47 protein-coding genes (2 of these 47 cut by a window edge) are annotated in these 57,671 nt (G+C 67.5%); 22 read left to right on the top strand and 25 right to left on the bottom strand.

Annotated features, from left to right (window positions below; all coding sequences use genetic code 11):
* Positions 1 to 319, bottom strand: partial view of an MFS transporter gene (locus tag LC060_RS01000; RefSeq protein WP_226631959.1) — the beginning only. The gene continues 1,100 nt to the left of window position 1, outside the view; 319 of the gene's 1,419 nt are visible here — the first part of the coding sequence; the start codon lies at positions 317 to 319; the stop codon falls past the left edge of the window.
* A gap of 278 nt (positions 320 to 597) precedes the next feature.
* On the opposite strand from LC060_RS01000, the gene LC060_RS00995 reads away from it, so the two are divergent.
* The 6 genes from LC060_RS00995 (at position 598) to LC060_RS00970 (ending at position 8,497) form a co-directional block, all read left to right on the top strand.
* Positions 598 to 2,049 carry an FAD-dependent oxidoreductase gene (locus LC060_RS00995; RefSeq protein WP_226631958.1) on the top strand — a complete coding sequence of 484 codons (1,452 nt, stop codon included), beginning with the start codon at positions 598 to 600 and terminating at the stop codon, positions 2,047 to 2,049.
* A gap of 28 nt (positions 2,050 to 2,077) precedes the next feature.
* Positions 2,078 to 3,148, top strand: coding sequence for a class I SAM-dependent methyltransferase (locus LC060_RS00990; protein ID WP_226631957.1), 1,071 nt, complete (start codon positions 2,078 to 2,080; stop codon positions 3,146 to 3,148).
* Between the two features lie 189 nt (positions 3,149 to 3,337).
* Positions 3,338 to 5,806, top strand: coding sequence for a TonB-dependent receptor (locus LC060_RS00985; protein ID WP_226631956.1), 2,469 nt, complete (start codon positions 3,338 to 3,340; stop codon positions 5,804 to 5,806).
* A gap of 25 nt (positions 5,807 to 5,831) precedes the next feature.
* On the top strand, positions 5,832 to 6,200 hold the full coding sequence (locus tag LC060_RS00980) for a hypothetical protein (protein WP_148627307.1): 369 nt from the start codon (positions 5,832 to 5,834) through the stop codon (positions 6,198 to 6,200).
* Between the two features lie 96 nt (positions 6,201 to 6,296).
* Positions 6,297 to 7,694: an FAD-dependent oxidoreductase gene (locus tag LC060_RS00975; RefSeq protein WP_226631955.1), complete on the top strand. Its 1,398-nt coding sequence runs from the start codon at positions 6,297 to 6,299 to the stop codon at positions 7,692 to 7,694.
* On the top strand, positions 7,691 to 8,497 hold the full coding sequence (locus LC060_RS00970) for an alpha/beta fold hydrolase (protein ID WP_226631954.1): 807 nt from the start codon (positions 7,691 to 7,693) through the stop codon (positions 8,495 to 8,497). Before LC060_RS00975 ends, LC060_RS00970 begins: the two co-directional genes overlap by 4 nt.
* 24 nt (positions 8,498 to 8,521) lie before the next feature.
* Here LC060_RS00970 and LC060_RS00965 read toward each other — a convergent pair whose 3' ends face one another.
* A complete protein-coding gene (locus LC060_RS00965; RefSeq protein WP_226631953.1) occupies positions 8,522 to 9,727 on the bottom strand; it encodes an FAD-dependent oxidoreductase in 1,206 nt (401 codons plus the stop codon).
* A 138-nt stretch (positions 9,728 to 9,865) separates the two neighbouring features.
* On the opposite strand from LC060_RS00965, the gene LC060_RS00960 reads away from it, so the two are divergent.
* Together LC060_RS00960 and LC060_RS00955 are read left to right on the top strand one after the other, a co-directional pair.
* Positions 9,866 to 10,312: a (2Fe-2S)-binding protein gene (locus LC060_RS00960; RefSeq protein WP_226631952.1), complete on the top strand. Its 447-nt coding sequence runs from the start codon at positions 9,866 to 9,868 to the stop codon at positions 10,310 to 10,312.
* Positions 10,309 to 12,486: a xanthine dehydrogenase family protein molybdopterin-binding subunit gene (locus tag LC060_RS00955; RefSeq protein WP_226631951.1), complete on the top strand. Its 2,178-nt coding sequence runs from the start codon at positions 10,309 to 10,311 to the stop codon at positions 12,484 to 12,486. The genes LC060_RS00960 and LC060_RS00955 overlap by 4 nt, the downstream gene beginning before the upstream one ends.
* A gap of 10 nt (positions 12,487 to 12,496) precedes the next feature.
* Here LC060_RS00955 and LC060_RS00950 read toward each other — a convergent pair whose 3' ends face one another.
* On the bottom strand, positions 12,497 to 13,423 hold the full coding sequence (locus LC060_RS00950) for a LysR family transcriptional regulator (RefSeq protein ID WP_226631950.1): 927 nt from the start codon (positions 13,421 to 13,423) through the stop codon (positions 12,497 to 12,499).
* A 261-nt stretch (positions 13,424 to 13,684) separates the two neighbouring features.
* Here LC060_RS00950 and LC060_RS00945 point away from each other — a divergent pair, with 261 nt between their 5' ends.
* Entirely contained in the window at positions 13,685 to 15,109 is a 1,425-nt protein-coding gene (locus LC060_RS00945) for an MFS transporter (RefSeq protein ID WP_226631949.1), read from the top strand.
* A gap of 135 nt (positions 15,110 to 15,244) precedes the next feature.
* Here the strand turns inward: LC060_RS00945 and LC060_RS00940 are convergent, their stop codons facing one another.
* Positions 15,245 to 16,744: an OprO/OprP family phosphate-selective porin gene (locus tag LC060_RS00940; RefSeq protein WP_226631948.1), complete on the bottom strand. Its 1,500-nt coding sequence runs from the start codon at positions 16,742 to 16,744 to the stop codon at positions 15,245 to 15,247.
* 349 nt (positions 16,745 to 17,093) lie between these two features.
* Here LC060_RS00940 and LC060_RS00935 point away from each other — a divergent pair, with 349 nt between their 5' ends.
* Positions 17,094 to 17,759, top strand: coding sequence for a response regulator (locus LC060_RS00935; protein ID WP_226631947.1), 666 nt, complete (start codon positions 17,094 to 17,096; stop codon positions 17,757 to 17,759).
* Positions 17,749 to 19,167 carry a sensor histidine kinase gene (locus tag LC060_RS00930; protein ID WP_226631946.1) on the top strand — a complete coding sequence of 473 codons (1,419 nt, stop codon included), beginning with the start codon at positions 17,749 to 17,751 and terminating at the stop codon, positions 19,165 to 19,167. Before LC060_RS00935 ends, LC060_RS00930 begins: the two co-directional genes overlap by 11 nt.
* A gap of 144 nt (positions 19,168 to 19,311) precedes the next feature.
* Here LC060_RS00930 and LC060_RS00925 read toward each other — a convergent pair whose 3' ends face one another.
* From LC060_RS00925 to LC060_RS00905, 5 genes are all read right to left on the bottom strand, one after another.
* The gene (locus tag LC060_RS00925; RefSeq protein ID WP_226631945.1) at positions 19,312 to 19,992 is read right to left on the bottom strand and encodes an SDR family oxidoreductase; all 681 of its coding nucleotides are present in this window, start codon (positions 19,990 to 19,992) and stop codon (positions 19,312 to 19,314) included.
* Between the two features lie 119 nt (positions 19,993 to 20,111).
* Positions 20,112 to 21,269: a cytochrome P450 gene (locus LC060_RS00920; protein ID WP_226633565.1), complete on the bottom strand. Its 1,158-nt coding sequence runs from the start codon at positions 21,267 to 21,269 to the stop codon at positions 20,112 to 20,114.
* A gap of 28 nt (positions 21,270 to 21,297) precedes the next feature.
* Complete coding sequence (locus LC060_RS00915; protein WP_226631944.1) at positions 21,298 to 22,137, bottom strand: SDR family NAD(P)-dependent oxidoreductase; 840 nt, start codon at positions 22,135 to 22,137, stop codon at positions 21,298 to 21,300.
* A gap of 2 nt (positions 22,138 to 22,139) precedes the next feature.
* Complete coding sequence (locus LC060_RS00910; protein WP_226631943.1) at positions 22,140 to 23,462, bottom strand: cytochrome P450; 1,323 nt, start codon at positions 23,460 to 23,462, stop codon at positions 22,140 to 22,142.
* A gap of 124 nt (positions 23,463 to 23,586) precedes the next feature.
* The gene (locus LC060_RS00905) at positions 23,587 to 23,916 is read right to left on the bottom strand and encodes a 2Fe-2S iron-sulfur cluster-binding protein (protein WP_226631942.1); all 330 of its coding nucleotides are present in this window, start codon (positions 23,914 to 23,916) and stop codon (positions 23,587 to 23,589) included.
* Positions 23,917 to 24,199: 283 nt separating this feature from the next.
* On the opposite strand from LC060_RS00905, the gene LC060_RS00900 reads away from it, so the two are divergent.
* The 4 genes from LC060_RS00900 to LC060_RS00885 are packed head-to-tail and all read left to right on the top strand — an operon-like array spanning position 24,200 to position 29,296.
* Positions 24,200 to 25,486, top strand: coding sequence for a metal-dependent hydrolase family protein (locus LC060_RS00900; protein ID WP_226631941.1), 1,287 nt, complete (start codon positions 24,200 to 24,202; stop codon positions 25,484 to 25,486).
* 25 nt (positions 25,487 to 25,511) lie between these two features.
* The gene (locus LC060_RS00895) at positions 25,512 to 26,936 is read left to right on the top strand and encodes an aromatic ring-hydroxylating oxygenase subunit alpha (RefSeq protein WP_226631940.1); all 1,425 of its coding nucleotides are present in this window, start codon (positions 25,512 to 25,514) and stop codon (positions 26,934 to 26,936) included.
* A gap of 24 nt (positions 26,937 to 26,960) precedes the next feature.
* A complete protein-coding gene (locus LC060_RS00890) occupies positions 26,961 to 28,091 on the top strand; it encodes a CaiB/BaiF CoA transferase family protein (protein ID WP_226631939.1) in 1,131 nt (376 codons plus the stop codon).
* On the top strand, positions 28,088 to 29,296 hold the full coding sequence (locus tag LC060_RS00885; RefSeq protein WP_226631938.1) for a CaiB/BaiF CoA transferase family protein: 1,209 nt from the start codon (positions 28,088 to 28,090) through the stop codon (positions 29,294 to 29,296). The genes LC060_RS00890 and LC060_RS00885 overlap by 4 nt, the downstream gene beginning before the upstream one ends.
* A gap of 6 nt (positions 29,297 to 29,302) precedes the next feature.
* Here LC060_RS00885 and LC060_RS00880 read toward each other — a convergent pair whose 3' ends face one another.
* Genes LC060_RS00880 through LC060_RS00870 form a run of 3 tightly spaced genes read right to left on the bottom strand, consistent with a single transcriptional unit; the run spans position 29,303 to position 32,312 of the window.
* The gene (locus LC060_RS00880; protein WP_226631937.1) at positions 29,303 to 30,088 is read right to left on the bottom strand and encodes an SDR family NAD(P)-dependent oxidoreductase; all 786 of its coding nucleotides are present in this window, start codon (positions 30,086 to 30,088) and stop codon (positions 29,303 to 29,305) included.
* Positions 30,085 to 31,848, bottom strand: a complete 1,764-nt coding sequence (locus tag LC060_RS00875; RefSeq protein ID WP_226631936.1) for an FAD-dependent oxidoreductase — start codon at positions 31,846 to 31,848, stop codon at positions 30,085 to 30,087. The genes LC060_RS00880 and LC060_RS00875 overlap by 4 nt, the downstream gene beginning before the upstream one ends.
* Positions 31,845 to 32,312, bottom strand: coding sequence for a VOC family protein (locus LC060_RS00870; protein ID WP_226631935.1), 468 nt, complete (start codon positions 32,310 to 32,312; stop codon positions 31,845 to 31,847). The genes LC060_RS00875 and LC060_RS00870 overlap by 4 nt, the downstream gene beginning before the upstream one ends.
* A gap of 153 nt (positions 32,313 to 32,465) precedes the next feature.
* Between LC060_RS00870 and LC060_RS00865 the strand changes: the two genes are divergently transcribed.
* On the top strand, positions 32,466 to 32,780 hold the full coding sequence (locus LC060_RS00865; protein ID WP_226631934.1) for a Rieske (2Fe-2S) protein: 315 nt from the start codon (positions 32,466 to 32,468) through the stop codon (positions 32,778 to 32,780).
* Positions 32,781 to 32,801: 21 nt separating this feature from the next.
* On the opposite strand, the gene LC060_RS00860 is transcribed toward LC060_RS00865, so the two are convergent.
* From LC060_RS00860 to LC060_RS00835, 6 genes are all read right to left on the bottom strand, one after another.
* Positions 32,802 to 34,517, bottom strand: coding sequence for a class I adenylate-forming enzyme family protein (locus LC060_RS00860; RefSeq protein WP_226631933.1), 1,716 nt, complete (start codon positions 34,515 to 34,517; stop codon positions 32,802 to 32,804).
* Positions 34,514 to 35,710 (bottom strand): MaoC family dehydratase N-terminal domain-containing protein, encoded by a 1,197-nt coding sequence (locus LC060_RS00855; RefSeq protein ID WP_226631932.1) that lies wholly within the window; start codon positions 35,708 to 35,710, stop codon positions 34,514 to 34,516. Before LC060_RS00855 ends, LC060_RS00860 begins: the two co-directional genes overlap by 4 nt.
* 11 nt (positions 35,711 to 35,721) lie before the next feature.
* Complete coding sequence (locus tag LC060_RS00850; protein WP_226631931.1) at positions 35,722 to 37,059, bottom strand: aromatic ring-hydroxylating oxygenase subunit alpha; 1,338 nt, start codon at positions 37,057 to 37,059, stop codon at positions 35,722 to 35,724.
* A 41-nt stretch (positions 37,060 to 37,100) separates the two neighbouring features.
* Positions 37,101 to 40,592: an indolepyruvate ferredoxin oxidoreductase family protein gene (locus LC060_RS00845; RefSeq protein WP_226631930.1), complete on the bottom strand. Its 3,492-nt coding sequence runs from the start codon at positions 40,590 to 40,592 to the stop codon at positions 37,101 to 37,103.
* A gap of 7 nt (positions 40,593 to 40,599) precedes the next feature.
* On the bottom strand, positions 40,600 to 41,631 hold the full coding sequence (locus LC060_RS00840; protein WP_226631929.1) for a helix-turn-helix transcriptional regulator: 1,032 nt from the start codon (positions 41,629 to 41,631) through the stop codon (positions 40,600 to 40,602).
* Positions 41,632 to 41,794: 163 nt separating this feature from the next.
* A complete protein-coding gene (locus LC060_RS00835) occupies positions 41,795 to 42,772 on the bottom strand; it encodes an enoyl-CoA hydratase/isomerase family protein (RefSeq protein WP_226631928.1) in 978 nt (325 codons plus the stop codon).
* Between the two features lie 144 nt (positions 42,773 to 42,916).
* On the opposite strand from LC060_RS00835, the gene LC060_RS00830 reads away from it, so the two are divergent.
* Entirely contained in the window at positions 42,917 to 43,975 is a 1,059-nt protein-coding gene (locus LC060_RS00830) for a helix-turn-helix transcriptional regulator (RefSeq protein ID WP_226631927.1), read from the top strand.
* Positions 43,976 to 44,002: 27 nt separating this feature from the next.
* Here LC060_RS00830 and LC060_RS00825 read toward each other — a convergent pair whose 3' ends face one another.
* The 3 genes from LC060_RS00825 to LC060_RS00815 form a co-directional block, all read right to left on the bottom strand.
* Positions 44,003 to 46,078: a hydantoinase/oxoprolinase family protein gene (locus LC060_RS00825; RefSeq protein ID WP_226631926.1), complete on the bottom strand. Its 2,076-nt coding sequence runs from the start codon at positions 46,076 to 46,078 to the stop codon at positions 44,003 to 44,005.
* 61 nt (positions 46,079 to 46,139) lie between these two features.
* Complete coding sequence (locus LC060_RS00820; RefSeq protein WP_226631925.1) at positions 46,140 to 47,990, bottom strand: hydantoinase B/oxoprolinase family protein; 1,851 nt, start codon at positions 47,988 to 47,990, stop codon at positions 46,140 to 46,142.
* A 126-nt stretch (positions 47,991 to 48,116) separates the two neighbouring features.
* The gene (locus LC060_RS00815; protein WP_226633563.1) at positions 48,117 to 48,986 is read right to left on the bottom strand and encodes an SMP-30/gluconolactonase/LRE family protein; all 870 of its coding nucleotides are present in this window, start codon (positions 48,984 to 48,986) and stop codon (positions 48,117 to 48,119) included.
* Between the two features lie 282 nt (positions 48,987 to 49,268).
* Here LC060_RS00815 and LC060_RS00810 point away from each other — a divergent pair, with 282 nt between their 5' ends.
* Complete coding sequence (locus LC060_RS00810) at positions 49,269 to 49,742, top strand: MarR family winged helix-turn-helix transcriptional regulator (protein WP_226631924.1); 474 nt, start codon at positions 49,269 to 49,271, stop codon at positions 49,740 to 49,742.
* 10 nt (positions 49,743 to 49,752) lie between these two features.
* Here the strand turns inward: LC060_RS00810 and LC060_RS00805 are convergent, their stop codons facing one another.
* Genes LC060_RS00805 through LC060_RS00790 form a run of 4 tightly spaced genes read right to left on the bottom strand, consistent with a single transcriptional unit; the run spans position 49,753 to position 53,872 of the window.
* On the bottom strand, positions 49,753 to 50,523 hold the full coding sequence (locus tag LC060_RS00805; protein WP_226631923.1) for an enoyl-CoA hydratase/isomerase family protein: 771 nt from the start codon (positions 50,521 to 50,523) through the stop codon (positions 49,753 to 49,755).
* A gap of 2 nt (positions 50,524 to 50,525) precedes the next feature.
* On the bottom strand, positions 50,526 to 51,797 hold the full coding sequence (locus LC060_RS00800) for an acetyl-CoA hydrolase/transferase family protein (protein ID WP_226631922.1): 1,272 nt from the start codon (positions 51,795 to 51,797) through the stop codon (positions 50,526 to 50,528).
* Complete coding sequence (locus LC060_RS00795; protein WP_226631921.1) at positions 51,794 to 52,675, bottom strand: HpcH/HpaI aldolase/citrate lyase family protein; 882 nt, start codon at positions 52,673 to 52,675, stop codon at positions 51,794 to 51,796. Before LC060_RS00795 ends, LC060_RS00800 begins: the two co-directional genes overlap by 4 nt.
* 30 nt (positions 52,676 to 52,705) lie before the next feature.
* Complete coding sequence (locus tag LC060_RS00790; protein WP_226631920.1) at positions 52,706 to 53,872, bottom strand: acyl-CoA dehydrogenase family protein; 1,167 nt, start codon at positions 53,870 to 53,872, stop codon at positions 52,706 to 52,708.
* A gap of 182 nt (positions 53,873 to 54,054) precedes the next feature.
* Here LC060_RS00790 and LC060_RS00785 point away from each other — a divergent pair, with 182 nt between their 5' ends.
* The 4 genes from LC060_RS00785 to LC060_RS00770 form a co-directional block, all read left to right on the top strand.
* Complete coding sequence (locus tag LC060_RS00785; protein ID WP_226631919.1) at positions 54,055 to 55,221, top strand: CaiB/BaiF CoA transferase family protein; 1,167 nt, start codon at positions 54,055 to 54,057, stop codon at positions 55,219 to 55,221.
* Positions 55,218 to 56,015: an enoyl-CoA hydratase/isomerase family protein gene (locus tag LC060_RS00780; protein WP_226631918.1), complete on the top strand. Its 798-nt coding sequence runs from the start codon at positions 55,218 to 55,220 to the stop codon at positions 56,013 to 56,015. The genes LC060_RS00785 and LC060_RS00780 overlap by 4 nt, the downstream gene beginning before the upstream one ends.
* Before the next feature lie 285 nt (positions 56,016 to 56,300).
* A complete protein-coding gene (locus LC060_RS00775; protein ID WP_226631917.1) occupies positions 56,301 to 57,437 on the top strand; it encodes an acyl-CoA dehydrogenase family protein in 1,137 nt (378 codons plus the stop codon).
* Between the two features lie 30 nt (positions 57,438 to 57,467).
* Positions 57,468 to 57,671, top strand: the beginning of a protein-coding gene (locus LC060_RS00770) for an SDR family NAD(P)-dependent oxidoreductase (protein WP_226631916.1). It continues 558 nt past the right edge of the window; only the first 204 of its 762 coding nucleotides appear in the window; its start codon is at positions 57,468 to 57,470; its stop codon lies off the right edge, out of view.

Below are 57,671 nucleotides of genomic sequence, written 5' to 3'. Positions count from 1 at the left end.
GCGCGAAGACCAGCAGCGCCTTGCGCCCGATCTTGTCGGCGAGCGCGCCGGCAAAGCTGACGCAGACCAGCACAACGGCCTGCTGCACGGTCATCAGCTGGCCCGCGAGCCGCCCCTGCCGCTCAGGCGCGATGCCGATCATTTCGGAAAAGACGTAGGGCTGCATCAGGTTGATGAAGGCCGAGACCATCACCGCGATCCCGGTGATGAACAGGAACACGAAGACCTCCCGCACCGGGACCCCCTGGGCCAGGACAATCGGGCCTATCCGTGCCGGGTCGGCCTGCTCGCAGGAGGGGGACGAATCGCGCCTGTTCATGGACGGTGCCTTTCGCGCTGAAGGTAGGAAGAAAGGGGCACGCCAGATGGCGCACGCAGCCTCCAATCAGGGCTCAAGCATATGAAGAGGCGGGACGCTTTCCACTAAATTGGGCATGTCCAGAGGGCCTTTTAGATATGCCTATTTCGACTATTGTTCCAACCTTGCCTTGCGACTTACGCTCCATGCCATGGGGATTTGACCCGGACTGGCCCGTTGATTTTTCGGCCCGGTCCGAACGGCGCGGCACGACGTGCAGCCTTGCAGGGGGGGCGACCATGGCAGAGCATTGGGACATCGCGATCATCGGCGGCGGCACGGCAGGACTTCCCGCGGCGATCACGGCCGCGCGCGGCGGGGCCCGGGTGATCCTGGTCGAGGCCGCCGAGGAGCTGGGCGGCACGCTGCACCTGACAGGTGGCAGTATCGCGGGCAGCGGCACGAAGGCGCAGGCCGCCAAGGGCATCGAAGACAGCGCCGAGCGCCACTACCGCGATTGCCTCACCATCGGCGGCCGGACCGCGCAGGACGATGTGCTGCGTTTGTGGACCGACAATGCAGGGGCCACCATCGACTGGCTCTATGGCGAAGGTGTCCCCTTCGGCGAGCAGATGCCCACCTTCAGCGCCGCGCATGAAGCCTATGACGCGCCCCGCACCTTCACCCCGCCGCGCGGGGGCAAGGACCTTGTCGACACGCTTGTCCCCATGGTCCTCGAACTGGTCGCGCAAGGGCGCATCGAGCTCAGGCTGGCAACGCGCATGACCGCGCTGGCCTGCGATGCCACGGGCGCCGTCGTCGGCGTGGAGGTGTGCAGGGCCGATGGATCGCAGACCACGCTTCGCGCCGATAACGTGGTGCTCGCCTGCGGGGGCTACGGCGCCAATGCCGCGCTGTGGGAGCGGCTCCATCCCGGCACCCCCTATCGCACCTACGCCTGGCCCACCTGCCGGGGCGATGGGCACCTGGCCGCCGAAGCGGCGGGCGCGATCCTTGCCCACGCGCAGAACTTCCTGCCCACCTATGGCGCCTCGGAAGACATCGATGCCCCCGGGACCTTCTGGATCCACTCGATGGTCGCGCCCTCGATGCGCGCGCCCTGGGAGATCAACGTCAACATGCAGGCCCAGCGCTTCATGCGCGAGGACCTGCCCAGCCCTGACGGGCGCGAGCGCGCGCTGCGCGCCCAGCCGGGCCAGGCCTTCTGGACGATCTACGATGCGCGCATCCGGGCCGAAGCTCCGCCGCTGTTCCGGTGGGAACCGGAAAAGGTCGCGCGCGCCTTCGCGCAGAGCCCCGATTTCGTCGAGGCCGCCAGCGTGTCCGAACTGGCCGCAAAATGCGGGCTCGACGCGGCCACGCTGGAGGCCACCATCGCCGCCTACAACGAAGGGCAGCAAAGCGGCGAGGACGCCTTCGGGCGTGAACACATGCCTTGCCCCATAGCCCAGGCCCCGTTCTACGCAGTCCGCCATGTCTCGACCTCGGTCGTGACATGGGGCGGAATTACGGTGGACGGCGAGCTTCGCGTAACGGACGCAGACGGCGCACCGATCCCCGGCCTCTATGCCGCAGGCGAAGTGCTGGGCATGGGCGTCTTTGGCGCGGTGTTCCTCGGCGGATCGACGATGTCCTCCGCGCTCACCTTCGGCAGGCTGCTGGGCGAGCGCCTTTCCGCGGCAGCCGCCACCGCATCGCCCACCCACATCGCCGCACAGAGCCCGGCATGACCGGACGCGCCTTTCAAGGAGACCTTCCATGCTGACCGACCGCGGATTTTCCAAGCGCAACCGCCGCGTGCGCAGTCTCGATGTCGAAAGCTACTCGGACTTCGTCCTGGGCTTTCGCAACTGGACCTACAACGATCTCGACAAGCCTGCGCGCGAACGCGCCGACGAGATCATGGCGGACCTGCGCATCAACGCCGAGGACGCCCCGCTCGATGCCTTCCGTGACCAGTTCCACGACGATCCGGTGATCGCCACGCGCGTGCGCGCCTGGCTCTCCAGCCAGCAGCTGATGTGGCAGAACGTGCTCGACCACTACGAGCAGCACAAGGACTTCTACCACGCCGACATGCAGGACGTGGACGACAAGGGCCCGGGCACGCTGGAGCTCAACACCGGCATGGACATGCCCGACTACGTCAAGCACGAGATCCACATCCAGCCCGGCGGCTACACCGGCAACGACTTTGCAGGGCCGCTCTACCACTACGGCACCAACACCTTCTACAAGGGCCAGAACAACGAGGACGAGTTCCAGTTCGGCATTGCCGAGACGCTGGCAAAGCCCAAAGACGGCAAGATCGAACGCATCGTCGACATCGGCTGCGGCATCGGCCGCCTCAGTGTCGCGCTTGCCGAGACCTTCCCCGAGGCCGAGGTCTGGGGCCTCGACGTCGGCGGGCCGCTGGTGCGCTATGCCCACCGCCGCGCGGTGGAACTGGGAACGCCTGTCCACTTCGCCCAGCGCCTCGCCGAGGACACCAAGTTCGCAGACAACAGCGTCGACATCGTCGCGGCCTACATCCTCTTCCACGAGGTGTCCGAGCAGGGCGCGAAGGACATCGTCAAGGAAGTCTTCCGCATCCTGCGTCCGGGCGGCGTCTTCGACGTGACCGATTTCCACACCGGGCGTGCCCGCTCGAACGATCCCTACCGCCGTTTCATGGGCTGGATCGACCACGTCTACAACGCCGAGCGCTGGTCGCACCAGTTCGGCCAGAAGGACTTCCTCGACACCCTGCGCGAAGCCGGCTTCGAGGTCGAGAAGGGCGAGAACCGGCACTGGGGCATCGCCTGCTACATCGCGCGCAAGCCCGAATAGAGCGCCACATCCCAACCCCCGGGGCGGTCCAGGCCCCGGCGGGTTTCCTGCATTCCCGGAACACCCGGGGCCGCTATCTGCGCGGCCCCGCGAGGACCTGTGCATCCGCACGCCATTCGACACGACCGAGGCACAACTACGACCAAAGGCACGACCAGAGACACGACCAAGAGGGGGGTAAGCGTAACCATGAAGTCCATCACGACCCGTATCGAGAAACGCCGCACCGACCGCCGCCGTACCTTGCGCGCCGCCGCCGCCGTTCCCGCACTCGCCACCGCGCTGGCCGCAGGCGCCGCGCTGCTGCCCGGCGCGGCGTTCGCGCAGTCGGGCCCCAGCGCCGAACCCGCTGCCGAGCCCGCCCAGGCCACGCGCGGCGAGGCCATTCTCGTCACCGCGCGCCGTACCGAGGAGCGCCTCGAATCGGTCCCCCTCGCGATCACCGCCTTCTCCGCGGAATCGCTCGAGGCGCAGGACATCCAGTCGCTCAACGACATCTCTGACAGTTCGCCCGGTTTCCAGTTCCAGAACCAGGCGGGCGGAGGCTCGGGGCGTAACGACCGCTCGATCAACAACCTGACCTTCCGCGGCCTGTTCCTCGCCAACGTCACGCCGATCTCGCAGGGCGGCCTCGTCTTCATCGACGGCGCGCCGGTCATCAACTCCTCCGTTCCGGCGATCGACGACGTCGCCCGGGTCGAAGTCCTGAAAGGCCCGCAGGCGGCCTACTTCGGCCGCTCGACCTTCTCGGGCGCGGTCAACTTCGTGACCAAGGCCCCCTCCTACGAATTCGGTGGCCGGATCAAGGCGATGTACGGCAACTACGGCTCTAACCAGGTTTCGGGCAGCGTGGAGTTCCCGCTCATCGACCAGGTCCTGGCCCTGCGCGTAGGCGGCAGCCACGTCTTCGAAGGCGGTCAGTACACGAACTCGGGCGATCCCAACGAGACCTTCGGCGACCGCAAGAACGATGTGGTCAGCGCGCAGATGCTGTTCGAGCCGGCCTCGAACCTCAAGATCACCGGCTTCTTCTCCTATGGCGAGATGCACGACGGTCCGCCTGCGCAGGCCGCGCTCAAGAACACCGAATTCAATTGTGACCTTGGCGGCACCTCGGGCAGCTACTGGTGCGGGGCCCTGCCCAACCGCATGCCCGAGGCGCTGATCGGGGGCAATTACGACCTCGACGAGACCGCCTATGGCATCCTCATCGACAACGTCGATGGCTATCCCACGATCTTCGATCCCTCGTTCAACCCACGCTCCGGGCTCAAGCGCCAGACGGTGCAGGCGGATCTGCGCATGGACTGGGAAATGGGCAACGGCATGCTGCTGAGCTCGATCACGGCCTACCACACCGACCGCACCCAGACCGCGCTCGACCTCACCTTCCGCGACACCAGCGGCTATCCCAACCCCAACTTCGGGATCATCCCGGGCGCGCCCTCGTTCAACCACTGGCTGCTCAACTACCAGACCGACATCAGCGACTTCAGCCAGGAAATCCGCCTGACCTCGGCGCAGACGAACCGCCTGCGCTGGACACTCGGGGCAAGCTATTTCACCGCCGACTACGACAACGGCGCGATCTACGGGCTCAACGTCTTTGGCAGCGGCAACTCGAGCACGCTGCGCAACCAGAAGCCCAAGACCCCGGCGATCTTCGGCGCGCTCTATTTCGACATCACGCAAGACCTCACCATCGGCGCGGAAGGGCGCTACCAGTGGGACAAGATCGAAAGCTCGATCCTCGCCAGCAGCTCGGGCGTCTACTACCCCGAACCGCTGGTCTCCAAGGCCACCTTCAAGAGCTTTTCGCCGCGCGTGACGCTGGACTACGCCTTCGCGCCCGACAGCACCGCCTACATCCTGTTCTCGCGCGGGTATCGTCCGGGCGGCTTCAACGACGGCTACGGCGCGCTCACGCCCACCGAGCAGGCCCAGATCGCCACCTCGGCGGGCGCGACCTACGATGAAGAGCGGCTCGACAACTACGAGGCGGGCATCAAGACCGCGTTCTGGAACGGGCGCGCCTCGCTGCGCGCGGCAATCTACATCGACAAGTACCGCGGCGGGCAGGTGGCGAACAGCTACACCTACTATCCGGACGGCTCGCCCACCATCAACCTCATCAACGTCACCGAGAACATCGGCGCGGTGGACCTGTGGGGCATCGAGCTGGAAGGCGATGTCTCGCCCATGGAAGGCCTCAGCCTCAGCGGCTCGTTCGGCCTTGCCGAATCCGAGATCAAGAGCTTCGTGTGCGCCGAGTGCCTCAACATCGCGGGGACTAACGATGCCACCGGCAACCGCCTCTCGGGCGTGCCGCGCCTGACCTGGACCGCGTCGGCCAGCTACGAGCACCCGGTTGCCCAGGACTGGTGGGGCTATGCCCGGCTCGACTACCGCCACCGCGGACGCCAGTACGTCGACTATTACAACGCGGCCTGGAGCCGCAACGACGACAAGGTCGACCTGCGTATCGGCGCGCGCCAGGACAACGGCCTCTCCTTCGAGGCCTTCGCCACCAACCTGTTCAACGAACAGACCCTCACCGGCTTTCGCGGCACCGACCTCGTCACGCTGGCCACCAACGACATCCGCATCGCGCTTCCCGAAAAGCGCCGGCTGGGCATCCGCTTCAGCTACGAATTCTGATCCCCTTCAAGAAGAGAGAACTGCCATGAGTGTAACCGAGGCATCCCGCGATACAGACGCCGAAACCGGCTTCGTTTCTGCCGAGGACGACTTCATCTTCGCGGATTCGGACAACATCTCGCTGTTTCCCGAGCAGGTCGTGGACAACCTGATGCACGTCGTCGTCGCGCTGGGCGCCGAAATGTGGACCATGCGCCGCCGCCTGATGGTGACCGAGAAGGTGCTCGAAAAGGTCGGCGTCTCGAGCGCCGACATCGAGCAGTACCAGCCGAGCGAGGAGGACCTTGCCGCCTGGGCCGAAGAACGTGACATCTTCATCAAGCGCACTTTCGGCGCACTGGAACGGCGCGGCGGCGCCAATGTGAAGCAAATGGACTTCTCCAGGAACATGTAAGCCCGCAGGCCCGGTCCTCCCGACAGGGACCGCCGGGCCTGTCCCTCATCCGCGCAGCACCAGCCCGCACGGCAAATACCCGGGAGAGCCCCCAAGATGCACAACGAATTCGACGTCCTCGTGGTGGGAGCCGGGACCGCTGGCGTGCCCGCGGTGCTTGGTGCGGCCGCGCGGGGCCTGCGCGTCGCGCTGGTCGAAGCCGCCGAGGAGATCGGCGGCACCCTTCACCTCTCCAGCGCCTCGATCAGCGCAGCGGGCACCTCGCTCCAGAAGGCCGCAGGCGTGGAGGACAGCGCCGATGCGCACTTCGCCGATTGCCTGCGCATCAACCATGGCACCGGCGACCCCGAACTTCTGCGCCTGTGGGTCGACGAAGCGGGCGACATGATCGAGTGGCTGCTCGCGATCGGCTGGACCTGCGATCCGGGCGAAGCCGTGCTCGCCCCCGAGCACGACCTCTACGACCGCCCGCGCACCTACCGCAGCACCAAGCAGGGTTTCTCGCTGATCGAGGCCTATCAGGCGCAGATCGACAAGGCCGTGGCGAACGGCAACCTCACTCTCATGACCGGCACACGCTTTTGCGAGCTCCTGCTCGATCACGGGCAGGTCTGCGGTATCGTGGCCAAGAGCGGCGAGGAGGTGCGCGAGATCGCCGCAAAGGCCGTCATCCTCACCACCGGCGGCTTCAGCGGCAGCGCGCGGCACTGGCAGGAACTCCACGGCCTCGTACCGCTTCGCTATCATGTCGAGACCGTGCGCGGCGATGCCATCGACCCGGTGCGCACGGCCGGAGGCCGCCTGTGGTTTACCGACTATTGCCTGCCCGCCTTTGGCGGCACGCGGCGTCTCGACAGTCCGGCCTCGGCCTGGATCCACAGCGACATCCTGCCCTCGCGCCGTCCGCCCTGGGAGATCTACGTCAACGCGCACGGCGAGCGCTTCATGCCCGAGGACGAGCCCAGCATCGATGCGCGCGAACGCGCGGTCATGGCCCAGCCGAACTGGGCCTTCTGGATGATCTGGGACGAGCGCATCCGCGAGGAAGCCCCGCCCGTCTTCCGCTGGAGCGATGAACAGCTCGACGAACTCCTACGCGGCGACAACGAGGACTTCGTCGTGGCCGAAAACATCGGCGAACTCGCGCGCCTCTGCGGCCTCCCGGAAAAGACCCTGACGCAGACGGTCACGCTCTACAACGCGGGCCAGGCCGTCGGCAGCGACATGTGGCGCCGTCAGCACCTGCCCGCCCCCATCGCGCGCGGCCCCTTCTACGCGGTGCGCCACTACGGCTGTTCGATCAGCTGCTACCCCGGCGTTCAGGTCAACAAGGACCTGCAGGTCGTCTCGACCACCGGCGATCCCATCGAGGGGCTCTACGCTGCGGGCGAGGTGATCGGCATCGGGTTCCTGGGCCATGGTTTCCTCAGCGGCTCCATCGTCTCCTCGGCGATCACCTTCGGGCGCAAGCTCGGCCGTGAGGTCCTGGCGTGACGCGCTGGGCGCCGCGCGGCTATGCAGTCGGGCCCTACGGCCAGATCCACTACCGCCACGAAGGTCAGGGCCTGCCCATCGTGCTCCTCCACCAGGCGCCGATGACCTCGGCCCAGTACGACCGGGTGCTGGAGCCACTGGCGCGACGCGGCTTTCACGCCGTGGCCATCGACATGCCCGGCTTTGGCATGTCCGATCCTGTCGAGGGCACACCGCGCGTCGAGGACTGGGCGGCCTGCGTGCCCCCTGTCCTTGATGCGCTGGGGCACGGTTCCGCGACGATCTTGGGGCACCATACCGGCGCCCTTGTCGCCACCGAAGTCGCGCTTCAGTTCCCGGAGCGGGTGAACGCGCTTGTCCTCAACGGACCCATGCCGCTGACCGAAGAGGAGCGTGCCGAGTTCCTCGCCAACGGCTATCCGCGCGAACGCACGATCACCGCCCAGACCGACGGCGGCCAGTTCGCTGCCGTACACGCCGCGCGCACGCGCCTTGCCGCTGGCACGGTCGCGCCCGAACGGGTCAGCGAATACGTGGTCATGGCCTTCGAGGGCCAGGGCGCCTACTGGCATGGCCACCACGCCGCCTTCCAGTACCGTCAGGAAGAGACGCTCGCGGCCATCGCCTGCCCCACGCTGATCCTCACCAACACCGGCGACATCATCCACGACCATGCGCGCAAGGCCCACGAACTGCGCCCTGATTTCGCCTGGGTGGCGCTCGACGGCGGCGGTGTCGACATTGTCGACCAGCAGCCCGAAGCCTGGGCACAGGCCGTCGCCGACTTCGTGCAGAGCCTCTAGGTTGCGGCTCCCGCCGCGCGAGCCTCAGGCGAAGGCGGCAATCTCGGTGGTGGCCGGATCGTAGGTCATCAGCGTTTCATGCCGGGGATCGGGCTTTCCCCGCCGCGAGGTGTCGCCCGACTGGTTGATCTCGCCTTGCTTGCGCGAGGCGAGCAGCACCCAGTTCGCGCGTTCGCGCCGCGTTGCCTCGTAGCGCTGGAGCGCGGCGACCGGATCCGCCGTTTCGCCCAGGCTGCGCGCGAAAACCACCGCATCCTCGATCCCCATCGCCGCGCCCAGCCCCAGGAAGGGCAGCATCGGGTGCGCGGCATCGCCCATCAGGGTTACCCGGCCCACCGTCCATTGCGGCAAGGGATCGCGGTCGAACAGGGCCCATTTGCGCGTGCCTTCGCGCGGGGCGCTGGCGATGAGCCCGCGCACGTCCGCATTCCAGCCCTCGAACTTCTCCAGCAGTTCCTCGACATCGGCCGGGGTCGACCAGCCCTCGCCGATCCAGCTGTCGGTCTTCACGAAGGCCACCCCGTTGACCACCGCCCCATGACGGATGCGGTAGACCAGCACCTGCCGGTTGGGGCCCAGATAATTGACGGAAGGGCCCAGGTGCATGTGGTGGCTGACGTCCTCGAACGGAATGAGGAAGCGGTAGGCCACCTGCCCGGTAAAGCGCGGGTTTTCCTCGCCGAAAAGTTCGGCGCGCACGCGCGAATTGATGCCGTCCGCGCCTGCCAGGATCGGGGCGCGCACGCACGAACCATCGGCAAAGTGGGCGGTAACTCCGCTCGCGTCCTGCTCCAGACGGGTCATCTGCGCGCCGAGCGTGATCGCCTCGGGATCGGCGGCGGCCACCGCGTCCGCCAGGATCGCGTGCATGTCGGCGCGGTGGAGCTGGTAGAAATAGGGAATGTCGCCGCGCTCGCGCGCAATCGCCATCTGGTCAGGACCGCCCAACCGCTCACCAGTGCGCCAGTCCGCACCGCCTGCGCGCACCGGAATGTCGGCAGCCGCCTCGATGGCCTCACGCAGGCCGAGCGAGAACAGACCCCGGCTGGCGGGCTGGCTGAGCGTGATCCCCGCCCCGACATCGCCGAACGCATCGGCCTGCTCGAACAGGCGCACCTTGCGGCCCTGGCGGATGAGGCCGAGCGCCGCTGTCAGCCCCGCAATGCCGCCCCCGATGATGAGGATGTCGGCATCCTGCGCGCCTGCACTCCCGGACCCGTTCGCTGCCATCTTGTCCCCCTGAAAGACCTCGTTACGCCGCCAAGGTGTAAGCCTGCTCCCGGCAAGGCAAATCATTCCAGTTATGCCTTTCCTGGCGCCATTCCCGGTTTGACCGGCTAGCCCTGCCCCCCGCATGCTGCCCCCAGCATGGCCATCACACTCACCATCAACGGAAACCCCACAAGGCTCGACGCCGAAGGCGATATGCCTCTGCTCTGGGCGCTGCGCGATCTGGCCGGGCTTACCGGCACCAAGTTCGGCTGCGGCGCGGGCCACTGCGGCGCCTGCACGGTCCATATGGACGGCGAGCCCGCGCGCGCGTGCAGCGTGACGCTGGAGGAAGCCGCAGGCCGCTCCATCGTCACCATCGAAGGCGTCACCGGCGCAACCGCCCAGAAGGTGCAGGAGGCCTGGCTGCGTCACCAGGTCGCCCAGTGCGGATACTGCCAGCCCGGCCAGATCATGACCGCCATTGCGCTGCTGGAGGCAGGCTACGGCGATGCCGAAACGGTCGAAGCGGTGATGAGCGGCAACTTGTGCCGCTGCGCGACGTACCTGCGCATCCGCGCCGCCGTGCTGGACGCCGCCGTATGACCGGCCTTGCCACCTCCCGACGCGCCTTCGTGGTCATGGCGGGCAGTGGCCTGCTTCTGGGACTGGTCCCGAAGACCAGCCGCGCGCGTGAGGTCCACCGCCAGGGCCATCCCTTCGGCGAGAGCCTGTTCCGCGCCGATCAGGTGCCTGGCGACGAACTGGTGCGCCGCTTCCTCGAAATCGCGCCTGATGGCGCGGTCACGGTCTTTTCCAAGCATCTCGACATGGGCCAGGGCACCTGGAGCGGGCTTGCCTCGCTGGTGGCCGAAGAACTCGACGCCGACTGGACGAAAGTCCGGGTTACAGGCGCACCGGTCAGCGATACGGCTTACGCCAACCACATGTTCCAGCGTCAGGCGACCGGGGGCTCGACCTCGCTCGCCAACAGCTGGGACGAGTTGCGGCGCGCAGGCGCCGTCGCCCGCGCCATGGTGCTCGCCGCTGCCGCGCGCAGTTGGGGCGTACCTGTAGAGACCATTTCCCTGCGCGATGGCGTGCTGACCCACGGCGCGCGCCGCGCCACGCTGGGCGACTTCGCAAGGGCCGCAGGCGACGAAGAGGTGCCCGAAGAGGTGGCCCTCAAGCCGCGTTCGGCCTGGCGCCTGCTCGGCCGGGACACGCCCCGCACCGACATGCCCGGCAAGGTCACGGGCCAGACGAAATACGGGATCGACGGGGCCTGGGACGACATGCGCCACGCGGTCGTTGCGCGCACCCCCCGCTTTGGCGCCCGCCTGCTCCATGCCGATACGCGGGCCGCCCGCGCGATGCCCGGTGTCGAGGCGGTGGTCGAAATCCCGTCCGGCATCGCGGTCATCGCGCGCACGACCTGGCATGCCCTGCGCGCGCGCGACGCGCTCACCCTCACCTGGTCCGACGAAGAGGGCGAGACGCGCAGCGATGCTCAGATCGCGCGCGACCACCGCGCCGCCATGGACCGGCAGGCGCCCAGCTGGGACGACGTGCGCGGCGATCCCGCCGCCATGCTGGCGCGCGCAGCCACACGCGTGGAGGCCGAGTTCACCTTCCCCTACCTCGCCCATGCCGCGATGGAACCGCTCGCGCTGCTGGGCCGCTTCGATGGAACCCGCTGCAAACTGCGCGGCGGCTTCCAGACCCAGACCGACAACCGCGCGCAGGTCGCTGCGATCCTGGGGATCGAGGCCAAAGCTGTCGAACTGGAGACCGTCCCCGCAGGCGGCAGCTTCGGGCGCCGCGCCGGGTTCACGGGCGACTGGGTGGTCGAATTCGCCCAGCTCCTGAAGGCTGCGCGTGCATCGTACCCGATCAAGCTCACCTGGACGCGCGAGGACGACATGCGCGGGGGACATTACCGTCCGCTGATGGTCTACGCGATGCAAGGGGGCCTTGATGCGCAAGGACGCCTGCTCGCGCTCGACATGCGCCTTGCGGGCCAGTCGGTCACCGGGAACACCCCCTACCCCAAGCCGCCCTATCGCGACATCACCGTGCTGGAAGGCAACTTTCACGACCTCTACGACCATCCCCATTCACGCCTGCGCTTCTTCCATGCAGGCGCAGCAGTTCCTGTCGTGACTTACCGCTCGATCTCGAACAACCACACCGGCGTGGCCAAGGAGATCTTCGTCGACCGGCTGGCACGCGCCGCCGGGGCCGACCCCGTGGCCTTCCGCCTCGCCCTGCTGGGCGCCGAGCCGCGCCAGGCGCAGGTGCTGCGCGTGGCGGCCAAGGCGGCGGGCTGGGACACCCCGCCGCCGCGCGGCATCACCCGCGGTGTCGCGGTCCACCGCTCGGAAGGCAGCTGCGTCGCGCAAGTTGCCGAGCTCAGCGGCAGCCCGGAAGATTTTCGCATCGAGCGGATCGTCAGCGCGGTCGACTGCGGCCTTGCCGTCAATCCCGACACCGTGCGCGCGCAAGTCGAAGGCGGCACCGGCTTTGGCCTTTCGAGCGCGCTCTACGGCGAGATCAACCTCGATCACGGCGCGGCCAGGCAGGGCAATTTCGATGGCTACCGCCTCTTGCGCATGAACGAGATGCCCCGCCGCATTGAAGTCCACATGGTCGAAAGCGCCGAGAGGCCTTCCGGCATCGGCGAGCCCGGCTCGGTCCCCGGCGCGCCTGCCGTCATCAATGCCCTGGAGCGGATGGGCATGGCGCCGGTCACCCGCTTCCCGGTCTTTGCCTCTGCCTGAAAGCGCCGCGTCACACGCTGCGGCTCTCGACAATCTGCCAGGTGTTACGCCCGGTGAGACCCAGCAGCTTTTCCTTCACCAGGCTCGCCAGCTTGTGGCTCGGCACCGCATCGGAACGCTGCGGGCCGGTCGCCACGTAGAGCGTGCGGCGGACAAGGTCGCTGTCGATGCGCACGACATCGAAGCGCTCCATACCCTCGTCACGCAGAAGTGCGGCCGGCGGCAGGATGGCATGGCCCAGCCCCTCCTCGACCAGTTCGAGGATCGATCCCAGCGCGTCGATCTCGACCGCGATCTGGAGCTCGGCCTCGCGCGCCCGAGCGGCCTTCTCCAGGTCGCGGCGCAGCTGCTGGTGGGGCCCTGTCATGATGAGGGGAAGCTGGGTCAGGTCCTCGAAAGAGACAGGGCCCGCCGGTCCGCTGCCGCGCTTGCTGACCAGCACCAGCTGCTCTTCCACCACCGGGTCGCACAGCATGTTCTGGCTGCGGATCGGCGAATAGAGGATAGCGACATCCAGCCGCCCCTGCTGCACCCGCTCGGCAATGTCGCTGGACAGCCCCTCGACGAGGTGCAGCTTCACGTTGGGCAATTCGGAGCTGAAGTGCTGGGCGAGCGGGACACTGAGCGCCCGGCCCACGCTGGTGGGCATGCCAATCGCGGCGGTCCCGGCCAGAAGATTGCGCAGCTGGCTAAGCTCGCTGTAGGTCGCATCGATCGCCTCGCGCACGTTGCGCGCATTCTTGAGCAGGCAGCGCCCCGCCTCGGTCAAGGTCGCGCCGCGCCCGTTGCGGTAGAACAGCGGCAATCCCAGTTCCTCTTCGAGGTTGCGCACCTGGCGGCTGAGGAGGGGTTGTGACAGGCGCAGACTGACAGCGGCCTGTGAAAAGCTGCCCGTTTCCGCGACGGAAATGAAGTAGTCGAACTTGCGCGTGTCCATGCTTCCCCCTTCATGCCATGCCGGCATATCTGCTAGTAACTGTCGTCGATTTCGTGCCTTGCGAAGTTGAAATTCCCATTCAATACATTGTTTTTAAACATTATTTTTCGGATCTGCAGCGCACCTGAGATGGCCTGCACCGGCCCTCGCCCCAGTGGCATTCCCCGGCCTCCTGTGGCTTCCTTTTCCCCGAGAGCGCGCACGGCGGCAGCGCCCCTGCAAGGGCCTTCCGCGCGCGCCCACACAGTGAGGGGGAACGCGATGAAACAGGCAGGAGGCCAGCTGGCCGGAACGCAGCGCTCGGTCGTATTGGGCTTTGCCATCGGCGGGGCCGCGATGATGGCGGCCAACCAGGTCATCGCAGTGCTGGTGCTGCGCTTCCTGACCGACAACCTCGCGATTTCGGCGGGGATCGCGGCCACGCTCTTCGCGCTGGTGAAGATCTATGACGGCTTCGTCGATCCGCTTGCCGGTTACGCCAGCGACCGCGCGCGCACCCGCTGGGGACGGCGCGTGCCGTTCCTGTTTGCCGCAGGGCTGCTGATGCCGCTTTCCATCGTCGGCATCTTCGCCGCCCCGGCCTGGGAGAGCCAGCCACTGCTGCTGGTCTGGATCGGCGTCATGCTGGCGCTCCACGGCACCGCCTTCTCGCTCTACACCGTGCCCAGCACGGCGATGATCGTGGAAGTGAGCGATGATTACCACGCCCGCTCCAGCATCCTTGCCTGGAAGACCTACGGCAGTTTCGCAGGCCAGATTCTGGGCTCCTCGGTGCCGTCCTGGCTGCTCGAGAGCTGGGGGGCGGGCCGCGCGGGGCATGCCGCGATGGGCTGGGTACTGGCCGGTCTCATCGGCGCACTCGCGCTGGGTTCGATCCCGCTCCTCCTGCGCGCACGGGCCACCAACGCCGAGGCCAACCATCCGGGCCGCTTTGCCGACCAGCTGCGCATTGCCTGGAGCAACCAGCCCTTTCGCATCATGGTCTTCGTGCACATCGTCTTCATGGTGGGCGTGGCGACGGCCAGTGTCTCGAACGCCTATTTCACCCGCTACGTCCTTGCACGAAGCGATGCCTGGCTGGGGCTGTTCTATGTCTTCCTGACCGCGGGCAACATCCTCGCCCTGCCCGCCTGGCTGCGCATTTCGCGCCGTTTCGACAAGAAGAACGCCTATATCGCCGCGCTCGCCATCTACGGCTTTGCAGTGCTGAGCTGGGTTCTTGCCGGTCCCCACGAAACGATGATCGTGCTTGGCCTGCGCACCACCGTGATCGGCGCAGCGATGAGCGGGGTGGTGCTGCTCGCCGCTTCGATGCTGACCGATGCCGTGCGCTACGACTTCATCTGTTCGGGCCAGCGGCGCGAGGGCGCCTTCTCGGGCTTCATGAGCTTCGTCGACAAGATCTCGAACGCGGGCGGCCTGATGATCATGGGCGCGACCCTCTCGGCCATGGGGTACGCCGCCTCGAGTACGGGCGCCGCGCAGGCCCAGAGCACCAGCGCGGTCTTCGCCATCCGCATCTGCTTTGCGATCATTCCCGCCCTTGCCCCGCTCCTCAGCATCTTCCTGCTGCGCGGCTACACGCTGACCGAGCCCGACCTTGTCGAAACCGTGGCCGAGACGCCGCTTGCCATCCAGGACGTCGGCCTCGACAGCGAGGGAACGGCCGCCGCGGCAGCCGGTTGAAGAGGAAAGTCGGACATGAGCAGGTGGGCGTCGAAACACGGGTGGGGCTCCCTGACCTGAATGCGATTAGGTCAAGAGCGCCCCTCGCCTGTCAATTTTTCGAAAGACGCGTGTTCAACAGGCGATAGCCATGTTTCAGAATGTAACACCAAAGCGCGCGGCCAGCGTCTCGCCCTTGTCGGTACCGGCATAGGCGGGCAGCGCGTCGGTCACGCTCCAGTAGACGGCGTTGAGCTGGATGCGCGTAAAGCTGTTGAGGTACCAGTTGGCGCCAAGCGTCTCGGACCAGCCGTCCGCCGGGTCAGGCAGGTTGCGGAAGGAGACCTGCTCGTAGCGGGTGGTGAGCTCGATCGCGCCCGGTCCGCCATCAAAGACCGGCGCATGGACATGCGGACGCCCGAAACTGCCCACGCGCGGGTTATAGGGCGGCAGTTCGCCCGTCACGAACCACCCGGCCGAGAGACTGTAAGCCCGCGTGCGGAAATCAGGACGGCCCCCGTCAAGCCGCGCGCGCCGCTCCCCCCCTTCGGCCATGAACCAGACCGGCCCCTGATATCCGCCCAGTTCGAAGCCATAGCCGGTGGTGCCCGTTGCCCCTGTCAGCGCGCCGCTCTGGACGCGCAGCGCGCCGTTGAACCGCGTGTCGACGAAAGTGCTCGGGGAGATCGTGCGCGAAGCACCGTTGAGCGCTTCGTCGAAGCCCCAGGCCGCGACGTGCAGCAGCCCCCGATCCGAGTGCAGCGGATTGAGATGCAGGCGCGCCATCGCGGTGCGGCTGTCGCTCTGCGTATGGTCGGCATCGACGGTGTCGCCCGTCACCGTCACCGCAAGGTGGCCCGCCGGGAAATACAGCCGCCCCATCGCGCCCATGCCGAAATACCCCCGCTCGGGCGCGATCGCATCGGCAACCACGCTGCGCTCCATGAAGGGCGTGGAATCCGAGCCGGTGGAGCCATCGAAGGAGCGGTCGTTGAAGAGGTTGCCCGCCTGCACGTCGAAGCTGGTCTTCGCGCTGATGTTGTCGCGCCAGCCCAGCGAGGCGGCCATGATCTGCACCTTGCTCTGCCCCAGCTCCGCCTCGAGCTGGTAGAACAGGTGGGTGCCCACCCCGCCCTCGAAGCCCAGCCGCAGCGAGCGCATGCCCGTGGTGGTGATGTTGCGCGCATCGTGGTCCGAACCGAATGTCGTGCCGACATCGCTGAGGATACGTCCGCGCGGCTTGAAGCTGAACTGCCCGTCGGCCGAGTGGAACACGGGAAGCCCCGCCCCCCATTCGGTGGTGACACCCGCGTCCTTTGCCGCCTGCGCGCGCACGATGTCGCGCTCGACCGGGGTTGGCGTGATGAGCTGGGGGGCAAAGGGCAGCGTGACGACGCGCGCGTTCGCGCCCAGGCCGCTGTCCTTCTCCTCAGCCGACACGACAATGACCGAATCCGGGGCCTCCTCGGGGGTACTGTCAGCCCCACGACCTTCCAGCTGTTCGACCCGCGCGCGCAGATCGGCGATCTCCGCCGCCTGACGGCGCACCAGGTCGGCGAGCGTCTCCTGGGTGGGGGCCGCAGGTGCGGTCTGGGCGAGAGACGGGCTCGCCGCCACAATCGCAACGAGCGCACAACCGCATTTCAGCATTCGCATGGAGAGAGGGTTCCTTGGACTGAAACGGCGCCGCGCGGGTGACCCGGCGGGCGCCTGGAAGAAGGAGGCAAGACGCATCCGCACGCTTGCAGGAAAGGCACGCAAGGCCGCGCAATCAGGGAGATACTCCGCTTCGTGCACGGCCAACCGCGCGCTAAGAGCACGTCTGTCGAGGACTTGCGCGCAAGGGCGCGCGCCCTCCCTCGAAGGACGCAAGGACCGGAAGAAACGCAGGTATGGACGCAAGGCTGACACTCCTCCCGCCCGCACACGCCGCACCAGCCGGGCTCCGGAGCCGCTTGCGCTAAGTCCCCAGCCTGTCGCGAACCTTTCACGGAAAGACCCCCGCGTGCGTATCATGCTGGTCGAAGACGATGATCTGCTTGCCCGCAGCCTGTGCGACCTGCTGCGCGGTGCCGGCCATGCGGTCGATCATGTCTCCTGCGGCGAGGACGCGCTCCTCTTCGTCACCCACGAGCCTTACGCCGCACTGATCCTCGATGTGGGCCTACCCGACATCAACGGCTTCGAGGTGCTGCGCACGCTCCGCCGCCGCGGCGCGCGCGTTCCGGTGCTGATGCTGACTGCGCGCGATGGGCTCGACGACCGCGTGCGCGGACTGGATCTGGGCGCTGACGACTACCTGCGCAAGCCCTTCGCGCCCGAGGAACTGGAGGCCCGCGTGCGCGCCCTTGGTCGTCGGCGCGGGGGCGATCCGACCCCCGAAGTCACCATCGGCACGCTAACCGTCAACCGTTCCACCGGCGAGGCGAGCCTCGCTGGGCGCCCGCTCGACCTGCGCCGCCGCGAGGCCGCCGTACTCGATGCCCTGGCCACTCGGGCTGGGCAGATCGTGGTGCGCGAGATCCTGCAAGGCGAGGTCTTCGGTTTCGATGAGCCGGTCGGGCAGAACGCGCTGGAGGTCTACGTTACGCGCCTGCGCGCCAAGCTGGGGCCCGAGGGCCCGCGCATCCGCACCGTGCGCGGGATCGGCTACATGCTCGATGCCCGCTGAACCGCAGCGCGAAACCGGCGCCGCCCCCGAAGCCGACGCGCGCACGCCTGCCCTGCGTAGCCGCCTGCTGCTGGCGATGATTGCCCCTATGGCGGGCGTCGCCATCGTCCTTGCCCTGATCGGTGCGGTCATCGTCACGCGCGTGGTGCGCACAGGCAACGACCGCGTGCTGGGCGGGGCGCTCGCCGCGATCGCCGAAAGCGTGCAGGTCGAACATGGCAAGCTGCTCGTGTTTCCGCTCCATCCGGCCGCCCTTGCCATGCTGGAAACGCCTCAGGGCGATACCGTCACCTACCGCCTCGCCCTGGGCGCGCGCACGCTGTCCGGACGCCGCGACCTGCCCGCTCCCGAGGACATCACCGACCTGCCGCGCAGCGAACCGGCCTTCCGCTACGTCACGTATCAAGGGCTGCGCCTGCGCCTTGCCGAGATGCGCCGCCCGCTGCCCGGCCTTTCCGATCCGGTCCTTGTCCAGGTGGGCGAGACGCTGGGGCACCGCCAGGCCCTTCGCCACCGTCTCATTGCCGCGCTGGTCCTGGGCGAAGCCGTGCTGGTGGGCCTCGCTGTCTTCCTCCTGCGCCCCGCCCTCAGCTGGAGCCTGCGCCCGCTTGCGCGCCTTCGCGATGCCGTCGCCCGGCGCAAGGCACACGGCGCGCCCGACCTCTCCCCGCTCGATGCCGGGCCCCTGCCGCGCGAGCTGCGCCCCCTGGCCGAAGCCTTCGACAGCCTCCTTGCGCGTCTCGACCAGGCCACAGCCGGTATCCGGCGCTTCACCGCCGATGCCTCGCACCAGATGCGCACGCCCCTCTCGGCACTGAAAGTCCAGGTCGCACTCGCCCGGCGCGGCGATGCCAGGGCCCTTGCCGCCATCGCCGATGCGACCGAGCGGCTCGAACACCTGATGACCCAGCTGCTGGTTCTGGCCCGGGCCGAGGAAGCGGGCGTCCCCACGGCACGCGAGCAGGTGAACCTGCGCGAAGTGGCCATCGCCGTGGTCAATCGCCACATCGGCCAGGCCATCGATGCCGGCATCGACCTCGTGCTGGAAGCCCCGCAGGCGGGCGCCGTGTGTGTGCCCGGCCACCGTACGCTGGTCTTCGAGATCCTCGCCAACCTGATCGACAACGCGATCCGTTACGGCGCAAGCGCGCGCAACGCGACGATCACCGTCGCGATCACCGCGCCGGGCACGATCTCGGTGCGCGACACCGGCCCGGGCCTCTCGGAAACCGACCTTGCCCGGCTGGGTGCGCGCTTCGTGCGGCTGGAGAGCAGCGTGGGCACGCGCGGCAGTGGCCTCGGCTTTGCGATTGTGCGCTCGGCCGCGCGGCGCATGGAGGCCCGGGTCGAAGTCGCCAACGCGCACCCCGGCCTTCGCGTCACTCTCACCTTTCCCGAAGGGAGCTAGAAGGTTTCAGGAAGATATATCCGAGGGCCAGCGCCCTCAGGCTCCCCAAACTGTCCGCCTCACCTTTCGCGCGCCACCTTGGCTTGGAATGGTGAGGTCGCCCATTTGGGGGTCAAGGGGCGATGGCCCCTTGGATGGTCTTCCTCAATTCTCTTTTCCCTGCCCCATCGAGAGCGCGATTCCCTCTCCCGTCACGCAAGATGCCGCAGGCGAAAGCAGCCAGGCGATGACCTGCGCTGCGGCGGCAGGGGCGATCCATTTGCCGGGATCGGCATCGGGCATATCTGCGCGGTTGGTGGGGGTATCGAGGACCGTGGGCAGGACCGCGTTCACGCGGATGCCCTGAGGTTTCAACTGCGCGGCAAGCGCCTGCGTCAGCGCCATGACCCCGGCCTTGGATGCCGCATAAGCACCCATTCCCTCACCCGCATCGCGCGCCGCCGCCGCGCCGATGTTGACGATGGCACCGCCCGGCGCGAGTGTCTCCAGCACCGCCTCGCAGGTTGTCGTGGCCGTGTGCAGGTTGGTGCGGTACATCCGCTCGAACGTGGCCGGAGAACCCGGCCCCAGCGGCTCCCACACGAATCCGCCCGCAACATTGACGAGGCCGTCGAGCCCGCCCAGTTCCGTCACCATTCGCGCCACGGCGGGCCCGACCGCGGCCGCCTCGGTCAGATCGATGCCCCCCTCGGCAAGACCTTCGTAGCCATCCGGGCACGGTGCCATGTCGATCACGCCGACGCGGTGGCCTTCTCGGCAAAGCTGCGCGCAGACGGCGCGCCCCAGCACCCCGAAGCCGCCAGTGACGATATATCTGCCTGCCATCTGCTTTTCTCCCTGCCTGCCCGGCGCCGGACGACGCCCCACGTCTGCCTACGTGGTAGCCATGGCGGGGGACCGGGAACAAGCAGGAGGCGTATCGCAGCGCCGATATCGCCCGTGAATCAGAGTGTGGTGCAGCGCACCTGTGCGTCGCGCAGTTCGTAGCTCATCAGGGGCGCGTTCCAGAGCATTTCGGGCGGCTTCACCATAGCAACACCCGGCACGCGCAGCAGGCGGTCAATGAAGATGCGCGTCTCGTGGAGCGCGACCTGCCAGCCCGGACAGTGGTGGGCGCCATCGCCAAAGCTCATGAAGGTGCCCTGCTGCCCCTTGGCGCGGTCGGGATCGAGCGCATGGGGGCAGGCCCCGACCGCCGTTTCGTCCGCATTGACCGCACGCATGTCGACCACGAAGCGCGCGCCTTCGCGCAAGGCGCCCAGGCAAGTCTCGGGAAGGTCCTGCGCCGAGCGGCGATAGAGCAGCGCGGCAATCGGTTCGAGGCGCAGGATTTCGAGCAGGATGGCGAACTGCCGCTCCTCGTCGGCGGCGAGGAAGTCCGCGCGCAATTCGTCGCGCTCGAACATGTACCAGGCCACCATCACGATGAACTCGCGCGTGGTGACCATCCCGGCCGTGGCGTAAGTCATGCACTCGATCATGATCGCCTTGTCGGAATAGCCCTTGGCGAGGCACTGCGAGATGATGTCCTCGCCCGGTTCCTCGCGCCGGACCCGCACGGCCGGACGCACGTCCTTCACGTAGAAGCGGTACCCGTACCACGAGCGCAGAAGCAGGTTCTTCCAGCGTGCCAGACCCTTGGCGTTGTTGAACGAGGCGCGCAGAAGCACTGCGATACGCGGTGCCATCTCGTGCGGATCGCTTTGCGAGAGCCCGACGATCTTGGAAGCCACAGCCACCGCAAGCTCGAAGCTGATCTCGTCAAGCCGGGCCTCACCCCGCGCCCGAAAATCGGCAAGGAGGCGGTCGGTGGTGGCTTCCATCACCGCCTGGTACCGCTCGGAAATCGCGCGCGGGGTAAAGAAGCGCGCAATTGCCGCGCGCCGGGTCTTGTGCGGCTTGCCGTCGAGATAGAAGACGGGGACCTGTTCGGGATCGCCCACATCCACTTCATCCGCGCCCGCTCCGTCCTGCAGGACCTGCGTGTGGCGCAGCATCTCACGCGCGGCGGCAAAGGTCGTCACTTTCTGCGCACCGTCCTCGACACGCAGGTTCGCCTCGGCCAGCGCCGCCGACTTGCGCTCGTCCACTTGGGCCTCCATCACCGCCTTCTCCCTTCGCGTAACCCGCTCATGTGCCCAGAACCCGGCTGCGGGCCTCCAGGATGTCTGCGAGATGATTGACCGGATCGCCGGTAGTGACCCCGCCTTCGACCGGAAGCGCGATGCCGGTAATCTGCGCGGCGCGGTCACTGGCAAGGAACAGCGCGGCCTGCGCGACATCCTCGGGACTGCCGCGCCGTTTGAGCGGCTGGTTCGAGAGGTAGATCGCGTCGATTTCCTGGCTCAGCTGTGCCAGGTTATCGGTCCCGGAGCCTTCCTCGAACGAACTGAGCGGCGTGCGAATATGGCCCGGGACCAGGCAGTTCACCCGGATGCCGTGGCGCGCCAGGTCGATCGCGGCCGACTTGCTGAAATGGATGAGCCCCGCCTTCGAGGCGCGGTAGGTCATCATCGCCTGGCCCGCGAGCACGCCAGCGATCGAGGCGTTGTTGAGGATCGCGCCGCCCCCTCCCTGCCGTTTCATCGCGCGCGCGGCCGCCTGCGTGCCCACCATCGGCCCGAACAGGTTGACGCCCACGACCTTGGCGAAGTCCTCCAGCGTATCGTCAAGGAAGTCGGGAAAGGCACCGCAGGCGATCCCCGCGTTGTTGAACATGACATCGAGCCGCCCGAAACGCTCCACCGCGAAGTCGACCAGCGCCTTCACCTCACCCTTCTGCGCCACGTCCACCCGGCGGAAGACCGCCACGGGACCAAGCTCCGCGCACAGGCTCTCCCCCGCATCTGTGTCGACATCGGCGACAATCACCCGCGCGCCCTCGGCCACGAACAGGTCGACGGTGGCCTTGCCGATCCCGCCCGCACCGCCCGTGACGATGGCGACCTTGCCGTCCAGTTCCCCAGCCATGGTCAGTCGTTCAAGGTGAAGGTGACGGGCAGGCTCTCCATCGAGCGTGTCGCCACGGTGGGCAGATAGGCGATGTCCTCCTCGGCTATGGCAAGGCGCACGTCGGCGAACTTGCGCACGAGCAGCCGCGCGGCGACCTTGATTTCCATGCGCGCGAGCGCCAGCCCGACGCACTTGTGCACCCCGCCCCCGAAGCTCACGTGCTTCATGATGTTCTTGCGCTCCATGTCGAAGCGGCGCGGTTCGGGAAAGATCTCGGGCTCGTCGTTGGCCGAGGCGTAGAGCAGCAGGAGATGCGCCCCTTCGGGCAGCATGCGCCCGCCCAGTTCGACCTCCTTCGTCGTCATCCGGCTGAGCCCGCGCACGGGCGGCTCGATGCGCAGGAGTTCCTCGACAAAGCGGTTCATCAGCCGGTCGTCATCGGCCGAGGCACGCAGCATCTCGGCAACAGCGGGCTCGGTCGCCAAGATCAGGACGAGGTTGGAAAGCGCGGTCGCGGTGGTCTCGTTGCCCGCGATCAGGAGCGCACGGATGAGCGAGACCGCCTCCTCGAAAGTCAGCACCGAACCTTCCCCCTCACCGTCGCGGGCGTGGACGATGTCCGAGATCATGTCCTCACGCGGATCGGCCTCGCGTTCGCGCATCTTGGCGATAAGGTACCGTTGCAACTCACAGATCTGCGCGGCGTGCCCCAGCATTTCCTCACGGTCCTGCATGCGCCCGATCTGGGCGGTAACCGCCGTCGACCAGCGCGCGATCCTGTCCTTGATCGACCAGTCGAGCCCCAGCTGCTCGCAGATGATGCGGATGGTGAGCGGCTGCGCAAAATCGGTGACGGCGTCCATCGCGCCCTTGTCCGCGAGTTCGGCGAGAAGCCCGTCGACGACCGCCTCGATGCGCGGCTCAAGGTCCTTCACGCGGTGCGCGGTGAAGGCGCTTTCCATCAGCTTGCGCACGCGCGTATGGTAAGGCGGATCGGACATGATCGCGTCGGGGAAGTAGCCGCCGCCCTTCTCGCGCAGGATCTGCTGAAACTCCTCGGCAAAGCCCTTGGCCTGCTGGGTATGGTACCCCTTGTTGACCGAAAACGTCAGCGGATCGCGCTGTACCGTCTGAATATCCTCCCAGCGCGAGACGAGGTACATGTCGAGCGCCGCGTCATAATGCACCGGATCGAGCTTGCGCATGGCCGCGTAGAAGCGGCGCGGCTGCTTGTGCACGACCGGGTCGAGCAGGGTCGCCTCTTCGACGAGGCGCGCGTCCTCCCCTTCCGGGCCCGGTCTGGCCTGCGTGTCGTCGTTCGCCGCGTCTCGCACGATAGTCATGTCCTCTCCCCAATCCTCGTGTCCACTCTCGGATTGCTGGCCCTTGCACAGTGCGCCCAGGCGTACCCTTGCACCATGCCTGCAGCGCGCCCCGCACTTGTCTCTGCGGGCAATGCCCCCGCGCTCAAAGCTCGGGCGCGACCTCGGCGATCAGGCCGTCGAGCCCTGGATGCAGTGTGATCTGGCAGGACAGGCGGCTCGTCGGGCGGCGGATGTCCTCGACCATGTCGAGCATGTCCTCCTCGACCGGATCGGGTGTCCCCACCGCCGCGCTCCACGCCGCATCGATGTAGAGATGGCAGGTGGCACATGAGCACGCACCGCCGCATTCGGCGATGATGCCCTTCACGTCGTGGCGGCGGGCCAGTTCCATCAGGGTCTCCCCCTCGGCCCCGTCCTCGATTTCCACGACCGATCCCTCGATGTCGGTCAGCGTGACGCAAATCTCGCCCATGCGTTTCGCCCTCCCAGATGGCTTTCCTCGAGATAAGCCCATGGCGGGTCTGTGTGAAAGGCGCGAAAGCACGTCCGCTGCGAACATCGCCGGACCGAATTGTACGCTTCGCATTTGCCGCCAAGCCCGCCTTTTCCGCGAAATTTCGCAAAGGGCAGCACCTGCGGCCAAGTGGGCCTGCCGCTGCAGTCATTCGGACCTGCTCCCCGCAGGTCTAGGCTCTGCCCCCAGGACGCGCGCGGCGACGCGCGGCACGAAAAGGCGGGAAAGGAACCGAAACGGCATGACGGCAACGCTGATCTGCAACGCGCGCATCTTCGATGGCACCGGCGCGAACCCCTTTCCCGGCGCGCTGCGCGTGGAGGACAATCGCATCGCCGAGGTCGGCGCACTCGACCCGCGCGAGGGCGATACGGTCATCGATGCGGGTGGGCGCTTCCTGATGCCCGGCATGGTCGAGGGCCACGCCCACCTTTCCTTCGAGAACGTCTGCGCGACCGAAGACCTCATCAAACCGCCCCCCGAAGCCCAGTGCTTTGCCACCGCACGCGGCGCAGCAGCCCTGCTGGAGGCAGGCTTCACCAGCGCCTACGGCGCGTCCGAAGCGCGCCTGCGCCTTGCCGTCGCGGTGCGTGATGAAGTCAACGCCGGGCGCCTGGCCGGCCCGCGCATCCGCGCCGGGGGTCTGGAAATCAGCGTCACCGGCGCGATGGGGGACGAAGCGCGCGAACACGATCCGCGCACCGGCCCTTCCAGCATCGTCGATGGCGTCGAGGAAATGCGCAAGATGGTGCGCCTGCACTGCCGCGAGGGCGTCGACAACATCAAGATCGACGTCTCGGGCGACCCGTTCTACCCCGGCACGCCCGGCCACACGACGCCCATGACCTTCGAGGAAGTGCGCGTCGCGGCCGAGACGGCGCACGCCTACGGGCGCCGGATCAACGCCCACACCCGCTCGATCGAGGGCTCCAAGCGCTGCGTGCGCGCAGGCGTCGATGCGCTGTTCCACTGCGAGTACGCCGACGAGGAGCTGCTCGACATGATGGAAGAGGCGAAGGAGCGCATCTTCGTCGTCCCCACGGTCGGCCTGTTCCACCAGATCATGGCGGGCGAGGCGGCCGGGCATGGCCTCTCGGCCGAGGTGGGGGACTACATGAACATCCCCGAACTGCTCGAAAACAGCTGCCGCACCCACACCGAATTGCGCAAGCGCGGCGTGCGCCACCTGATCGGGGGCGACTACGGCTTTGGCTGGAGCCCGCAGGGCACGCAAGGGCGCGATATCGAATTCTTCATCGACTACTATGGCTACTCCCCGCAAGACGCCTTGGTCTGCGCCACGGCGAACGGGGGCCTGGCGATGATGGGGGATGGCACTTTGGGTACCCTGCAACCGGGCAAGCTTGCCGATCTCATCCTTGTCGACGGCGATCCGCTTGCCGATCCGCGCGTCCTGCAGGGGCCCGGCCACATTGCCCTCGTCATGAAGGACGGGGCGCTGTGCAAGTCTTCGCTTCCCCCCGTCCCGGCCGGGCAGCGCACCGCGCCCGAAGCGGTGACGCCCTGACTTTCCTTTTGAGGAGACCTCCACGATGAACCTCGAAACCGGCCCCTTGCGCCCCGGCGAAGCCCGCCACCCTGCCGAGAGCACGCAGGACATCATCGCGCGTGACCGCAACACAGCGCCCCAATGGGCCCGCGATGTCAGCTACACGTACCTGGGCAGCGAAGACGTCTCGAAGGACCGCTACACCAGGGCCGAATTCGCCGACGGCGAGTTCGCGCGCCTCTGGCCGCGCACCTGGCAGATGGCCTGCCGCGAGGACCACATTCCCGAAGTGGGCGACTACTATGTCTACGACCTCGGATCCTACAGCTTCATCGTGGTGCGCAGCGCCGAGAACGAGATCAAGGCGCACTACAACGCGTGCCTCCACCGCGGTACCAAGCTCAAGCCCTCGGCGACCGAAGGCTTTGCGATGAACCTCAAGTGCCCGTTCCACGGCTGGACCTGGAACCTCGACGGCACGCTCGCCGAAATCCCGGAGAAGTGGGATTTTGCCCATACGAAGACACGCCGGATGTGCCTGCCCCAGGCCCGCGTCGCCCGGCTCGGCGGGTTCGTGTGGGTCAACATGGACCCGGCCGCCCCTTCGCTCGAGGACTATCTCGGCCCCGAGGCCCTCGCCCATCTCACGGCCTGGAAACTGGAGGATCGCTACATCTACCTCCACGTCCAGAAGAGCTATCCTGCCAACTGGAAGCTCACCATGGAAGCCTTCATGGAGGCCTACCACGTGGGCGACACGCACCCCCAGGTCGCGCCCGCCAACGGCGACGTCAATTCGCAGTACGACGTCTATGGCGCACACGTCGACCGCTTCATATCGACCCTGGGCGTGGTCAGCCCCAAGCTGCGCGAGCGCTACAGCGAGGCCGACATCATCGCCAACTTCACGCTGGGCGACAGTTCGGCGCTAGGCGGCGCGCGGCCCGAACTGAAGGAGGGCGAGCGTGCCCGCCAGGTCATGGCCGACATGTTCCGCGAGATGTTCGAAAGCGCGAGCGATACCGATCTCTCGCACGTCTCGGACACCGAACTGCTCGACACCTACAGCTACACCTTCTTCCCCAACCTGTTCCTCTTCCCGGGCATCTCGCTGCCGATGATCTACCGCTTCCGGCCCGACGCGCGCGACCACCGCCGCACCATCTACGAGGTCATGTTCATGCGCCCCAAGCCGCGCAGTGGCGACTTCGAGACCGCCGAGGTGCAGGTCCTCGCTGATCACCAGTCCTTTGCCGAGGCACAGGGCATGGACCCGGGTTTCGGCCGTATTCTCGATCAGGACACCGACAACCTCCACGCCCAGCAGGAAGGTCTGGAAGCCAGCGCCAAGGCCGGGCTGACCCTTGCCGACTACCAGGAGATCCGGGTGCGCCACTTCGAGCAGACGGTCGATCGCTACATGGCGATGACCCCCTTCTCGGCGAAACTCGAGGACCTCCAGCCCTGACATGAAAACAGACGGACACAGGCCATGACCGCGCTTTCCGGCACCACCATCATCGAAACCGCCGAGCGCGTGTGCGGCGAATGGACGGCCCGGCTCCTTGCCGACTTCGGCGCCGAGGTCATCAAGGTCGAACGGCCGGGAGGTTCGCCCACGCGCTGCTTCGGCCCGCCCCTCGCCAACGGGGCCAGCGCCGTCTTCGCCTATGCCAACACCGGCAAGAAGTCGGTCGTGCTCGACCTGGAAACGCCCGAAGGCCGCGCCGCGCTTGAACGCCTGCTCGCGCGCGCCGATGCCCTGATCGATGACCATACCCCGGCCTGGTGCGCAAGACGGGCCCTTGGGCCCGAGGACCTCACGGCCCGCTTCCCCCGGCTCGTCCACTGCCACATCACCCCCTTCGGGCAGGATGCGCCTGCGGACATGGCCCGTGCCTTTCCGATCAACATCGCGGCTGCAGGCGGCTGGGCCTGGCACACGCCGAGCGAAAGCGACGACCGTGATCCCCCGCTGATGGGCGCAAGCCCCTTCATGCCCGATTTCGACACCGGCTACGACGCCGCGCTGGCCACTGCCGCCAGCCTTTTCCACCAGCGCCGCACCGGAGAAGGACAGGCCATCGACCTCAGCGAAGTCGCCGTGCAGTTGAGCCGCGCCGACGTGGTGCTGGGCCGTGTGCTCGCAGGTGACGACGAGCCCAGCCACTCGCGCCGCCGCTACGACATGGGCGGGCCGGGCCGCGTCTTTGCCTGCGCGGACGGGCACGTCCATCTCATCATGACCACCGCGCGCCACTGGCGCGGACTGCTGGGCCTGATGGGCGATCCCGCCTGGGGCCAGGAATTTCCCGAGGACTGGCTGGAGTTCCACTGCACGCCCGATCGGGTGGCGACCTTTCGCGAGCATTTCCGAAGCTGGGTCGCGGACAAGCCACGCGATGTAATCACGCATGAGGCGCACCGGCGCGGCGTCATGCTCGCCCCTGTCAATCTGGCGCCCGATCTCTTCGCCAATCCGCAGTACCGCCACCGTGGCTTCTTCCAGGCGCTGGAGGGGATCGATACCCCCGCCGCGCCCTACCGCATGACCGCCTCACCGGCCCGTCTCACCCGTCCTGCGCCCGAACCCGGTGCCGATGACCGGGAGATCGCCGCATGAACGGACATACACGCGGCGGTCCGCTTGCCGGTATCCGGGTGCTGGCCATCGCCAAGGTCTGGGCCGGGCCCTACACCGCGAAGCTCCTTGGCCAGCTCGGCGCCGAGGTACTCAAGGTGGAAAGCACCTCCTCGCTCGACGAGATGCGCGCCTACGGCGGGCTCGACATCGAACACGCGCCCTATTTCCTCAGCCAGAACACCGAGGCGCTGAGCGTGCGCGTCAACATGAAGAGCGCCGAGGGGCTCGCCCGGCTGAAGGACATGATCGCGATCAGCGACATCGTGCTCGACAATCTGCGCCCGGGCGCAATGGCCAAGCTCGGCCTGTCTTTTCCCGAGATGCAGGCCATCCGGCCCGACATCATCCACGTCTCGATAAAGATGTACGGAAGCGACGGCCCGCTTGGGCAGCAGACCGGCTATGCCCCGAGCTTCGGCGCAATCGGCGGTGTCACCGGGCTCGTCGGCCACGAAGGCGGCTTGCCCGAAGGCATGAACATCCGCTTTGGCGACACCAGCGCGGGCGCGGCCGCGGCCTTTGCCGCCGTTGCCGCGCTGCACCACCGCGAACGCACCGGCGAGGGCCAGCAAGTCGACCTCTCCGCCGTCGAGACGATGTCCAGCCTCGTCGGCGACCGCCTCTTGGAATACGCCCTGACCGGAGACGTCCCGCGCCACAGGGGCAATGCCCACGATGCCCTGGCCCCACACGGCTTCTTTCCCTGCGCCCAGAACGGCTGGATCTCGATTGTCTGCGAGGCGGAGCGCGACTGGCAGGCCCTGTGCGATGGGCTCGACAGCCCGGCCCTGGCAAAGGACCCACGCTTTGCAAGCCTCTCCCAGCGTCTGGCCCATCGCGGCGAACTGGAGGTCGACCTCGCCGCATTGACCGCTGCGCACGAGGCCTGCGACCTGGGTGCGCGGCTGCGCGCGGCAGGGGTCGCGGCCTATCCGGCCGCCTCCTCGCTCGACCTCATGGCCAGCGACACCTTCTGGAGCAACGGCACCTACCGCACCGTCCTCAATGGCAACGGCGATGCACGCCCCGTGGTCGGGCCAAGCTGGCGCATGGCACCCGGCGAGGCCGACATTGCAAATGGCGCCCCGACGCTTGGCCAGCACGACGACTATGTCTATCGCGAGCTTCTCGGCCTTGAGGAGGCCGAGTACGACCGCCTCAAGGCCAATGGCGCGATCAGCTGAGCCGCCTCACAGCCGCGTCGCCCCCAGCGCCTCGGGCGCGAGGTAACGGGTAGAGGATATCCCGCCATCGACCGCGATGGTCTGGCCGTTCACGAAACCGGACCGGTCCGAACACAGGAAGACCACCATCTCGGCAATGTCCTGCGCCGTGCAGTCGCGGGTCAGCGGGGTGAACTCGTGGTTGATCCGCCGGAAGGCATCGGCCTCCCAGAAGCTTTCGGTCATGCCCGTCTTCACGACGGTCGGGGCTACGTAGTTGCTGCGGATGCCGCGCGGGCCGTATTCCGCCGCCATCGTCTGCATGAGCCCGATCTGCCCGGCCTTGACCGCGCTATAGGCCCCGCCCCCGCAGGTGCCATAGAGCCCCCATGTCGAGCCGATGAAGATCACCGCACCGCCCATGCCGTCAGCCCCCAAGTGCGCCAGCGCCTCGCGGCACAGCCGGAACGGCGCGCGCAGCGAAATGCCCAGCACTTCGTCGAGCATCGCGTCGGTGGTCGCATCGACCGGGCCGATGTTGAAGGAGCCTGCGTTGTTGACGACAAAGTCGATCCGCCCGAAGCGCTCCAGGGCCCGGGCCACCACCGCGGCAGGTCCCGAATCGGCGGCAAGATCGGCCACCGCGTAATCGAACTCCATCTCCCCCTCGAGCCGCGCCTTGAGATCGGCGAGTGCAGCCTCGGTGCGCCCCGTTCCCAGGACCGCAACGCCCTCTTCGCCGAAACGCCGCACGATTGCCTCGCCAATCCCACCGGCCGCGCCCGTCACGATGGCCACCTTGCGCGCGTTCATGCCACGATCTCTCCTTGATGTGCCGTTCGGTCTTCGCCCCCGCGTGCGGACGCACTGTTTTCCGCCCGCTCGGCAATGTCGTTGGCCGCGACGAACCCGAAGGTGAGCGCAGGTCCGATGGTGGCCCCGGCGCCCGGGTAGCAGTCCCCGAAGGGCGATCCCGCGCAGTTGCCCGCCGCGTAGAGATTGCCGATCGGCACGCCTGCCCCATCGAGCACACGCGCGCGTTCGTCGCAGCGCAGCCCCCCCTTGGTGCCCAGATCCCCGTTGTTGATCGGCACCGCGTAGAACGGCGCCTTCGCAATGGCCCCAAGGCACGGATTGGGCGCCACGGTGGGGTCGCCGAACATCCGGTCATAGGCATTGCCCCCGCGCCCGAACTCGGGATCGGTCCCGCTCGCGGCGTGGGCGTTCATCCTGGCAACGCTCTTCTCCAGCGCGTCGACAGGCACATGGATCTGACGGGCAAGGTCCGCCAGGCTCTCGGCGCGGAAGAGGTAGTGCCCCCACCAGTCACCCGGCACCTTGGCATCGGGCATCAGCACATTGGGCATCAGGCCCCCTGCACTGAACTTCTCCCGGAAGGTCGCATCGAAAACAAGCCAGCACGGGCAATTCGCGCCCGTCGCCAGCTGGTCGGCGACCATGGCCTGCCCGAAGCGGTCATAACCCGTCGCCTCGTTGACGAAGCGCACGCCCTTGCGATTGACGCACAGGCTGTGCGGGCGACCAACGTCAAAGGCGGCCTGGTGGATCTCGTGAAAGTTGGCAGCCCGGGGCATCGGCAGCTGCATGGTCGGGATCCACCAGCCCTGTTCGGTGTGCTCGGTGCTCGCCCCGATCTTCTCACCCGCGATCAGCGCCTCACCGCGGTTGGCGTCCTCCGGGGTGGAGCTGTGGCGAGTGCGGCCGGGGACGGGGTAGAAACGCTCGCGCAGTTGCTGGTTCCACTCGAACCCGCCCGCGGCCAGCACCACGCCATGGCGCGCGGCGATGGTGTAACGGCGGCCATAGCTGTCGACCTCCAGCGCGCAGACGCGCCCTTGCGCATCGGTGTGCAATTCGACGAGCGCGGTCTCGGTGCGCAGTTCCACCCCGCGTGCCAGCACCTTCTCATAGATCTCACCCATCAGCGCGGCACCTTGCGTGAAGCGCCGGTCGCGCCGTCCCACCTTGCGCGTCTCCCGGTCGAGCCAGTAGCGGCGCAGGATATTGGTGACCGTGCGCCGCCAGCCCTTGGCCTGCATCATCAGCGTGAACGTCTCGGTGAGGTCCATGGCGTAGCGCCCGAACAGCTTGAAGCGGTTGTACTGCTCGCGCATCGCCGGGTAGACGCTGTCGCCCAGCCGCCGCCCGTCAAAGGTGGGCACGACCAGCGAGCGGTCGCTGCGCGCGCCGGGCCGGTCGGGGAAATAGTCCGGCCAGACGCCCGAGGCGACAGGCACGCCCGTGGCGTTCAGGAACGAGAGCATCAGGGGCGCCATGTCCACGTAGGCCTCGAGGCGCGCTTCATTCACCGGCACCGTGATGATCGCGCGCAGGTATTCGAGCGCCGCCTCACGGGTGTCGCCCACGTCGCCATCAAGGCCGTGGTTGGGGACCCACATGACCCCGCCCGAGACCGCCGAAGTCCCGCCGAACTTGCGCTCCTTCTCGACGATGAGGACCGAGAGGCCGCGCTCCGCCGCGCGCAGGGCCGCCATCGCGCCCGCCGCGCCGGAGCCAACGACGACGACATCAAAGCTCTCCTGCGCACTCACGAGCGGGGCACTCCCTCAAGGTGCGAGCCGGGCGGGAAGATGAAGTATTCGAGGAAATGTCCGGTCTCCGCGCGCGCATCGAAGTAGGCGTATTCGCCGCCCATCGTCTCGGCGGCGACGGGGCGGGTGTAGCGTGCCCTTGCGGCCTCCAGCTGCCGGTCAAAGTCGGCGCGCTGCGCGAAGTGGCGGCCCAGATGGTGGAAGCGCTTGGCATAGCCCGTTTCAGGAAGGCCCGCGCGGTAGACCGCGCAATCGCCTGCGACCGGCTCGATCACCTCGAACTGCAGGTCCCCTTTGAAGGCAAGTGCGAAGTGGCAGACCGCCTTCGTGCCGGGTCCTGTATCGAACTCGGCCTCGGGCATCTCCATCCAGGCGGCGATATCGTGCTGCGCGCCCAGTTCCTCCAGCGCGCGCCGCCAGTCAGTCGTGACATAGGCGAATTGATAGTAGTCCTGCTGCGCCATCGCTCTCTCCCGATGTTCGTGCCTGGCGGTTCAGCCGCCCTTTCTGAATTCCTGTGCGCGGCCGGTTTCGCGGCCGTGTTGCCATTGATCGCGCGGGCGAATTGCGCGCGGGCGAATTGCGCGCCGGGCCCCTCGCGCGGCATGCCCAAAGGCATGACCGACACCAGCTACACGGCCGCCGCCCCGCTCGATTCGCTGCCCGAAGGCGGCGTTGCCAAGGTCGACATCGACGGGATCTCGATCCTCCTGTGCCGCAGCAAGGGGCAGGTCTTCGCGGTGCGCAACAAGTGCAGCCATGCCGACGAGGAACTGGCCTGCGGGCGCATGCGCAGCGGCTGGATCGCCTGCCCCGCGCACGGCGCGCGCTTCCGCCTCGAAACCGGCGAGGCGATGAACCCGCCCGCGACCGAGCCGATCCAGACCTTCCCGGTGCGGGTTGTCGAAGGCATGATCGAGGTGAAGGTCTGACGCCACCAGACGCGCCCCTGCCTAGGCCGCGCCCTGCGCCAGGAGGCGCTCGGCCAGAGTGCGGATCGCGGCGGGCTTCACCTTCTCGTTGCCGGTGATCGCAAAGTCCTCCTCCCGGCAAACCAGGACCTGGCGGGGCACCTTGAAACTGGCGAGCCGGGCCTTGAGGTGCGCAATCAGCGCGTCCTCGTCGATCACGGTCCCCGCGATGGGCACGAGGCAGGTCACGACCCGCTCGCCCAGCAGCGCATCGGCCACCCCCACGGTCTGCGCGCGCTTCACGCCGGGCCAGTTGGCGACCAGCTCGTCGATCTCCTCGGGGGCGACATTGGCCCCGCCGGTCTTGATCATCGCGGTCAGCCGCCCCTCCCAGAAGAACCGCCCCTGTGCATCGACGCGCCCGCCATCACCGGTGCAGTAGAAACCCTGGGCATCGAAACAGTCCTCGTTCCGCTTGCCCAGGTACCCGCTCATCAGCGTTGGTCCCTTGATGCACATCTCGCCATGCGCACCTACCGGCACGACGGCGCGCGTCTCGGGATCGACGATCTTGAGTTCGTTGCCGGGCAGGGGCACGCCGTAACTGCCCGCATAGTCCTCTTCGCGCGCATGATGGCCGATCGAAGTGCACAGCGACATGGTCTCGGTCGTCCCGAAGGTCTGCGGCACGTCCCAGTCGGCGGTGCAGGTGGGATGGGCGTAGACCAGTTCCCCGCGTGGCACGTAACGCAGCGAGGACAGGTCGGCCCCGTCCCATTTCGGCGAGGCCTGAAGGCGCGCCCACTGGTGCGGGCGGCCATTGGCAAATGTAACGTCCTCGGCCTCGATCACGCGCAGCGCCTCGTCCGCGTCGAAATAGCGCTGGAGGACCACGCAGCCCCCCGTCGAAAGGCCAGTGCCCACCACCATCGAGATATTGCCCGACCAGAAAAAGCCGTTGCCCGTCCAGGCGCGCACGGGCTCTGTCATTCCGAACAGGCGCGGCCAGCGCCACCACTGGATTGCGAAGGCCTGCTGGCTATGCGCGATGCCCTTGGGCAGGCTGGTCGTGCCCGAGGAGAAGAAGATGCCGCCCGGATCCTCGGGCGTAACCTGGGCAAGACGTGCATCGACGGCTCCTGCGGAGACACCCTCCCCGCCCGCGCGCCACTCCGCCCAGTCGCGAATGGCCCCGCGCGGCGCCCCGCCAAGAGCCACAAGCGTGCGCAAGGCCGGGAAACGGGCCGAGCCGAAGGTTTCGGGCGCGGTGGCCGCCAGCGCGGGCTCCAGGTCCTCCAGCATGGCCACGAAGTCCGTCTTGAGAACGCGCGCCTCGAACAGCAGCGTGCGGATCTCGGACGCCGAGATCAGGTGCGCCAATTCTTCCGGCGTGGAAAAGGTGGAGAGCGCCACCGCGACACCGCCCGCGAGCGCGATGCCGAAGAAGGCCGAGAGGAATTCAGGCCGGTTAGTCATCAGGATACCGATCCGCGCGCCCGGCTCCATGCCTTGCGCCAGGAGCGCGCGGGCCGTTGTCCCGGCCTCGTCCCAAAGTGCGTCATAGGTCCAGGAAAGCCGCTCGCCTCCCTCGTTGAAGGCGACCGCTTCGGCCGGACCATAGCGCGCCGTCACCTCGCGCAGATAGCCCCCGATGGTGCGCGCGCCGATGCCGGGCTCCTCGTCCAGCGGGATCGCGACAACGTGCGAGAGGCCGCTGTCCCCGGGCGCCTCGCGCACCAGGTCAGAAAGCACGCTCATCGCACGTGGGGCAGCGCGACATCGGCGCTGCCGGTCAGGATCGTGTCGCCGTCCTGCGTAGTCAGGCGGGTCTTGATGCGCACCGTCGGCATGCCGAATTCGCTGGTCTCGAACTTGTCGACAACCTCGCCCTCGAAGAAGGTGACGTCGCCTTCGAAGGCGGGTTTGCGAAACTGCGTCTTCGAATGCCAGACATAGCCCCCGTGGCCGGCCCAGTAGGCCACGTAGTCAAGATGCCACGCGTTCATCGAGGCCCCGTAACCATAGGTCCCGCCCATGCCGATCTTCTCGGCCTTGGCCGGGTTCAGGTGGCCACTGGAGGGACCGTAATAGAGCCCGTCCTTCTGGCGCGGATCGATCTTCTGCGCCTCGAAATCATAGGTCATGTCCTTGTCGAACCCGGCGTTCTCCTTGGCCGGATCCTGATACCCCTCGGGCGGGTTCCAACGCCAGGTGCCCCAGATGTTCTGGCGGTGCGCGCGGTACTCGAAACCGAAGGTGAGCGGCGTATGCGGACCGATCACCCGGCGCGGGAGCGTGTCGCCCACCGTGACCGCGTGCCAGTTGGGCGTCGCGCCCTCACGGTTGGAAAGGATCCAGTCGAGCCGGATGCGGTCGATCTCCTCCATCTCGGCGGCGGTCCAGCTTTTTACCCCGCGGCTTTCCTTGCCATAGACCCCGCGCCGGTTGGCCTCTTCGCGCAGGTAGCGGATCGAGGTCGCGCGTTCCTTGGCAAAGAGCGTGCCGTCCTCGCGGTAATGATAGGTGTCCCCGTCCGAGAACATGGTGGGCCCGGCAAAGCTGGTGTCACTCACCTTGTAGCCGGCAAAGAAGCGTTCCTGACGCAGGAAGTCGCCGGGCCGGATGCGCCCGCCGTAGAACCACCATTCCTCCCCCCCGAAGATGAGGTGGGTGCCCGGCACGTTGCCGATGCACGAGGGATGGCAGCCGTGGCCATAGTCCATCGCGACGGTAAAGCTCTGCGGGGCGATGATCCCCCCAAATCGCGAGGCGCGCGCGGCTTCCTCGTCGTAATGGAGCGGGTTCGCGTAATCGAGCGCCTGGACCCAGCGGCGGATCTCGGTCGCGCTGGCAGGGTCCCACATCTCGGCAAAGACGACCTGCTTGCCGACGTAGCGGTCGACATCGCGGGTATCGAGGATGAGGTCGGTCTCGGGGCTGGTCTGCGCCATGGTCAGTGCCTTCAATCGATGGGTTCAGGAGCGCCGCGCCCGACATAGTCAGCGAGCACGCGGTGGAAGTTGACGATGGCCTTTTCCTCGACCGGACTGGGGTAGATCCCTGCAAAGGCGCGCGAACGTAGGCCCTGCTGGACCGCCTCCATGTTCGAGAAATCCTGGCACAGGACCTTGCGCCAGTTCGCCTCGGTCATTTCCGGGCGGTAGAGGTTCTCGGGCCGCGGCTCCTCGCCTTCGGGGAACTTCTCGAGCGTATAGACCTCGAAGATGCAGCGGTTGGGGTCCTCGCCGCAGGGCCGTGCGCGGTAACACAGTGCGAAGACCGGGCCATGCACGATCACGGTGTTGGGAAAGATGTGCAGGACATTGCCGACCTTGGCGAAATGGGCCGGGTCGATCTGGGGCCAGAGCACGCCGCGCTTGGCGTCCTCCTCGATCGTGCGCTTCATGAGGTGCATCTGCACCTCGCCGGGCGGGGTACCTTCGGGCAGTTCGCTGGGCAGGAGATTGGCGACATCGACCATGGTCTGCGTGGTCGTCGCGTTCACTTCCTCCCACAGCTGGTTGAGCGAGTGCTTGAGCCCCTCGCGCATGTCCGCCGCGCCGGCCGCCCCGCTGCTTGCGCCGCCCGAGCCTTCGCGCGCAGCCGAGCCGAACACCCCGTGCAGGCCCCAGGCATCGCTCCAGGTCGGCTTGACCGAAAACTTGGTCAGTTGCGGGTGGGTGCCTGCAACATGATAGCCCTCGTTGAAGGCCTCGATGGCGACTTTCCAGTTGCAGGGAAAGTGCAGGTACTGGCGCCAGCGATAGCGCATCTTGCCAAATTCGAACGGAGCCAGGTTGCTCGCCACCTCGCCCAGGTAATCGGCGAGCGGCGGTGCATCCTCGTCCATCGTCACAAAGACCCACCCGCCCCAGGTCGCCGCGCGCACTTTCAGGAGCGGCACGTCCTCCTTGCCGAGCGCCCCGTCCCAGGCCTCGCCCCGCGTCATGCCAAGGCACGCGCCCGACAGGTCCCAGCTCCAGGCGTGGAAGGGACAGGTAAAGCCCTTCTTGTTGCCGCAGCCTTCGGTCAGGCGTCGCCCACGGTGGCGGCACAGGTTGTGAAAGGCGCGGATTTCCCCGTCCTGCCCGCGCACGACGATGACCGAGTCCTCGGCGATGTCATAAGTGACGTAGTCCCCGGGCGCCGCGATCTCCTCCTCGCGGCAGGCTATCTGCCAAACCCGCGGCCAGAGCCGCTCGGCCTCGGCCCGCGCGTAGTCGGGGGAGACATAGGCCTCGTTCCCGATGCGGACCGCGCGGTCGATCAACCGCTTCTCGACGCTTGCCTGCACGCTCATCGCATTTCCTCTCCGGTTTTCATCTCCGGGACCTGCCGAACCTAGGCGATGACCTCGCCAATGGCCTCGCCCGGAGCGCAAGCATCGCTCGCCCGATCCCTGAACTCAGGCAGCGTGCGAGCGACGAGCCCGCGCCACGCGGCGATGCTTTCCTCCTTCACCGGACCGTAGCCACGCACGCGGCTCACGCTCTCGGCGATCTCGATGGCAAGCGCGGCATTCTGCACGCTCAGCCCTTGCGCCAGTTCGAGCAGGAGTGCCCCGTACTCCTGCACCAGAGCGCGCTCCGCCCGCCGCTCGGCGCTGTAGCCAAAGGGATCGAAAGGCCCACCGCGCAGGCGTTTCCCGCGCGCCAACAGACGCAGCGGTGGGAATATCCAGGACCCGAGGCGGATCTTGCGCGGTCGTCCGGTCTTGCGGTCACGGCCCAGCGGCAGGAAGGGCGGCGCCAGGTTGAGCGCAATGCGCACGTCCCCGTCGAACGCCGCGTCCACAGAGCGCGCAAATTCGGGCCGGGTGTAGAGCCGGGCGACCTCGTACTCGTCCTTGTAGGCCATGAGCCGGGCGAGCTGGCGCGCGGCCGTGCACAGGAACCTGTCCCCCGCGTCCCCGGCCTCCGGCGAAATCCCGGCGCGCAGGTCCGCCATCTTCTCCCGATAGGCGCGCGCGTAGGCCGCATCCTGATAGGCCTCGAGATGCCCCGCACGGCGGTCGAGGACCGCCTCCAGCGTCTCCGGCTCGTCCCGGCCCGTGTCCGACAGGCCTGCCAGACGCTCCAGACGGCCCGGATCGTGCGCGGCCAACCGGCCCAGCGCAAGCGCCTTGCAATTGGCCGCAACCGCCGTGCCGTTCAGGGCCAGCGCCTCCTCGATCGCGGCCAAGGAAACGGGCAGGAGGCCCTTCTGCGCCGTATAGCCGACCATGAAGAAATTGGTGAAGATCGCATCGCCCAGGAGCGCGCTCGCCAGTTCGCCCGCGTGCACCGCAAAGGCGCGCGCGGGATCGCCCCTCTGCTCCAGCGCGGAGAGGAAGCGCGCCGCCGACAGGTCGAGGCCGGAGTTGGTCTGGAACTCGGCCGTGGGCGCGACATCCTCGTTGGCGACCAGCGTGGTCCCGGGCCCCTGTGCGCGCCGCACGTCGGGCGCACTCGCCACGACGAGATCACAGGCGAGGATAACGTCGGCCTGCTCGGTACCGACCCGCGCGCAGGGGATCTGCGCAGGCTCGGGCGCGATGCGCAGGTGGCTGACGACCGCGCCGCCCTTTTGCGCCATGCCGGTCATGTCGAGGAGGCTCGCCGCCTTGCCCTCGATCTGTGCGGCCATCGCCAAAACCGCACCAACGGTGAGAACACCTGTCCCGCCAATCCCGGTGACGAGCATGTCGAAGCCCTGCGCGCACGACACGCGCGCCGGTTCGGGCAGGGCCGCAAGCTCGTCCTCAAGCCCGGCGAGGTCCGCCATGCGCCTGGCCGGGCGCCCACCCTCCACGGTCACGAAGGAGGGGCAAAAGCCCTTAATGCAACTGAAGTCCTTGTTGCAGGTCGACTGGTTGATGCGGCGCTTGCGGCCCCATTCGGTTTCGACCGGCTCGATGCTGAGGCAGTTGGACTGAACCGAGCAATCACCGCAGCCCTCGCACACCGCCGCGTTGATGAAGAGGCGTCTATCGGGATCGGCGAGCTGGCCGCGCTTGCGGCGGCGGCGCTTCTCGTTGGCGCAGGTCTGCTCGTAGAGGATCGCCGAGGTGCCCTTCACCTCGCGCAGGTCTCGCTGCACGCGTTCCAGCTCGTCGCGGTGGAGGACGCGCACCTTGGCAGGCAGACCATCGCGCGCGAAGGCCTCGGGCGCCTCGCTCACGACCACGACCGGATCGACGCCTTCTGTCACCAGTTCGCGCACGATCTGCTGCGGGGTGAGGCCCCCCTCCATCGGCTGCCCCCCGGTCATCGCGACGGCATCGTTGTAGAGGATCTTGTAGGTGACCGCGCTCTTCGCCGCGACCGAGGCGCGGATCGCCAGCAGCCCGGAATGGGTGAACGTGCCATCGCCCAGGTTCTGGAAATAGTGCGGGGTGTCGACGAAATGCTGCGCGGCAATCCAGGGCGTGCCCTCGCTCCCCATGCCCACCGTCTGCATCGTGCGGCGGCCGGGCATGTAGTGGGCAAGGCCATGGCATCCGGTCGCCCCCATCGCCGAACTGCCCTCGGGAACTTGGGTGCTGCGGTTGTGGGGACAGCCCGAGCAGAAGTAGGCCGGACGCGCCGCGACCATCGACAGGCCTTGCGCGCGCCCGTCGGCTGCCGCCAGGGCCTCGGCCTGCGCATCCAGCGGTGCATCGCTGCGGCCCAGATCCCGCAATCGCCTGACCAGCCCGGCGCGCACCTGGCTCGGGTCCAGCACGCCCTCGGCGCGCAGCAGGGGCCTGCCCTGCGGATCGGTCTTGCCCGAAAGCGCAGGAGCCTGCGATGCGCCGTAGAGGATCCGCGCGATCTGGTCCTCGATCCAGCCGCGCTTCTCCTCGATCACCAGGACTTCGCGCGCAGGTGCGCAGACATGCTTCACGATCTCGGGATCGACCGGCCAGGTCAGCGCGAGTTTCAGGACGGTGATACCCAGTTCCCGGCACCGCGCCGCATCGAGGCCAAGATCGAGCAGCGCCTGCGCGGTATCAAGCCAGGCCTTGCCCGCCGTCACGATGACAAGCCCTCCGCGCGTGTCGGCGTGCCCATGCGTCACCCGGTCAAGCCGGTTCGCGCGCACAAAGGCTTGCGCCGCGGGCAGGCGATGGCGCACCGTCAGCGCTTCCTGTTCCAGCGCGGACATGCCTTCGCGCAAATTGCGGACCGGGCCGAGCGCGTTCGGGATATGGATGGGGAAGGTCCAGCCCGGCAGATCTACACTGGCCGTCAGATCGAGCGTGTCAGTTACCGCCTTCATCCCGCAGTAGAGCCCGGAATGGCGCGAAAGTGCCCAACCGTACTGCCCATAGGCGAGGATCTCGCCGTTGGTGGCGGGATAGAGCGTGGGCACGAAGGCCGCGGCCAGGTTCTGGTCGGACTGGTGCGCGCTGGCCGAGCTTTTGGCCGCATGGTCATCGCCCGCCAGCAGAAGCACGCCGCCCCGGTGCGCTGCGCCTTCCAGGTTGCCCAGCTTGATCGCCTCGTGCGCGCGGTCGACACCAATGCCCTTGGCGTACCACAGCGCGAAGACCCCCTCGACACGCGGCGTGCCGAACCAGCCCAGCTGCTGCGCGCCGCGCAGCGAAGTCGCGGCCAATTCCTCGTTGAGGCCCGGCTCGAAACGGATGTCATGTTCGGCCAGCAATTCGCCCGCGCCCCAGAGTTGCGCGTCGAGCGTCGTCACCGGCGAGCCCCTGTAGCCGGTCACATAGCCCGCACTCGCCACCCCCTCGTCCCGGTCGCGCCGCGCCTGGTCGAGCAGGAGGCGCACATAGGCCTGCAAGGCGCCGATCTGGATGCGCCCGCTCTCCTCGACATACTTGTCGGTGAGCGTGGTGACGCTCTTGGTCACGCGGGCCTCACTGCAGCGTCGCCCCGACAGCGAGGGAGTGCGGCGGGCGGGAAGTCCCTGCGCGCGCCGAGCGCCCCGCGCCCTCACGCTCCCGGTAATCGCGCGGATTGAGGCCGAAGACCTGTTTGAACTTGCGACTGAAATGGGCAGTGCTCTTGAAGCCGACCCCGTAGGCGACCTCGCTGATCGCAACCGCGCGCGGATCGCTGCGGCCCAGCCATTCCTTTGCCATCTCCAGCCGCTTCGACCAAACCAGCTCGGAGAACGTCTGCCCGGTGCCCTGGAGCAGGAGCGAAAGATAGCGCGGGCTGAGCGCACACCCCTCACCCACCATAGCCATGCACAGGTTTGGGTCGGAGAGGTGGATCTCGATAAAACGCAGGACATCGTCCAGCCGCTGCTCACTGAGCGTGCGGCGCGCTGGGCGCGCCCTAGCCTCCTCGTCGAGGGCAAGTCCGATCAGGCGGCAGGCGGTTTCGATCAGGAGCTGCATGGCGTCTTCGCCAAGGGCATCGCCCTCCTCGAAGACCTGCGCGAGGATCGAGCCCGCACTTGCGACCGCGCGGCATTCGGCATCCAGGGCCGCGCAATCCTCCACTTCGCCGCGCAGAAATCCGCGCAGGACATGGGTCGGCACCGTCATGTGCAGGACGTCGAGCCCTTCGCCCGCCTGCGGTTCGAGCTCGATGAAGAACGGCGACATCGACCGGGTCAGCAGAAACCCACCCGGTGCGATGGTCAGACGCCCCTGCCGGTTGGAATACTTGAGGCGCCCCTTGCGCACAAACCACAGGACACTGAGATCGCTGGCATTCGTGCGGATATGGCGCTGCGTGCGGCGAAAGAACTGGCGCGTCGCTGCGCGTGTCTCGATGATCGTGCAACTGCCGCTCGCGCGCTTGCGGGCGCACACCTCGACCGGCATCGTCTCATCGATCCAGAAGTCGCCGTCATAATATTCGCTGCGGCCTGGCCCGCGAAACATGTTCTGGCAGTCGCGGTAATTGTCCGCATCGAGCGCAAAGAGCGTCTCGGGCATACCCGTTCTCCCGTCGGGACCGGATCTTGGCGCCCTGGTCCACTGCCCCGACCCTAGGCCAGGGCCGCAGCGCAGCGCCTGACCGCAGGCGCAAGGGCTTCGACAATCTGCGCAAGATCGCGCACGCAAGGCCGGCGGAGCAAGGCGCCCGGAACTGCGCCGATCATTCCTTGGCCGCGCGCCCCTTGCGGCTGAGCCGCCATTCAGGAGGATAGTTGAGGTCGTTGTTCTTGACCGTCCTGGCGATGCCCCCCGCAAAGGCATCCCCGCCCAGGTCCACGCCCGTCTCGCGGTCCGGCTTCATGGCGGGCAACATCCCCTCCAGCCAGCCGGTAAGCAGGCTTCCCAGGTACTCGCCCCGGTACTGTTTGTAGGCCTCGAAGAAGGTCTTTTGCGCCACCACCACGTCGAGCGGGCGCGAGCGCGAACAGGCATCGGCGTACTTGGCGACCTCGGCCTCGAGGTCTGCGCGCGGCACGACCGAGTTGACGAAATTACAGTCCGCCATCTCGTCGGCCGTGAAGGGACGCCCTGTAAAGACCATCTCGACGAACTTGCGGTAGCCCATCGTCTCCAGCCAGCTCCACATGCGCGGCCCCCAGCCCGCATAACGGAACGAGGGGTGCCCGAAGAGTGCATCGTCCGAGGCGATCACCATATCGGCATCCCCGCACTGGTAGAAATGCCAGCCGTAGCAGTATCCCTTGGCCTCGACGATGCTGATCTTCTTGAATTCCTGGAGCGGGCGCTGCCCTGCGGCCGCGCGCGTGTAATAGTCGGTCAGCGAGTGGAGGTGGCGGTAGGACCCCGGCGGCGGCCAGGCGACGTCCTCGTCCGGGTCGATCTCCAGGTCGGGCAGGAAGCTCTCCCCGTCCTTGGGGTTGAGGTACATGTCGCCGTGCTCATCCAGGTCGCCTCCGGTGCCCAGGTCCTCCCCCTCGCCGCGAATGACGAGGACCTTCACCTCATCATCGACATTGGCGCGGTGGACGTAGTCGGCATAGAGCATGCGCATGCCGATCGTGGTCGCGTTGCCGCGCGCCGGGCGCACCAGCGTCAGCGTCGCGATGCGGCGCTCGGTGTCCTTTTCGTAGCGCACGTAGGCGCGTGCGGCCTCGCGGTGTTCCTGGGGTGTCTTCATTTCGGCCATTAGGCTCTCTCCCGTTCGCGTGGCACCACGCTGCCAGCGCCGTATCCGGCTGCCCAGCAGCACACCAACTCATCGCCCGTGCAGTGTCATCGGTGTTGGACCCCGCGCGCCTGGCGGCGTAGAATTGCACGCTCGATGAGCGAGGATGCGATCTTCTACGGCCTCGAAGGCCCGCTCGATGCGGTACCCGGCAAAGGCCAGATGCGTGCGGCGAACCTGCGCGGCTTTTCCGATTTCGCGCGGGGGCGCGGGCGCGATGCCCGCGCCATCCTCGAGCGTACCGGGATCGACATGCGCGCGCTGGGCGATCCCGACAGCCACGTCGGCGCGCAGGCGCTGGTCGACACCTTCGAATACTGCAGCTCCCTGTTCGAGGATCCGCTGTTCGGGCTGCACTTCGCGCAAGGTCAGGACGCCGAGGTGTTCGGCTGCATCACCGCGCTCGCCCGTGCCGCAGCGGACCTGCGCACCGCCATCGACGCGCTTGTCAGCTACCTGCCCATCATCCACTCGCCTGAAGCCGCTCCCGAACTGGTAGAGGGCGAGCGCAGCGCGGAACTGCGCTGGGGCGTCGTCCATGACCTTGGCATCAACGACCAGGCCAACCTGCAGGCCGTGGTGCTGCAGATGAAGCTGCTGCGCCAGCTGGGGGGGGCGGACTTCACGCCGCGCTATGTCCAGCTCGCCATCGATCCGCGCCCCTGCGACGTCGCGGAGATCGAGCGCGTGGTCGGCTGCCGCCTGCACGTGCGCGCGCCGGTCAACGCCATCGGCTTCCAGCGCGCCCATCTCGACCTGCCGCTCGCCAGCAGCAACCGGCTCCTCTACCGCCTGCTCGGCGGCTACCTTGACCGCGTCCGCTCTGCGAACCGGATCACCTTCACCCAGCGCGTGCGCGACTACATCCGCGGCGACCTGCCCAAGGGGCACTGCACGATCGAGCGCGCCGCTGAGCGCTTCGCGGTCTCGGTCCGCACGCTCCAGGGCCGCCTTGCCGAGGAGCAGACCTCGTTCAGCGCGATGGTCGAGGACGTGCGGCGCACGCTTGCCGAGAGCTACCTGCGCCGCCCCGATGCCAGCCTCGACGAGATTGCCGAGTGGCTGGGCTATGGCGAGCAGACCAGCTTTGGCCGGGCCTTCAAGCGCTGGACTGGAACCACGCCGCAAAAGTACCGGCAGGATCTCAAGGGCTGACTGCAACATGGCACCACACGCCTCCAATCAGCACCGCACCAGCATATAGTCGCCCGCCGCATCGACTTCGGCCCGCCAGCCGGTGGGAACGACAATGGTGGTGAACGTCTCGGCGATGACCGCGGGCCCTGCCACGAAGTTACCCGGCTCGAGCGTGGAACCCGCCACGATCGGCGTCTCGGCATAGCCCTCGCCCAGCTGGACCGGGCGCGTGCTCGCGATTTTCGCCACGCGCGGGGACGGTGCTACACCTTCCCGGACCGGCGGGCTTGGCGTGGTCGCCCGGCTGACCAGTCGTACGCCTGTCACCTCGGGCAGTTCATGCTCGCGGATATGGCCGTATTCCTCGGTATGGCGGGCGTTAAAGAGCGCCAGCGCACTCTGCCCCAGGTCCCTGTCCAGCCACGCGAAATCGCTGAGCGCCCCCTGTGCGACATCGAAAGTCAGCGCGAAGTTCTGGCCCGGATACCGCATGTTAAGCTGCCAGGAAGCGGTGACCTCGTTCTCGGCGAAACCGGCGGCCTGAAGGCTGTCCCGCGCACGTGCCGCCAGCTCCTCCCAGAGCGCGCGCAGCCGTTCCAGCGGAAGGTCCTCGACCGGCGCGATGAGCGAGCGTTCCTCATCGACTGTGGGATCGGCAACCAGCGTGCCGAGCGCGGAGAAGGTCGGGCTCGCGCGCGGGATAAGAACGCGGGCAATGCCCAGTTCCCCCGCCTGGATCGCAGCGAAGGCCGGGCCGTTGCCGCCATAGGCCAGCATGGTGAGCCCGGCCGGATCGACGCCCTTGCTCGCCGTCGTGCGGCGGATCCCATTGACCATGTTCGCATTGACGAGACGGAAGGCGTCGTAGGCGGTCTCCTGCGCGCTCTTGCCGAGGTCACGGCCGAGCGCCGCGAAAGCCTCCTCGACGCCGGCCCGCTGCAGCGCAAAGTCGCCGCCCGCAAAACCCTCCTCGTCCGAGAGGATGCCGAGCAGAAGAAGTGCGTCGGTGACGGTCGGGCGCGTGCCACCCCGACCATAGCAGATCGGCCCCGGCACCGAGCCCGCGCTCTCCGGGCCCACGCGCAGGACACCGCCCGCAACCGAGACGATCGAGCCGCCCCCTGCCCCCAGCGTCTCCACCTTCACCATCGGCACGCCGACCAGGTAACGGTGATGCATGTTCCAGCCCGCCTCGGCAGGCGCGGCGCCGTCCTGGACAAGGCTCATGTCGTAGGAGGTCCCGCCCATGTCCACGCACAGAAGGTCCCGGTAACCTTTGGCCGCGCCGACGTGGGCCGAACCGATGACCCCGCCCGCCGGACCCGAGGCGAGCACGCGCACCGGCGCGCCCTCAATATAGTCGACACTCATCACCCCCCCGGACGCCTGCATCACCATCAGGCGGTTGGCGTAGCCCGCCTCCTCCAGACGCGCGACCAGCCGTTCGAGATAGTCCGCGACGCGCGGTGCAACGAAGGCGTTGACCACGGTCGTGCTGGTCCGGTCGTATTCGGGCGCACGCGGCAGGACGCGGTGGCTCATCGAAATGCGCGCGCCGGGCATTTCCTCGGCCACGATCTCGGCCGTGCGGCGCTCATGCTCGGGATTGAGGAAGCTGAACAGCATGGCGATGGCGACCGAATCGACGCCCTGCTTGCGCAGCCGCGCGCATTCCTCGCGCACGCCGTCTTCGTCGAGCGCGAGGTGCACCGAGCCGTCCGCCATGATCCGTTCGCGCACCGCACGGCGGCGGCGGCGCGGCACGATCTGGGGCGGGGGGCGTAGCGTCGGGTCCCAGATATCCTCCTTGAAGCCGCGCCGATATTCCATCTCGTCGCGAAAACCCTCGGTGCACAGGAGCCCCGTGGTCGCCCCGTCCATCTCGATCAGCGCGTTGTCGGCCACGGTGGTGCCGTGAACGATCATGTCGCAGGCGCCGAGAAAGGCGCGAAGGTCCATCTCTTCCATCTGCGCGAGGCGTTCAAGCCCCTGCATCACGCCCAAAGAGCGGTCCTCGGGCGTCGTCAGGTTCTTGTAGAGGCGCACCTCCTCCTGCGCGCTGCCCAGAAGCGCGAAGTCGGTAAAGGTCCCGCCGATATCGATGCCGACCCTGTAGGCCATCCGATCCCCCGTCTTTCGTGTTCTGTCTGGCGTGTTCTGTCTGGTCTCTGCCCGTCGCCGGCTATTCGGCCACGACAAGGTCCGTGTCGGCCTCGGCCATCTCGGCGCGCAGGCGCCGCGTGGCCTCGGCATCGACGGCAAGGTCGTAGTCTGCGAGGGCCCCCGTGAGGATGACGCCATAGCGCGTGCGCGCGGCCTCCAGGCTGACGAGTTCGTCGAGCACGTCCTCCTTCACCGCTTCGGGATCGCGCGCGGTGGGCGGGCCGAAGCCGCCGCCCCCACCGTGCTGGTAAGCCATGACCGCGCCCGCCGGGAGCATCGCCTGCTCGGCCAGCGCGATGCGCCGCTCGTTGGGCGAGCCGACCTCGAAGCGATTGACGTAAGGCGAGCCGGGATCGCCGCCACCCATGCCGCTGATCGGATGCTCATGGCTCACCATCCAGGCCGTCGCCATCATCGGTTGCAGGACCTGCTTGACGTTGCAGCTGCCCGGCATCCCCCGCCACTGACCGGCCCCACCCGTGTCGGTAGTCAGTTCACGCGTAATGTTGAGCACGGGAAAACGGCTTTCGGCATCCTCGGCCTGGCCGAGCAGAAGGTTGCCCAGACTGGAGGGGCAGGCCCCCCAGCCGTCGAGCCCGGCGACCGCGGAAACATCCATCGAGCGGCAATCGACGCCCTGGTCCATGTACATCTGCCCCGCCGCATCAAAGCCGATCACGGCATTGGGCATGCCGATCTTGTAGACCTGCGGCTGCGCGCGGGTGGGCACGATGCCCGAAAGCGCCACGCAGACCGCCTCGGTGATCTCGCAGGCAGGGTGGAAACTGCCGAGCGCCGCAGGCTTGTTGGGCGGCGGATTGGCAATGCAGCCTTCGGGAATGACGATCTCGACCGCCTGGAAGAGCCCCTCGTTCTTGACGATGGCCGGATCGATCATGGCCGCGAGCTGGACCATCACGTAGCCGCGCGAATTGGCAAAGGTGTTCCACACGCCCGTGAGGTTCGCGCGATCATCGGTGCCGGTGAGATCTACCGTCAGCTCCTCGCCCGCAACGGTGACCTCCACGTGGACCTTCACGTCCTTCGTCCCGGCGGTATCGTGGTCGATGTAGACGGTGGCGGGATAAGTGCCGTCGGGCCATTGCGCGATTTCGCGGCGAAACTGGCGCTCGGTCTCATCGATGGCGTGGTTGATCGCCGCGCGCACATGGTCGGCGCCATGGCACGCGATCAGGGTCTCGATGCGCCGCGCGCCCTTCTCGACCGCGCTGATCATGGCGGCCAGGTCACCTGCAAAGGTTGCAAAGCGGTTGTTGCGCACGATCATGTCGATGACATCGACGCGCTTCTCCCCGCGGTGGACGAGCTTGACGCAGGGGATCGCCAGCCCCTCGGTGAAGATGTCGGTGGCCTCCAGCGTGAAGCCCCCCGGGTCCTTGCCTCCGGTATCCCCCTGGTGCGCCTGGAGGGCGATGCAGGTGACGAGTTCGCCCGTATCGTCATAGACCGGGGCATAGACATTGTAGTCGGGCAAGTGCCCGCCCCCGGCATCGGGATCGTTGCCGAGGAACACGTCGCCCGCTCCCCAGTCGTACTTCGCCTGCTGCAAAAGCCCGTAGCGCACGGTCAGCTGCGAGACGAAGGTGAGGTGCGGCGTCCCGATCGAGCCCATCGCGAGGCGCCCGTGGGCATCGACAATGGCCGCGTTGCGCTCGTTCGACTGGTTGATGATCGGCGAGGAGGCTGCCCGGCCCAGGTGCGTCGCCACCTCGAAGCAGATCGTCTCGAAAGCCCCGCGGATGATGTCTGCGCTGACCGGGTCGATGGTGACGCTCGTGGGCAGCGCCGCGGGCTTCTCGGCCAGCTGGCGGCGCAAGGCGAAGGCCGGGGCAATAGCGGGCGCGGTCATGGCTGGGAGCTCCTCTCCGGCGCCGGTTCGCGCCCTGTCTTTCCCTCGCAAGCTAAGGCGCGCACGCGCTGCGCTTCTCGACAGGAGGCGCAAGGCGCTGTGCCGATGGCGCAGGTTCGCCCCGGATCAGTGGTGGTCGTCTTCGCTGATCAGGCCGATGTCGGCGTGGCCGGTACGCACCGCGCAGGACGCTGGCCCCGGTAGGGCAAGATCAAGCGCGTAGAGCGCGGCGCCCTGTGCGGTGCGGGCGCAGATGTAGAGGATATCCGCCCCGCGTCCGCCAAACCCGAGGCCCGTGATCTCCTCTCCGGGCACGTCGACCTGCGCGCGCAGCGTTCCATCCGCGGCGTAATGGTGCAGGTGCCCGCTGCCTGCAAAGCTCAGCCACACGCCGCCTTCGCTGTCGCGCGCAAGCGCGGCGGGACGCATATTGTCCGCCGCCAGATCGAGGAACGGCGCCTCTTCCCAGAGGCTCCCGGCCCGGCTGACACGGTAACGGCGCACGCGGTGGGCCCCGCCATCGGCCAGCAGCAGCTCGTGCGCCTCGGGATCGAGCGCCATTCCACCCGCCTTCGGCATATCGAAGACCATGCGCACCAGCCGTTCGTCATGGTAGCGCACGAGCCCGGCCTGCCCGGCCGATTTACCTGCAGCCTCCCCCGCAGCCTCCATCGTGAACCACACGCGCCCGCGCGCATCGACGTGGACGTGGCCTGTCTGCTGCGCGCCGGGTTCGAGAAGGAACTCGCGCGACGCCCTCCCCTCACGGTCCAGCAGCAGCAGTTCCCGCGCGGTCCCGACAAGGAGGCTTCCCTCCTGCGTGGGCACTGCGAAACCGGGATGCCCCGGTACCGTGATCTCGCCGCTCTCACCGGTGTCCGGCGCGAAGTAGCGCAGCGTCCCGTGCGCCCTGTCAGCCAGCACGAGCATGCCCGCCCCGCCCAGCCAGACGGGCGCCTGAAGATGGGCCCCGGGGACTTCCCAGCAGCAGCGCATGGTGTTCACGAGGCCCTCCCTTGGTTGCGGCATCGGCCCATCCCTCTCCCCGCCCCCGGCCGGGGTCAAGCGCAGGTCCCGGGCATCGCCTTCGCGGTGAAATCGGGTCAGAAGAGATCACGTAAACAGGGAAAACAGATTCAAGGGGCCATCGCCCCTTGGACCCCGGAAACGGCGATCTCAGCTTTCTCGGCCACGGCGGCGCACGAACGGGTGACTCGGCATTGCGGATCGGGCGGGTTTGCGGGACAACCGCCGGCACCGATGCGCAAGGAGAGGGAATTGAACGGTACACCGCTCAAGGATTTCGAGGACCCGCGCCGTACGGCGTCGGTGCGGATTACCGTGCTCGCCCGCCTGCTACGCGCCCGCTTCGACGAGATGGTGGCGGACCTGGGCGTCACCCGTTCGCAATGGGGGGCGCTCGTCGTGGTCGCGCAGGAGGAAGGCATTGCCCAAAGGGGGATCGCGCAAAAGCTGGAGATTTCCGATGCCTCTGCAGGTCGGATCGTCGACCGGCTGGTGGCCGAAAATCTGGTTGAACGCCGCCGTCAGGAACAGGACGGCCGGGTCCAGGCGATCCACATGACCGAGGCGGGCCGGGGCATCACCCGCGAGCTGGACCGGATCGCTGCGCACGCCGAAGAGGCCGCCTGGCGCGGCTTCAACGCGGACGAAATGGCCACGATGAACGCGCTGCTTGGCCGCCTCCACGCCAATCTCGCGCCGCCCGTGGAAGCCGCAACGGACGGCTGACTCCCCGCCTTCAGTCGAACGAAGTCCAGACGGGCGCGCGCTTCTCAGCAAAGGCACGCGGGCCTTCCTGCGCATCCTCGCAGCGGTAAGTCCATTCCGAGGCGTGGCGCGCGGCTTCCAGCGCGGCGCTGCGGCCCATCTGCGTGGCCAGCATCACCGTCTCGCGTCCCGCGCGGACCGATTGCGGCGCGCCCTGCAGCACTTCGCGCGCGAGTTCGAGCGCGACCTCCAGCGTCTCTCCAGGCTCGGCGAGGCGGTTGACGAGGCCGATCTCGTAGGCCCGCTGCGCGTCGATCGGCTTTCCGGTCAGAATGATCTCCATCATGATGCGCTGGGGGATCATGTGGATGAGCGGCGCGGCCCAGGGCGAGCTGCGCCCGACCTTGACCTCGGTGATCGCAAAGCGCGCGGCCCGGCTCGCCACACACAGATCACAGCCCTGTGCGATCATCCAGCCGCCCGCAAAGGCCACGCCGTTGACCGCAGCGATGGTCGGCTTGCTGAGCTGCACCGTGTCGTAGGGCACCGGAAACATGTCGCGCGGGGGCACCTGGAGCCCGGTCTCGACCATCTCCTTGAGGTCGCCGCCCGCGCAAAAAGCCTTCTCGCCCGCGCCGGTGAGGATCGCGATGCGGTGTTCCGGCGCCGCCTCGAAGGCGTCCCAGGCCGCGTAGAGCCCGGCCCGCACCTCGGCCGAAAGCGCGTTGCGCTGCTCGGGACGATTGATGGTGATGAGGGCAATCCCCGGCTCGGGGCTGGTCAGGGTGACCGCATCGGACATCGTCAGAAACCTCTCTGGCACGTGGCGAGGGCCTCGCGTTCGAGGCCCTCGCGAAAATCGGGGTGGGCGATGGCGCACAGGCGCCGCGCCCGTTCGGCGAGCGGCTGGCCTTTCAGCTCCGCAGCACCGAACTCGGTAACGATCACGTCGACCTCGCTGCGCGCGGTGGTGACCGGGCCGGAGAGGTTCGCCGTGATCCGGCTGATCGTGCCGCCGCGCGCCGTGGCCGGCAAGACCATCAGCGCGTGGCCGCCCGGCGAACGTGCGCCCGCACGCACGAAATCGACCTGGCCGCCGGTTCCGCCCAGATAGCTTTGCCCGCTCTGCTCGGCGTTGACCTGTCCGGTGAGGTCCACTTCCAATGCGGAATTGATCGAGACGAGCCCCTCGATCTGCGCCAGCACCGCATCGGCGTGGGTATAAGTGCCCGGACACATGCGCAGCGCCGGGTTGCGGTGCGCCCAGCGGTAGAGCCGCTCGGTCCCGATCAGCGCGCCATTGACCGAGACGCCCCGGTCAATCGCCTTGCGCGCATTGGTGACGACGCCCGCCTCGATCAGGTCGACGAGACCATCGCCCAGCATGCCCGAATGGACGCCCAGGTCGCGGCGATCGGTCAGCTGGCGCAGGATCGCATCGGGGATCGCGCCCACGCCGGTCTGGATCACGGCGCCGTCGCGGATGTACTGTGCGGCGTGACCGGCGATGGCGCGGTCGGTCTCGGTGATCGCGGCGGGCGCGACCTCAACCGGCGCGCGCGCGACCGACACGGCGACGTCGATCTCGGCCGCGGGGATCGCCTCGCCCGCGGTGAAGGGAACCTGCGCGTTGACTTCGGCGAGGACCACCCGGGCCCTGTCGGCCGCGGCGCGCACATGATCGGCGATGAGCCCGCAGCTGTGGAGTCCGTGGTCATCCGGCGTGCTCAGCTGCAGCATGGCGACATCGCAGCCGATCACCCCCGAGGCGATCAGCGCGCCCACCTGCCCGACGTGAACGGGGATGACCGAGAGGCGGTTCGCCTTGCTCATCGCGCGCAACGCCCCGATGGCACCCATGCTGGAAAGCGCGATGCCCTGGCTGCGTTCAGGCCGGAAGAGGCCGGAAAAGCTGGTCGCGATGAAGACCTTCAGATCGCCGATGGCGCTGGCCTGCTCCAGCAGCGCCTCGACCAGCGTGGTCGGCTCACCGCAAGCCTGGCCGATGACGATGCTGTCCCCGCGCCGCAGGTAGCGCGCAAGGTCGAGATCGTCGGGCGAGACGGTGACGCTCATGCGCGGCCTGCCAAGCGCAGCACGGTTTCCGCGCGGGCGAGATAGGGCCGGTCGAGCATACCGCCCTTGTAGCCGATGGCCCCAACCCCGGGGTTCGCCGCAAAGATCGCCACGATCTCCTGTGCCTCGGCGATTTCCTGCTCGCTCGGTGTGAAGGCCGCGTTGATGATGTCGACCTGCGCCGGGTGGATCGCGAGCATCCCGCGATAGCCCTCGGCACGGACCTTCTCAGCGCGCACGCGCAGCCCGTCGAGATCGCGGAAATCTCCGTGGATGGTCTCAATGGGGAGGACGCCCGCGCTCGCCGCGCCGATCAGGCACAGGCTGCGCGCCAGCTTGTAGGTGAAGGCATAATCGCCATCTGTATCACGGTTGGTGCTGGCGCCGAGCGCATCGGCGAGGTCCTCTGCCCCCCAGGTCATGCCCACCAGGCGCGGCGCGCCTGCATAGTCGCCGGTCGTGAACATCGCCTCGGCCGCCTCGGTGACGAGCGCGATGACCTTCGTCGTGCCCTGTTCGATCCCGTTCGCGGCCTCGAGCGCGGTCAGGTAATGGTCGAGCAGTTCGACATCACAGCGCCCGCGCGCCTTGGGCAGCATGATCCCACCGGGACGCCCCGGCATGACCGCGGCCAGATCCTCGACCGCGAAGGGCCCGTCGACCGGGTTGACGCGCACCCAGAGGCGGGCGTGGTCATCCTCGCGCCCTTGCAGGAACTCGCGCACCAGAGTGCGGGCGGCGGGCTTCTGCTCCACCGTCACGGCATCTTCCAGATCGAACAGCGCGATGTCGGCGGCGCTGTCCGCACACTTCTCCATCTTGCGCGCCGTATCGCCCGGCGCGAACAGCCAGGAGCGCATGGGCAAGGTCTCAGGCATGGTCTCTCTCCGCCTCTTTTGCGATACAGCTTAGTAGGAACGCGGTTGTTCCAGAACCTTTTCGGCGAGAAAGTTGAGGATCATGTGCGGGCTGACCGGCGCGGTGCGCGGGATCAGCACTTCGCGCAGGTAACGCTCGACATGGTATTCCTGCGCATAACCCATGCCGCCCAGCGTCAGCATCGCGGTGTGGCAGGCCTCGAAGGCAAATTCACCGGCAAGGTACTTGGCCGTGTTGGCTTCCACCCCGCACTCCGCGCCAGCATCGAACAGGCTCGCTGCTTTCATCGTCATCAGGTTCGCCGCCTCAAGCTGGGCCCAGCACTTGGCCAGCGGATGCTGGATCGCCTGATTCTGGCCAATCGGGCGGTCGAACACGACGCGTTCGCGCGCATAGTCGCTGGCGCGGCGGATCGCGGCGCGGCCCAGTCCGATAGCCTCGGCCGCGAGCAGCGCGCGTTCGGGATTGAGGCCGTGCAGAATGATGCGAAAGCCTTCACCCTCTGCACCGATGAGGTCCTCGTCGGGAATGAACAGGTCCTCGATGAAGAGCATGTTCGAATCGACGGCATGGCGCCCCATCTTGTGGATCAGGCGCACGTCGATCTTGGAGCGGTCGAGGTCGGTGTAGAACAGCGAGAGGCCGCCGGTCTTGCTGGTCACTTCCTCCAGCGGAGTGGTGCGCGCAAGCAGCAGGATCTTGTTCGCAACCTGCGCGGTGGAGATCCAGATTTTCTCGCCCGAGACGCGGTAGCCCCCGTCCACCTTCTGCGCGCGGGTCGTAATACGCGTGGTGTTGAGCCCGGCGTTGGGCTCGGTGACACCGAAGCAGGCCTTGTCCTCACCCGAGATGATGCGCGGGATGTGGCGCGCGCACTGCTCCTTCGTGCCGAACAGGATCATCGGCTGAAGCCCGAAGATGTTGATGTGGATCGAGGAGGCGCCGGTCATGCCCGCCCCCGATTCCGCGATGGCCTGCATCATGATCGAGGCCTCGGTGATGCCAAGCCCCGCGCCGCCATATTCCTCGGGCATGGCGATGCCGAGCCACCCCTCGTCGGCCATAGTGCGGTAGAAGTGCTCGGGGAAAGTGCCCTCGCGGTCGCGCTCCAGCCAGTAGTCGTCATCATAGGCGGCGCAGCGTTTCAGGATCGTGTCCCGGATTTCCTGCTGGTCCGCCGAGAACGTGAAATCCATTGCCCGTGCCTCGTCCCGTTCCATCGCGCGCCTTCGCGCCGAAATGCGCAATCGGGCTAGCAAACAAGCCGAACGTCGCAAATTGGCGCCCACGCATATTCGCTCGGGCGATCCAAATCGGCGCGAGAGGACAGCGCCGTGCGCGACGGTTAGCCTCCCTCGCAGAACGGGAGGAAGCACACGTGTCCGAACACGGCAGGCAAGGCCCCCTGGCCGGCATCAAGGTCATCGACCTCACCGCCATGGTCATGGGCCCCTACGCAACGCAGATCATGGCCGACATGGGCGCCGAGGTGATCAAGATCGAGCCCCCTTCGGGCGATGGTACGCGCTTCATCTCGGTCGGCCCGGAACCGGACATGGGGGGCGTCTTTGCCCACGTGAACCGGGGCAAGCAGGGCCGGGTGATGGACCTTGCGCAGGATGATGCCCGAGCCGAGCTGCTCGAGATGATCGCCGGGGCGGACGTCTTCATCCACTCGATGCGGGGGCGGGCCATTGCCCGCCTCGGGCTCGACTACGCCGCGGTTTCCAGGGTCAATCCGGGCATCGTCTATACCAACTGCTATGGCTACGGGCGCAAGGGGCGCTACCGCGACCAGGCCGCCTACGACGACACCATCCAGGCCGAGTGCGGGCTGACCGCGGTGCAGGAATTGCTGAACGGCGAACCGGGCTTCGTCGGCTCGATCATGGCCGACAAGATCGCCGGGATGACTGCGCTCTACGCCACCGTCATGGCCCTCTTCCACCGCGAACGCACCGGCGAGGGGCAGGAGGTCGAGGTTCCCATGTTCGAGACGATGAGCGCCTTCATGCTGGTCGAGCACGCCAACGGCGCGCTGTTCGATCCCCCGCTTGGCCCCGCGCATTATCCCCGTGCAGTCGCGCGCAACCGCCGCCCCTACCGCACCCGCGACGGCCACGTGGCCGCGCTCATTTACAACGACAAGCACTGGCGCCTGTTCACGCAGGCCGTGCAGCCCGAATGGGTGACAGACGACATGGCGACGCTGGCCCAACGCGCGGCCCAGATCGACACGATCTACGGGCTGCTCGCCGAAACCTTCCTCACCCGCACCACGCAGGAGTGGCTCGACCTGCTGCTGGAGCTGGGCATTCCCGCCGCCCCGCTGCGCACGACCGATGACCTCCTCCACGACCCCCACCTTGTCGAGAGCGGCTTCTTCCAGACCGTCCCCTCGCGCTGGGGGGACATTCGCTATCCGGGCATTCCGGTCGACTTCTCACGCACGCCCGGACGCATCGCCGGGCCACCTCCAGCGCTGGGCGAAGCGGACGAGGAGCCCTGCGACGCGATGACCCGTGAGGCACAAGTCCGGTCATGAGCCCGCTTCCCTCCTTCGAAACGCTGATCCTGGAGCGGCGCGAACGCCTGCTCGTGCTCACGCTCAACCGACCCGAGGCGCTCAATGCAGTGGACCTGACGCTTCACGACGAACTGCCTGAGGCGCTTGCCTTCATCGCGTCTGATCCGGGCAGCGACGTCGTGCTTCTGACAGGGGCGGGCCGCGCCTTTTCGGCGGGCGGCGACATCGACCACATGGAGCGCAACGCGCGCGACCCCCACCTTTTCGACCACGAAGCCCGGCAGGCCAAACGGATCGTCGAGGCCCTGCTGACCCTTGAAAAGCCGGTGGTGGTGCGCATGAACGGCCACGCGGTGGGCCTTGGCGCAACGATTGCGCTCATGGGCGACATCATCGTCGCGGCAGACGGCGCGAAGATCGGCGACCCCCACGTCGGCATCGGCCTTGTCGCGGGCGATGGCGGCGCGCTGATCTGGGCCGCGCGCATCGGCCTCACCCGCGCCAAGGAATTCCTGCTGACAGGCGAGCTGGTCCCCGCCGCCGAAGCGCAGCGCATCGGCCTCATCAACCGCTGCGTGCCCGCAGACGAACTCGATGCCGTGGTCGAGGACTATTGCCGCAAGCTCACCTGTGGCGCGCCGCAGGCGCTGCGCTGGACCAAGGTGCTGACCAATCTCGAACTGCGCCGCGCTGGCACCGCCCTGCTCGATGCCGGGATCGCCTACGAAGCGCTCAGCGTGCGCACGGCCGACCACCGCGAAGGGCTGGCCGCGCTAAGGGAACGGCGAGCGCCCCGGTTCAAGGGGGAGTAAAAGGTCACGCAGAGAAAGAGATGATTCCGAGGGCCATTGCCCTCGGGCTCCCGAAACCGTCCAGCTCACGATTGGCAAGCAATCTTGCGCACAATACGCGAGGTCGATCGTTTTGGGGTCAAGGGGTAATAACCCCTTGAATCCGGTCCCCCTTCTTCGTGTCCTCAACCTCCGCAAAGCCCCGCCACCGCGATATCGGTTGCCCCGGCGTCCGGCTTCCTTGCCGCGCGCTTTCGCGCTGATACGCTCACGTCCGAAAACCACAGATCACGATCGGGATGGGCCATGATCTTCACCGAAACCCAGGAGGCCATCCGCGAGGCCGTGCGCGCCTTCGCGCAGGAGCAGATACGGCCCAGGAGCGCCGCGTTCGAGGCCGAGGGTGGCTATCCGCCCGCGCTGTTCGAGGAGCTGGCGGACCTTGGCCTGATGGGCATGACCGCGCCCGAAAGCGTCGGCGGCGCAGAGGCCGATTTCGTCTCCTACGCGCTGGCCCTGATCGAGATCGCCGCGGCCGACGGGGCGCTTTCAACCATCGTCTCGATCCAGAACAGCCTCATTGTCTCCAGCCTCATCAAGGACGGCAGTGGCGAACAGCAGGCGCGCTTCCTGCCCGATCTCATCGCGGGCCGCATGATCGGCGCCTTTGCCCTGACTGAAACCGACGCAGGATCCGATGCCTCGGCAATCCGCACCCGCGCGCGCAAGGTGGAAGGCGGCTACGTTCTTGCCGGTGCCAAGCAGTTCATCACATCCGGGAAGATCGCCGGGCTGATGATCGTCTATGCCGTCACCGATCCCGACGCCGGCAAACGCGGTATAACGGGCTTTCTCGTACCCACCGACAGCGAAGGTTACAGCGTCGACAAGGTCGAGCACAAGCTGGGCCAGGGCGCATCGGACACCTGCGCGATCCGCTTCGACAACCTCTTCGTGCCCGAGGATCTGCGCCTCGGCACAGAAGGGGCGGGCTATGGCCTGGCCCTCTCGAACCTGGAGGTCGGGCGCATCGGCATCGCCGCGCAGTGCATCGGCATGGCGCAGGCCGCGCTCGAGATCGCGGTCGATTACGCACGCGAACGCACCAGCTTTGGCAAGCCCATCCTCGAACACCAGGCCGTGGGTTTCCGTCTTGCCGATCTCGCCGCGAAACTGGAAGCCGCGCGCCATCTGGTACTCCATGCAGCCAGCTTGAAGGACGCAGGGCTCCCCTGTCTCAAGGAGGCCTCGATGGCCAAGCTCGTCGCCTCCGAAACCGCCGAGAAGGTGGTGTCGGGCGCGATTCAGACGCTGGGTGGCTATGGCTATCTGGAGGAGTTCGGCGTCGCCAAGATCTACCGCGATGTGCGGGTCTGCCAGATTTACGAAGGCACGTCCGACATCCAGCGCATGGTCATCGCGCGCGCGCTTCAGGCCGCGTGACGCAGACAATATCAGGGAAGGATACAAGGGATGAAGGTGGAAGGGCTGGCGGCCGTCGTGACAGGCGGCGCATCGGGTCTGGGCGGCGCCACGGCGGCGCGCCTTGCCGGGCTGGGCGCGAAAGTGACCCTGTTCGACCTCAACGAGGAAATGGGCACGGCCCATGCCGAGAGGATCGGCGGGCGCTTCGCGCAAGTCGACGTGACCGACGAGGCCGGTGTCGCACAGGCTCTG

This window comes from Novosphingobium profundi, from assembly GCF_020524485.1.
Classification (GTDB): Bacteria; Pseudomonadota; Alphaproteobacteria; order Sphingomonadales; family Sphingomonadaceae; genus Novosphingobium; species Novosphingobium profundi_A.
This window is presented reverse-complemented; position numbering and strand designations above follow the sequence as displayed.

Coding starts and splice junctions, on each gene's coding strand:
- LC060_RS00995 (WP_226631958.1), top strand. CDS start 598: ATGGCAGAGCATTGGGACATCGCGATCATCGGCGGCGGCACGGCAGGA.
- LC060_RS00990 (WP_226631957.1), top strand. CDS start 2,078: ATGCTGACCGACCGCGGATTTTCCAAGCGCAACCGCCGCGTGCGCAGT.
- LC060_RS00985 (WP_226631956.1), top strand. CDS start 3,338: ATGAAGTCCATCACGACCCGTATCGAGAAACGCCGCACCGACCGCCGC.
- LC060_RS00980 (WP_148627307.1), top strand. CDS start 5,832: ATGAGTGTAACCGAGGCATCCCGCGATACAGACGCCGAAACCGGCTTC.
- LC060_RS00975 (WP_226631955.1), top strand. CDS start 6,297: ATGCACAACGAATTCGACGTCCTCGTGGTGGGAGCCGGGACCGCTGGC.
- LC060_RS00965 (WP_226631953.1), bottom strand. CDS start 9,727: ATGGCAGCGAACGGGTCCGGGAGTGCAGGCGCGCAGGATGCCGACATC.
- LC060_RS00960 (WP_226631952.1), top strand. CDS start 9,866: ATGGCCATCACACTCACCATCAACGGAAACCCCACAAGGCTCGACGCC.
- LC060_RS00955 (WP_226631951.1), top strand. CDS start 10,309: ATGACCGGCCTTGCCACCTCCCGACGCGCCTTCGTGGTCATGGCGGGC.
- LC060_RS00950 (WP_226631950.1), bottom strand. CDS start 13,423: ATGGACACGCGCAAGTTCGACTACTTCATTTCCGTCGCGGAAACGGGC.
- LC060_RS00945 (WP_226631949.1), top strand. CDS start 13,685: ATGAAACAGGCAGGAGGCCAGCTGGCCGGAACGCAGCGCTCGGTCGTA.
- LC060_RS00940 (WP_226631948.1), bottom strand. CDS start 16,744: ATGCGAATGCTGAAATGCGGTTGTGCGCTCGTTGCGATTGTGGCGGCG.
- LC060_RS00930 (WP_226631946.1), top strand. CDS start 17,749: ATGCCCGCTGAACCGCAGCGCGAAACCGGCGCCGCCCCCGAAGCCGAC.
- LC060_RS00925 (WP_226631945.1), bottom strand. CDS start 19,992: ATGGCAGGCAGATATATCGTCACTGGCGGCTTCGGGGTGCTGGGGCGC.
- LC060_RS00920 (WP_226633565.1), bottom strand. CDS start 21,269: ATGGAGGCCCAAGTGGACGAGCGCAAGTCGGCGGCGCTGGCCGAGGCG.
- LC060_RS00915 (WP_226631944.1), bottom strand. CDS start 22,137: ATGGCTGGGGAACTGGACGGCAAGGTCGCCATCGTCACGGGCGGTGCG.
- LC060_RS00910 (WP_226631943.1), bottom strand. CDS start 23,462: ATGACTATCGTGCGAGACGCGGCGAACGACGACACGCAGGCCAGACCG.
- LC060_RS00905 (WP_226631942.1), bottom strand. CDS start 23,916: ATGGGCGAGATTTGCGTCACGCTGACCGACATCGAGGGATCGGTCGTG.
- LC060_RS00900 (WP_226631941.1), top strand. CDS start 24,200: ATGACGGCAACGCTGATCTGCAACGCGCGCATCTTCGATGGCACCGGC.
- LC060_RS00895 (WP_226631940.1), top strand. CDS start 25,512: ATGAACCTCGAAACCGGCCCCTTGCGCCCCGGCGAAGCCCGCCACCCT.
- LC060_RS00890 (WP_226631939.1), top strand. CDS start 26,961: ATGACCGCGCTTTCCGGCACCACCATCATCGAAACCGCCGAGCGCGTG.
- LC060_RS00885 (WP_226631938.1), top strand. CDS start 28,088: ATGAACGGACATACACGCGGCGGTCCGCTTGCCGGTATCCGGGTGCTG.
- LC060_RS00880 (WP_226631937.1), bottom strand. CDS start 30,088: ATGAACGCGCGCAAGGTGGCCATCGTGACGGGCGCGGCCGGTGGGATT.
- LC060_RS00870 (WP_226631935.1), bottom strand. CDS start 32,312: ATGGCGCAGCAGGACTACTATCAATTCGCCTATGTCACGACTGACTGG.
- LC060_RS00865 (WP_226631934.1), top strand. CDS start 32,466: ATGACCGACACCAGCTACACGGCCGCCGCCCCGCTCGATTCGCTGCCC.
- LC060_RS00860 (WP_226631933.1), bottom strand. CDS start 34,517: ATGAGCGTGCTTTCTGACCTGGTGCGCGAGGCGCCCGGGGACAGCGGC.
- LC060_RS00855 (WP_226631932.1), bottom strand. CDS start 35,710: ATGGCGCAGACCAGCCCCGAGACCGACCTCATCCTCGATACCCGCGAT.
- LC060_RS00850 (WP_226631931.1), bottom strand. CDS start 37,059: ATGAGCGTGCAGGCAAGCGTCGAGAAGCGGTTGATCGACCGCGCGGTC.
- LC060_RS00840 (WP_226631929.1), bottom strand. CDS start 41,631: ATGCCCGAGACGCTCTTTGCGCTCGATGCGGACAATTACCGCGACTGC.
- LC060_RS00835 (WP_226631928.1), bottom strand. CDS start 42,772: ATGAAGACACCCCAGGAACACCGCGAGGCCGCACGCGCCTACGTGCGC.
- LC060_RS00830 (WP_226631927.1), top strand. CDS start 42,917: ATGAGCGAGGATGCGATCTTCTACGGCCTCGAAGGCCCGCTCGATGCG.
- LC060_RS00825 (WP_226631926.1), bottom strand. CDS start 46,078: ATGGCCTACAGGGTCGGCATCGATATCGGCGGGACCTTTACCGACTTC.
- LC060_RS00820 (WP_226631925.1), bottom strand. CDS start 47,990: ATGACCGCGCCCGCTATTGCCCCGGCCTTCGCCTTGCGCCGCCAGCTG.
- LC060_RS00815 (WP_226633563.1), bottom strand. CDS start 48,986: ATGCGCTGCTGCTGGGAAGTCCCCGGGGCCCATCTTCAGGCGCCCGTC.
- LC060_RS00805 (WP_226631923.1), bottom strand. CDS start 50,523: ATGTCCGATGCGGTCACCCTGACCAGCCCCGAGCCGGGGATTGCCCTC.
- LC060_RS00800 (WP_226631922.1), bottom strand. CDS start 51,797: ATGAGCGTCACCGTCTCGCCCGACGATCTCGACCTTGCGCGCTACCTG.
- LC060_RS00795 (WP_226631921.1), bottom strand. CDS start 52,675: ATGCCTGAGACCTTGCCCATGCGCTCCTGGCTGTTCGCGCCGGGCGAT.
- LC060_RS00790 (WP_226631920.1), bottom strand. CDS start 53,872: ATGGATTTCACGTTCTCGGCGGACCAGCAGGAAATCCGGGACACGATC.
- LC060_RS00780 (WP_226631918.1), top strand. CDS start 55,218: ATGAGCCCGCTTCCCTCCTTCGAAACGCTGATCCTGGAGCGGCGCGAA.
- LC060_RS00775 (WP_226631917.1), top strand. CDS start 56,301: ATGATCTTCACCGAAACCCAGGAGGCCATCCGCGAGGCCGTGCGCGCC.